Annotated in this window: 39 protein-coding genes; 23 read left to right on the top strand and 16 right to left on the bottom strand. The window is 64.2% G+C overall.

Annotation, left to right across the window (positions count from 1 at the left end; translation table 11 throughout):
- From VG320_RS04675 to VG320_RS04700, 6 genes are all read left to right on the top strand, one after another.
- Positions 1-815: flagellin N-methylase (locus VG320_RS04675; protein ID WP_327198977.1), on the top strand; the 815-nt coding region annotated here is incomplete at its 5' end.
- 189 nt (positions 816-1,004) lie between these two features.
- Positions 1,005-2,093 (top strand): ABC transporter substrate-binding protein, encoded by a 1,089-nt coding sequence (locus VG320_RS04680; RefSeq protein WP_327198978.1) that lies wholly within the window; start codon positions 1,005-1,007, stop codon positions 2,091-2,093.
- 110 nt (positions 2,094-2,203) lie between these two features.
- Positions 2,204-3,499, top strand: coding sequence for an MFS transporter (locus tag VG320_RS04685; protein ID WP_327198979.1), 1,296 nt, complete (start codon positions 2,204-2,206; stop codon positions 3,497-3,499).
- Between the two features lie 30 nt (positions 3,500-3,529).
- Entirely contained in the window at positions 3,530-4,207 is a 678-nt protein-coding gene (locus tag VG320_RS04690; protein WP_327198980.1) for a response regulator transcription factor, read from the top strand.
- Between the two features lie 48 nt (positions 4,208-4,255).
- Positions 4,256-5,632, top strand: coding sequence for a sensor histidine kinase (locus VG320_RS04695; protein ID WP_327198981.1), 1,377 nt, complete (start codon positions 4,256-4,258; stop codon positions 5,630-5,632).
- A gap of 135 nt (positions 5,633-5,767) precedes the next feature.
- Positions 5,768-6,376 (top strand): hypothetical protein, encoded by a 609-nt coding sequence (locus VG320_RS04700; RefSeq protein WP_327198982.1) that lies wholly within the window; start codon positions 5,768-5,770, stop codon positions 6,374-6,376.
- 110 nt (positions 6,377-6,486) lie between these two features.
- On the opposite strand, the gene VG320_RS04705 is transcribed toward VG320_RS04700, so the two are convergent.
- The 4 genes from VG320_RS04705 to VG320_RS04720 form a co-directional block, all read right to left on the bottom strand.
- Positions 6,487-7,224 (bottom strand): response regulator, encoded by a 738-nt coding sequence (locus tag VG320_RS04705; RefSeq protein ID WP_327198983.1) that lies wholly within the window; start codon positions 7,222-7,224, stop codon positions 6,487-6,489.
- 76 nt (positions 7,225-7,300) lie between these two features.
- Entirely contained in the window at positions 7,301-7,429 is a 129-nt protein-coding gene (locus VG320_RS04710; RefSeq protein WP_327198984.1) for a hypothetical protein, read from the bottom strand.
- Positions 7,426-8,655, bottom strand: coding sequence for an MFS transporter (locus tag VG320_RS04715; RefSeq protein ID WP_327198985.1), 1,230 nt, complete (start codon positions 8,653-8,655; stop codon positions 7,426-7,428). The genes VG320_RS04710 and VG320_RS04715 overlap by 4 nt, the downstream gene beginning before the upstream one ends.
- 138 nt (positions 8,656-8,793) lie before the next feature.
- Complete coding sequence (locus VG320_RS04720; RefSeq protein ID WP_327198986.1) at positions 8,794-9,714, bottom strand: LysR substrate-binding domain-containing protein; 921 nt, start codon at positions 9,712-9,714, stop codon at positions 8,794-8,796.
- A 94-nt stretch (positions 9,715-9,808) separates the two neighbouring features.
- Here VG320_RS04720 and VG320_RS04725 point away from each other — a divergent pair, with 94 nt between their 5' ends.
- The 11 genes from VG320_RS04725 to VG320_RS04775 all read left to right on the top strand — a co-directional run bounded on the left by VG320_RS04725 (position 9,809) and on the right by VG320_RS04775 (position 25,056).
- The gene (locus VG320_RS04725) at positions 9,809-10,792 is read left to right on the top strand and encodes an alpha/beta fold hydrolase (protein WP_327198987.1); all 984 of its coding nucleotides are present in this window, start codon (positions 9,809-9,811) and stop codon (positions 10,790-10,792) included.
- Positions 10,793-10,863: 71 nt separating this feature from the next.
- Positions 10,864-11,856, top strand: a complete 993-nt coding sequence (locus tag VG320_RS04730; RefSeq protein WP_327198989.1) for an alpha/beta hydrolase — start codon at positions 10,864-10,866, stop codon at positions 11,854-11,856.
- 207 nt (positions 11,857-12,063) lie between these two features.
- Positions 12,064-12,588 carry a sigma-70 family RNA polymerase sigma factor gene (locus tag VG320_RS04735; RefSeq protein ID WP_327198990.1) on the top strand — a complete coding sequence of 175 codons (525 nt, stop codon included), beginning with the start codon at positions 12,064-12,066 and terminating at the stop codon, positions 12,586-12,588.
- Positions 12,585-13,643: a FecR domain-containing protein gene (locus VG320_RS04740; RefSeq protein ID WP_327198991.1), complete on the top strand. Its 1,059-nt coding sequence runs from the start codon at positions 12,585-12,587 to the stop codon at positions 13,641-13,643. Before VG320_RS04735 ends, VG320_RS04740 begins: the two co-directional genes overlap by 4 nt.
- A gap of 118 nt (positions 13,644-13,761) precedes the next feature.
- Entirely contained in the window at positions 13,762-16,284 is a 2,523-nt protein-coding gene (locus VG320_RS04745) for a TonB-dependent siderophore receptor (protein WP_327198992.1), read from the top strand.
- A gap of 249 nt (positions 16,285-16,533) precedes the next feature.
- Positions 16,534-16,923, top strand: coding sequence for a hypothetical protein (locus VG320_RS04750; protein WP_027818190.1), 390 nt, complete (start codon positions 16,534-16,536; stop codon positions 16,921-16,923).
- Between the two features lie 196 nt (positions 16,924-17,119).
- The gene (locus VG320_RS04755) at positions 17,120-18,085 is read left to right on the top strand and encodes a LysR family transcriptional regulator (protein WP_327198993.1); all 966 of its coding nucleotides are present in this window, start codon (positions 17,120-17,122) and stop codon (positions 18,083-18,085) included.
- A gap of 39 nt (positions 18,086-18,124) precedes the next feature.
- On the top strand, positions 18,125-18,799 hold the full coding sequence (locus tag VG320_RS04760) for a response regulator transcription factor (protein WP_205984503.1): 675 nt from the start codon (positions 18,125-18,127) through the stop codon (positions 18,797-18,799).
- 246 nt (positions 18,800-19,045) lie between these two features.
- On the top strand, positions 19,046-22,339 hold the full coding sequence (locus VG320_RS04765) for an efflux RND transporter permease subunit (RefSeq protein WP_327198994.1): 3,294 nt from the start codon (positions 19,046-19,048) through the stop codon (positions 22,337-22,339).
- On the top strand, positions 22,329-23,543 hold the full coding sequence (locus VG320_RS04770; RefSeq protein ID WP_327198995.1) for an efflux RND transporter periplasmic adaptor subunit: 1,215 nt from the start codon (positions 22,329-22,331) through the stop codon (positions 23,541-23,543). The genes VG320_RS04765 and VG320_RS04770 overlap by 11 nt, the downstream gene beginning before the upstream one ends.
- Before the next feature lie 34 nt (positions 23,544-23,577).
- Positions 23,578-25,056, top strand: coding sequence for an efflux transporter outer membrane subunit (locus VG320_RS04775; RefSeq protein WP_327199012.1), 1,479 nt, complete (start codon positions 23,578-23,580; stop codon positions 25,054-25,056).
- 902 nt (positions 25,057-25,958) lie between these two features.
- Here the strand turns inward: VG320_RS04775 and hutC are convergent.
- The 6 genes from hutC to VG320_RS04805 form a co-directional block, all read right to left on the bottom strand.
- Positions 25,959-26,720 carry a histidine utilization repressor gene (hutC, locus tag VG320_RS04780; protein ID WP_327198996.1) on the bottom strand — a complete coding sequence of 254 codons (762 nt, stop codon included), beginning with the start codon at positions 26,718-26,720 and terminating at the stop codon, positions 25,959-25,961.
- Between the two features lie 38 nt (positions 26,721-26,758).
- Positions 26,759-28,378 (bottom strand): histidine ammonia-lyase, encoded by a 1,620-nt coding sequence (locus VG320_RS04785; RefSeq protein ID WP_327198997.1) that lies wholly within the window; start codon positions 28,376-28,378, stop codon positions 26,759-26,761.
- A 56-nt stretch (positions 28,379-28,434) separates the two neighbouring features.
- Positions 28,435-29,226: an ABC transporter ATP-binding protein gene (locus tag VG320_RS04790; RefSeq protein WP_327198998.1), complete on the bottom strand. Its 792-nt coding sequence runs from the start codon at positions 29,224-29,226 to the stop codon at positions 28,435-28,437.
- Between the two features lie 35 nt (positions 29,227-29,261).
- On the bottom strand, positions 29,262-30,008 hold the full coding sequence (locus tag VG320_RS04795; RefSeq protein ID WP_327198999.1) for an ABC transporter permease subunit: 747 nt from the start codon (positions 30,006-30,008) through the stop codon (positions 29,262-29,264).
- 17 nt (positions 30,009-30,025) lie between these two features.
- Positions 30,026-30,748 (bottom strand): ABC transporter permease subunit, encoded by a 723-nt coding sequence (locus VG320_RS04800; RefSeq protein ID WP_327199000.1) that lies wholly within the window; start codon positions 30,746-30,748, stop codon positions 30,026-30,028.
- Between the two features lie 76 nt (positions 30,749-30,824).
- On the bottom strand, positions 30,825-31,682 hold the full coding sequence (locus tag VG320_RS04805) for a transporter substrate-binding domain-containing protein (RefSeq protein ID WP_327199001.1): 858 nt from the start codon (positions 31,680-31,682) through the stop codon (positions 30,825-30,827).
- A gap of 421 nt (positions 31,683-32,103) precedes the next feature.
- Between VG320_RS04805 and VG320_RS04810 the strand changes: the two genes are divergently transcribed.
- Positions 32,104-33,807, top strand: a complete 1,704-nt coding sequence (locus VG320_RS04810; protein ID WP_327199002.1) for a metallophosphoesterase family protein — start codon at positions 32,104-32,106, stop codon at positions 33,805-33,807.
- Positions 33,808-33,841: 34 nt separating this feature from the next.
- On the opposite strand, the gene VG320_RS04815 is transcribed toward VG320_RS04810, so the two are convergent.
- Positions 33,842-34,801: a sulfonate ABC transporter substrate-binding protein gene (locus VG320_RS04815; RefSeq protein WP_327199003.1), complete on the bottom strand. Its 960-nt coding sequence runs from the start codon at positions 34,799-34,801 to the stop codon at positions 33,842-33,844.
- 286 nt (positions 34,802-35,087) lie between these two features.
- Here VG320_RS04815 and VG320_RS04820 point away from each other — a divergent pair, with 286 nt between their 5' ends.
- Positions 35,088-35,369, top strand: a complete 282-nt coding sequence (locus tag VG320_RS04820; protein WP_327199004.1) for a DUF4148 domain-containing protein — start codon at positions 35,088-35,090, stop codon at positions 35,367-35,369.
- A gap of 198 nt (positions 35,370-35,567) precedes the next feature.
- On the opposite strand, the gene VG320_RS04825 is transcribed toward VG320_RS04820, so the two are convergent.
- From VG320_RS04825 to VG320_RS04845, 5 genes are all read right to left on the bottom strand, one after another.
- The gene (locus VG320_RS04825; RefSeq protein WP_327199005.1) at positions 35,568-36,281 is read right to left on the bottom strand and encodes a response regulator transcription factor; all 714 of its coding nucleotides are present in this window, start codon (positions 36,279-36,281) and stop codon (positions 35,568-35,570) included.
- Positions 36,282-36,332: 51 nt separating this feature from the next.
- Entirely contained in the window at positions 36,333-37,754 is a 1,422-nt protein-coding gene (locus VG320_RS04830; protein ID WP_327199013.1) for a HAMP domain-containing sensor histidine kinase, read from the bottom strand.
- Between the two features lie 50 nt (positions 37,755-37,804).
- Positions 37,805-38,479, bottom strand: a complete 675-nt coding sequence (locus tag VG320_RS04835) for a response regulator transcription factor (protein ID WP_327199014.1) — start codon at positions 38,477-38,479, stop codon at positions 37,805-37,807.
- Between the two features lie 145 nt (positions 38,480-38,624).
- Complete coding sequence (locus tag VG320_RS04840) at positions 38,625-39,314, bottom strand: response regulator transcription factor (RefSeq protein WP_327199006.1); 690 nt, start codon at positions 39,312-39,314, stop codon at positions 38,625-38,627.
- A complete protein-coding gene (locus VG320_RS04845) occupies positions 39,311-40,903 on the bottom strand; it encodes a HAMP domain-containing sensor histidine kinase (protein WP_327199007.1) in 1,593 nt (530 codons plus the stop codon). Before VG320_RS04845 ends, VG320_RS04840 begins: the two co-directional genes overlap by 4 nt.
- 467 nt (positions 40,904-41,370) lie before the next feature.
- On the opposite strand from VG320_RS04845, the gene VG320_RS04850 reads away from it, so the two are divergent.
- From VG320_RS04850 to VG320_RS04865, 4 genes are all read left to right on the top strand, one after another.
- Complete coding sequence (locus VG320_RS04850) at positions 41,371-41,697, top strand: hypothetical protein (RefSeq protein ID WP_327199008.1); 327 nt, start codon at positions 41,371-41,373, stop codon at positions 41,695-41,697.
- A gap of 1,476 nt (positions 41,698-43,173) precedes the next feature.
- Positions 43,174-44,550, top strand: a complete 1,377-nt coding sequence (locus tag VG320_RS04855; protein WP_327199009.1) for a replication initiation protein — start codon at positions 43,174-43,176, stop codon at positions 44,548-44,550.
- Between the two features lie 988 nt (positions 44,551-45,538).
- A complete protein-coding gene (gene parA / locus VG320_RS04860) occupies positions 45,539-46,225 on the top strand; it encodes a ParA family partition ATPase (RefSeq protein WP_327199010.1) in 687 nt (228 codons plus the stop codon).
- Positions 46,215-47,309: a ParB/RepB/Spo0J family partition protein gene (locus tag VG320_RS04865; protein WP_327199011.1), complete on the top strand. Its 1,095-nt coding sequence runs from the start codon at positions 46,215-46,217 to the stop codon at positions 47,307-47,309. The genes parA and VG320_RS04865 overlap by 11 nt, the downstream gene beginning before the upstream one ends.
- The last annotated feature ends 214 nt before the right edge of the window (positions 47,310-47,523 follow it).

The raw sequence follows: 47,523 nt of genomic DNA on the forward strand, positions 1-47,523 counted from the left end.
CGCGCCGTCGCGTGGGCGAGCGGCTCGTCGCGGGCGGTGCGGATCGTGTCGAGCGCGTGCTAGACGCGCAGGATATCGACGCTCAGAACGCACTCGCCAATACGCTTTTCCACGGTGCGGAGCTGCGCGACCAGGGCTGGATTTCGGTGACGCTGCAGGGCTACGACTACCCCTCGGCTGGACGCTGCCCGGCGCTGGCGCTTGACGGCCTGTGCACGCTGCACGACGAGGGCAAACCCGCGCGCTGCACCGCCGTGCCGCTCGATCCGCTCGTGCCGGACCGCTGGCAGACGGTCGCGTTGGGCGCGCGGCGCGAAGGCGTGCGCGCGCTTGGTGCCGACTGCATTCGCGACGGGCTGGAGAAAGACGCCACGCCGCTGATCGATGGCGCACGCATTATCGATACGGCCGCGTTGGAGCGCGATCGCGCCGCGCTGGTGTTCGAGCGCAGGCTTTGGCGCGACGCGGTGGCTGCCGCGCTCGCAGCAGCCCCAGGCGCGCTTGCGGCTCTCAAGCCGGGCGGCCGCCTCACCATCGCGCCCGTGCCCGCGCTGCTGGCCGTGGCGCGGGTTTCGCCTGCCTGCCATGCGGCGGCGATCGACGTGACCCGCCAGCAACGCGCACTAATCGACGCCTATGTGAGCGCCGCGCTCGCCCGCCGCCGCCCCGACGAACGCGCCCTCACCCAGGAGCTGCGCGGCTTCGCACAGGCGCATGCACGCGCCTTCGACGAACTTTCACGCTCGCCCGCGTCAGCGGCACAACACGACCCCGCTTTCGCACGCGAAGTCGAAAACTGGCTCGGCTTGAGCTAGTCGCCCGGCCAAATTCCGGGCGAACGCCCCCGCCGCCCTTCGCGCCAGAAGGGTAAATACCGACAAAATCCCTTCGCGCCAGAAAGCAACCAGAAGGGCAGCCTTTCTTATACTGGCGACCAATCCCAGACTACCGGCCGCCCGCCTCGGGCCGCCGCAGCGCCGTCCATTACAAGGAGACACGCCCCCATGCCTTTTCGCGCCCAGCATCCCGGTCGCGCCCTGCTGCTCTGCCTCGCGCTTGGAGCGGCGGCGGCGGGCATCGGTGCGCCGGTATGGGCGCAGCCGGGGCAGGCCGCACCTGAGGCGGTTCCGCCGATCCGGCTGATGATGGGCGGCATGTCCAAGATCGTCTATCTGCCGGCCGTGCTGGCCGCGCGGCTGGGCTATTTCCGCGATGAAGGGCTCGATGTCCAGGTCGTCTCCGGCCCTGCGGGCATCGACACCTCCACGGAGCTGATCGCGGGCGCCATCGAGGGCGCAGTCGGCTTTTACGATCACACGCTCGATCTGCAAAGCCGTGGCCAGGATGTGCTCTCCGTCGTGGTATTCCAGCGCGCGCTGGGTCTGGCCGAACTGGCTTCGACGCGCGCCGAAGGCGGCCGCGCGCTGGCGCGTTCGGGATCGATGCGCGACGCCAAGGGTCGGCGTCTGGGTGTGACGGGCTTCGGCTCCTCCACCTGGGTGGTCACACGTTATCTGGCAGCAGGCGCGGGCGTCGCGCCCGGCGACTACACGATCGTGCCGCTCGCCACCGACACGCGCTTTATCGAGGCCATCGAACAAGGCAGCATCGACGCGGGCATGGTCGAGGAACCTACCGCCACGCGCCTGCTCTCGAGCGGCGCAGCGCAGATGGTCGCCGACATGCGCAGCGTCGAAGGCTCGCAGCGCTGGCTGGGCGGCCCGTATGCGGGCGCGTGCCTGTACATGCGGCGCGGCTGGGTGGACGCCCATCCGCACGAAACCGCACAACTCGTGCATGCGCTGGTGCGCGCGCTGCGCTACCTCGACACGCATTCCGCCCAGGCCATCGCCGCTACGCTGCCGCCCGAACTCACCGGCGCCGACCGCGCGGGCTATGTGCAGGCGCTCGCCGCGGCGCAGCCGGCGTTCTCGCGCGACGGCCAGATGCCCGAAGGCGCGCCGCAAACCGTGCTGCGCGTGCTGATCGCAGCCGGCTCGGGCGTGGCGGCGCGGCACATCGATCTCGCGAAAACCTATACCAATACCTTCGTCACGGGCGCGCAATCCGATGCGCCCAAGGGCGCGCCGTAGCAGACGCGGCCCGATTCCAGCCGAACCTGAAAACACCGAATGCAGCCACAAGGCGGGCGGTCCAGCGAACCGCTGCGGACCCGCTCGTCTCTCATCAAAGGATGTCCACCATGTCTACTGCCATCAACGCCGCACCGGGCGATTCGAAAGCGCGCACCGTGTTCCGCGCGGTCAGCGGCAACTTCCTCGAAATGTACGACTTCATGGTGTACGGCTATTACGCCGCCGCCATCGGCGCCGCGTACTTTCCGGCCGGCAACGAGTTCGTTTCGCTGATGCTCGCGTTTTCCGTGTTCGGCGCGGGCTTCCTGATGCGCCCGCTCGGCGCGATCGTGCTGGGCGCCTACATGGACCGCCACGGCCGCCGCAAGGGCCTCATCATGTCGCTCACGCTGATGGCGATCGGCACGATGTGCGTGGCCTTCGTGCCTGGCTACGCCACCATCGGCCTGCTGGCTCCGGCGCTCGTGCTGGTCGGCCGTCTGCTGCAGGGTTTCTCGGCAGGGGCGGAACTGGGCGGCGTGTCGGTGTATCTCGCCGAAATCGCCACCAAGGGCAATCGCGGTTTCTTCTGCGCGTGGCAGTCGGCCAGCCAGCAGGTGGCCGTGGTGTTCGCGGCGGCGCTTGGCGTGCTGCTCAACAGCGTGGTGCCCGCGCACGAGATGACGAGCTGGGGCTGGCGCGTGCCGTTCGTGATCGGCTGTCTGATCGTGCCCTTCCTGCTCTACATCCGCCGCACGCTGCGCGAAACCGACGAATTCGAAGCGCGCCGCCATCACCCTAGCCTGCGCGAAATCACCCGCGCGATCGTCGCCAACTACGGCATCGTGCTGGCAGGCATGGGCCTCGTCATCATGACGACGACCTCGTTCTACCTGATCACGGCCTACACCCCCACCTTCGGCAAGGTCGAACTCAAGCTCAGCTCGCTCGACGCGCTGCTGGTGACGGTGTGCGTGGGCGTCTCGAACTTCATCTGGCTGCCGATCGCTGGCGCCGTGTCGGACCGCCTCGGCCGCGCGCCGGTGCTGATCGCCTGCACCGTGCTCACCGTGTTCACGGCTTACCCGGCGATGCAGTGGCTGGTGGGCGCGCCATCGTTCGCCACGCTGCTGGTGGTCGAGCTGTGGCTTTCGACGCTCTATGCGTGGTACAACGGTGCGATGGTCGTCGCGCTGACCGAACTGATGCCGGTGCATGTGCGCACCACGGGCTTCTCCATGGCTTACAGCCTCGCGACGCTGGTGGGCGGTTTCACGCCCGCCATCTCCACCTGGCTGATCCACACGACCGGCGACAAGGCCGCGCCCGGTGCCTGGATGAGCGTCGCCGCCGTATGCGGCATGGTGGCGACCCTGTTCCTGTACCGCTCGAAGGCCACCCGCGAGCAGTACAAGACGGCCTGACCGTTCCCCAGTCAACCCGCTTGAATCCGCATGAGACTGCTGCTCGTCGAAGACAACGAACAACTCGCGCACTGGCTCGTGCGCACGCTGAGCGATGACGGCTTCATGATCGATCACGTCGGCGACGGCGAAGCCGCGGAAGATGCGCTGCGCGCCTCGACCTACGACGTGGTGCTGCTCGACCTCAACCTGCCACGCATGTCCGGCAAGGCGCTGCTGCGCCGCATGCGTGGGCGCGGCGACGCCACGCCCGTGCTGATCCTCACCGCCACGGGCGCGATCGACGAAAAAGTGGTGTGCCTGGGCGCGGGCGCCGACGACTACATCGTCAAGCCCTTCGACGCGCGCGAGCTGGTGGCGCGCGTCAAGGTGCTGGCGCGCCGCCAGGCGCCCTCGCGCTCGAACCGCATCCGCTGCGGCAACCTCCTCTACGACATGGACAGCCGCCGCTTCTACGTCGAAGAGGACGCGCTCACGCTCACGCCGCGCGAACATACCGTGCTGGAAACGCTGATCCTGCGCGCGAAAAAGACCGTATCGAAGGCCACGCTCGCGGAATCCGTGAGCGACGCCGATGCGCCCACCAGCGAGGACGCCATCGAAATCTACGTCTCGCGCCTGCGCAAGAAGCTCGAAAAGAGCACGGCGACCATCATCACGCTGCGCGGCCTCGGCTATCTGCTCGAAGATGCCGAAGCGGACGAATAAGCCCTCCCTGGCCCACTCCACCGGCCACCCACCAGGCGCCGGCCGCCCATGAGGCCCACCAATAGCCTGCGCGTACGCCTGCTGCTGTGGCTCGTGCTGCCGATGACCGTGTTCATCGCAGCGGCCGGGCTGATCACGCGCGGCAACGCGTGGCGCACGGCGAACCTGCTGCAGGACGATGCGCTGCTGTCGGCGGCGCGCGTGATGGCGGGCGACATCGGCTGGGAAGGCAATGCGCTGAGCGCGTCGATTTCGCCGAGCGCGATCGAGATCCTGCGCACGCCGCACCGCGATCAGGTGTTCTTCCGCGTGCAGGAAATCGGCGGCCCCATCATCGCGGGCACCTCGGATTTTCCGCAGCACGTGCCCGCTACCTCGCCGCAGTGGTACGACGCCCAGGTCAACGGCACGCCCATCCGCGCCGTCTCGCTGATCCGGCCGATGTACGACGCTGGCACGACGCGCCGCGTGATCGTCTCGGTCGGTCGCACACTGGACGAGCGCGACGCCATGGCGGGCGCGCTCTGGCGCCCGCAGATGTTCTATTTCGCGGGCATCGTCACGGCGGCGGTGATCCTGGTGTGCGTTGGCCTCACACTCGAACTGCGCCCGATCACGCGGCTGGCGCGCGGGCTGCCGCAGCGCGTGCGCACGTCCTCGCGCATGGCCTCCGTGCGTATCGACGTGGAGCCGCTGCGCACCGAACTACGGCCCATCGTTAGCGCGTTCAACGCCTGCCTCGATCTGATCGAGCGGCAGACGGCCATGCAGCGCCGCTTTATCGCCGATGCCGCGCATCAGTTGCGCACGCCGCTCACGCTGCTCGGCACACAGTTGCAGTACGCGCGCCGCCAGCAGGACCCCGAACGGCTGCACGAAACGCTCACGGCGATGCATCAGAGCAACCGCTCGCTCGTCGGGCTCACCAACCAGTTGCTCACGCTCGCGCAGGCGGAATCGGCGGATTACACGCAGTTCGAAGGGGTGAGCGTGGATATGCGCGCAGTCGCCACCGGCGTGATCGAACAACTCGCGCTGCTCGCGCAGCGCCGCCGCGTGGAACTGGTCGCCACGCTCGCGCCGCGCGCCGAGGTGATCGGCAACGAGCAACTGCTTTCGGTGCTGGTGTTCAATCTCGTCGATAACGCCATCCGCTATTCGCCCGAAGGCGGCACGGTGGCGGTGACGCTCACTGCCGGCGAGCACGCGAGCGTGCTGAGCGTGGCCGACGAAGGCGCGGGTATCGCCGACGCCCTGCGCGACAAGGTGTTCGAACCGTTCTTCCGCGCTTCGACCTTGCCGGGCAGCGGTCTGGGCCTTGCGATCGTGCGTGAGATCGCCCGCGCGCACGGCGCGGAGGTCCGGCTCGAACACGGCGCGCAAGGCCGCGGCACCGTGGCCGTGGTGGAGTTTGCGCAGCGCTGACAACCCGCGTTGCGCGCGTACTGCCGCACTTTCCCGACTGCCTTTCCGCCGCTTACCAACGCCCCCTGGACGCGCGCGATCGACATACGATGGCGCCAGACCAAATCTGTACCGATCAATACTCGGGGGCATTACATGACAATCAGCGTGGCCGCCGGCTCGAACGGCGGCTCCACTTCGTTCTACGCGCTCTGGACGTCGAAGCAGAATCCCGACGATGCGTCAGGCGACACGCTGCAGACGTCCGACGACGGGTCATCGGGACTCGACAGCAACTCCAGCGCCGAACCGCTCGCGCAGGCCGTTGCGGCCGCATTGAACTCGCTCGGCACGGACAGCGATAGCAACAGCGGCGCGGACGACGAATTCAGCGACCTCTCCGACGCCCCCGCCACCGCCGCCGACAAACTCGCCGCGCTCCAGCAGTTCCTGGGCTCGCTGTTCCAGGCGGCGGCGCAACAAGGCGACACGGTGGGCACGGCGGCCCCGGGCGAAATGACGTATAGCGGCGATCTGGCCTCGGCGGTGTCGGGGCTCGCGCAATCGGCTGCAGCATCGAACAATGCGGACAGCGATCTGGCCGCAAGCTACGACAACCTGCTCGAAACGCTAGGGGTGAATTCGGACGATCCGCTGGACGACGCCGCGATGGACCTGCAGCAGTTTCTCTCCACGCTCGCGAGCAATCTGCAGGCGCAGGGCGCCTCGTCCGCGAGCGGGCTGTTCATCGATACTTCGGTTTGATTCTGGCGGGGGCGCAACATGCCCCGGCTTCACGATGTCTCGGTGGTACCTGTCGCGCCGGGCGGTTTCGCCGGCGCGTTTTTTTGCCTCTTCGCGTTGCCCCTTCGCGCTTAGCCCGGAATATCCGTCAACGCTTCCGGCGCCTGCGACGGATCGGGCACGAACACATAGCCCTTGCCGCGCACGGTGTGGATATAACGCGGCGCGGTCGGATCGTCCTCCACCACGCGGCGCAGTCGCCAGATCGGCACATCGAGACTGCGTTCGCGAAATTCGCGCGCGTCGCGATGCACGATGTCGTGGATCAGCGTGCGCGTGAGCACCTTGTAAGGGTGCGTGGCGAAGATCTTGAGCAGCGCGAATTCGCTTTCGCGCAGCGGGATGAGCGTCTGATCGCGCGAAAGCGTGCGCATCGTGAAGTCGAGTTCGAACGGGCCGAACTGATAGCGTGTACGCACTTCGGGCGCGCTCGCCGTCGACGGTCCGCGCCGGCGCAGGATGTTCTGGATGCGCACCAGCAGTTCCTGCGGATCGAAGGGCTTGGGCAGATAGTCGTCCGCACCCAGCGTCAGGCCGCGAATGCGGTCGGTCACGCTGCCGCGCGCGCTCACGAAGATCACGGGAATATCGTCGCCGGACGCGCGTAAGGCGGCAATGGCTTCGAGACCGTCGGTCTGCGGCATCATGATATCCAGCACGACGATCGAGGGCCGTTCGCGTTCGAGGCGGCGCAGCAGATGCTTGCCGTCGTGCAGGACCGCCGTATCGAATTGATGCGAGCGCAGGAAACGGCTCAGCAGATCGCGCACGACGGGATCGTCGTCGACGATAAGGACACAGGGCTTCATGCGCGAATTTTATAGCAGCGTCCGTGCCCGCATGAGGCCTGTTTCCTTACCCTTTCTTTCCTTGCGCGCGCAACTTTCAGCCGCAGAACGTCAGGCCGGACAGCAGCGCCAGCAGCGCGGCGGGCGTGAGCCAGCCCGCGAATGCCACGGCGCTCGACATGATCAGTAATACCGCGATTGTCGCCGCGAGCCACGCGCGTTTCATGCGGGCTGCGGTGCGAGCGCATGGGCGCGCACGACGCGCCGGTCGTCGATCGGCAGATGCAGCAGGGCCGACAGCACGCCGAGCCAGATCGACCCATACCACAGCCATGCATAGGAATGCGTAATATCGAATACCACGCTGCCAAGCCAGACGCCGAAAAAGCTGCCCAGCTGATGCCCGAAGAATACGAAGCCGAACAGCGTGGCGATATACCGCACGCCAAACACCTGCGAGACGATGCCGTTGGTGAGCGGCACGGTGCCAAGCCACGTCAGCCCCATCACGAAGGCAAAGCCATAGAGACTGGCTGGCGTGAGCGGCAGCGCGATGAAAAGCGCCATCGCGGCGGCGCGCGTGAGGTAGATGCCCGAAAGCAGATATTTGCGACGCAGAAAGCCGCCCGCATAGCCGCACAGAAAGGTACCCGCCGTGTTGGCCAGCGCGATGATCGCAAGCGCCGTGCTCGCCTCGCGCGCGCTCATGCCGCGATCGAGCAGATATGCAGGCAGATGCGCGCCGATAAAAGCCAACTGGAAGCCACATGCGAAGAAGCCCAGATTGAGCAGCCAGAAACCGCGATGCGCAAGCGCTTCCCGGATGGCGGCGCGCATCGTGTGGCCTGCATGATGCAGTGCGGCGTTGCCTGCAGGCCGGTCGCGCAGGCAGGCCGCCAGCGGCGCGCTCACGAGCATCACCACCGCCAGCACGCCGATGGCCGACGCCCAGCCAATCGAGCCGATCATCCCTTGCGCGAGCGGCACCATCCAGAACTGCCCCAGCCCGCCGATGGTGCCCGCCACGCCCAGTGCCCAGCCGCGTTTATCGGCGGGAAAGAGCCGTGAGAGCGCGCCATAGACCGCGCCGAACGCCGTGCCCGACAGCGCGATGCCGACCAGCACGCCCACGCCGAAGGTATAGACGCCCACCGACGCCGCGTGTGCCATCACCGCAAGACCCAGCGCATAGAGCAGCGCGCCCGCGAAAATCACCCGCGCCGAGCCGAAGCGGTCCGCGATCATGCCGGTGAGCGGCTGCGCAAAGCCCCATAGGAGGTTCTGCAGCGCGAGCGCGAGGCCAAAGGTCTCGCGCGGCCAGCCCCGGTCCAGCGTCACCGGCAGGAGAAACAGGCCCTGCACATTGCGCACGCCCAGCGCCGCGCCCATCACGACGCCGCCCGCCACGACCAGCAGCCAGCGCTGCCGCCATACGTCTTCCGCTTGCCTCACCGCTGTCTCCTCGACGCTTGTCGCGACACGACTGGTCGCCGTGTACGCAGTAGAGCGCGCGCGAGGTGAACCGCTCAAGTGAGTTTTTGGCGGGCTTCGCATGATGCCGGCGCATGCGAATGCTAATTCAACGCAGCGTCAGGCCGAACGCGCCTCGTCGAGGATCCAGTCCACCACGGCGCTCACGTCGGCGCGCGGCGCGGCATCGGCCTGATGGAGCCAGTAGGCATAGCCGGTCGGCTCCGGTGGCCGCGCTGCGCCCGGCTCGCGGATCGCCACGAGCCGCCCGTCCGCCAGCATCGGCCCGACCAGCGCGAGACGGCCCAGCGCAATGCCGCGCCCCGCGAGCGCGGCCTGAATCACCTGGTCGTAGCGGTTAAAGCGCAGCACGCCGCGTGCGGGTTGCCCTTCGAGGCCGAGCGCACCCAGATGGTCGGGCCAGCGCAGCATCGGGCGGCGCGGGCCGTCGAATTCGAGCAGCACGTGACGCGCGAGCGTAGCCGCGTCGAGCGTCGCCACGCCGAGCGACGGATGCGCGACCGGCAGCACGTATTCCTCGTACAGCCGGTGCGCCGTGGCGAACCCGCCAGCCGAGGCGTTGGCAGGCGCGTAACGCAGGGCGAGATCGATGCCTTCGGCGCGCAGGTCGAGCACCTTGTCGGTAGCAGCCACGCGCAGGTCGATTTCGGGATGTCGATCCTGCAGCGCGCCCAGACGCGGCAGCAGCCAGAGCCCGGCCACGCCCAGGCTTGCCGTGATCGTCACGGGCTGGCGCACGCGCGGCTGCATCAGCGCATCGACGACATCCTGGAGTTGCGCGACCGCGCCTTCGGCGGCGCGGAAGAGGCACTCGCCTTCGGGCGTGAAGGTAATCGAGCGGTAGCCGCGATTGAGCAGCCGCACGCCCAGTTGCGTCTCCAGCGCATTGACCTGACGGCTCACGGCGGACTGTGTGAGGCAAAGATCCTCGGCGGCGAGCGTGATGCTCATGCGCCGCCCCACCGCGACGAAGCCGCGGATGAAATCGAGCGACGGCAGCTTGACGAGCGGAACTGACATGCGCGGTCCTCATGCGAACAATGCACGAAGATTGATTGAGCGCGGCGCGCAGGTCAAGTTCAATGGCAGGTGGCCTCATCTCCCCCGCACTCACATGACCTCATCGCAGACCGTCGCACCGCTATCGCTGCTCGCCGACGACGGCTTCACGCTCGGCGGCTTCGTCTGGCGGCGTCACAACCGCACCGTCGATGGCGCACCGCGCCCGCTCGTGATCGTCAACGCCGCGACTTCCGTGCGCTGCCGCTATTACTTTCGCTTCGCCGGCTGGCTGCATCGGCATGGCTGGGATGTCGTCGTGTACGACTATCGCGGTATCGGCGAATCGCGGCCTGCACGGCTGACCGGATTCGACGCCACCTGGCTCGACTGGGGCGTGCGCGATTTCGAAGCCGTGCTGCGTCATGCGGGCGAGGCGTTTCCCGGTCAGCCGATCGACGTGGTGGCGCATAGCATCGGCGGCTTCGTGACGGGGCTTGCGCCCTCGGGCGCGCGGATTCGCCGGGTGTTCACGGTCAGCGCGCAGTACGCGCACTGGCGCGACTACGCAGCGCGCAGCCGCCTGCCGATGCTGCTCAAATGGCATGTGGTCATGCCCGCGCTTGCGAGCTTGTACGGCTACTTTCCGGCGAAACGGCTGGGCTGGATGGAGGACACGCCGCGCGGCGTCGCGCTGGCGTGGAGCCGCAGCCGCGCGCGCTTCGAGGACACTTACGTGCGCGCGCCCATCGCGCGTGCCGCTGGCGAGCGCGCGGCGCTGGTCGAGCGCTTTGCGGCATTCGCCGCGCCAATCCTCGCCGTGAGCGTCACCGACGATCCCTTCGGCACCGTACCCGCCATCGAACGCCTGCTGAGCTACTTCACGCGCGCGCCGCGCACGCATCTGCGCATCGCGCCCGCGCAGATCGGCGTAAAAGAGATCGGGCATTTCGCGTTTTTCCATAGCCGCTTCGAAAACCACCTCTGGCCGCTCGCGTTGCACTGGCTGCGCACGGGCACGCTTGCGCCGCAAACACCCGGTGCTGTGATCTCCGCGCGCAACCTCCATGTCGATGTACCCGAGCACGCCACACAGTGAAATAGATCGATCGTTCTTTTTGAGAAAAATTCTGCTATCGTGCGTGGGCAGCGACCCTCCGAGGAGCCTTCATGAGCGCATCATTCGCCCACCGTTACGCGTACACCAACGGTATCCGCATGCACTACGTCGAGCACGGCGAAGGTCCGCTCGTGCTGCTCTGCCACGGCTGGCCCGAGTCCTGGTACTCGTGGCGCCACCAGATCGAGGCCATCGCGGCCGCCGGCTACCGCGTGGTGGCGCCCGACCAGCGCGGTTATGGCGACACCGAGGTGCCGCTCGAGACCGCTTCCTACGACATCCTCAATCTCACCGGCGACCTGGTTGGCCTCGTGCATGCGCTCGGCGAAACGCGTGCGATCCTGGCCGGGCACGACTGGGGCTCCATCGTCGCGGCCACGTCGGCGCTGCTGCGCCCCGATATGTTCCGCGCGCTCGCCTTGCTGAGCGTGCCGTATCTGCCGCGCTCGCGCGTGCGCCCGGCTGCGTATTTCCAGACTCACACGCTGGAGAAGCATTTCTATCAGGACTATTTCCAGCCGCCGGGCCGCGTCGAGCGCGAACTTGAGGAAAACATCCGTCAGTCGCTGCTGGGCATTTACTACACGGCGGGTGGCGAGAGCCGGAGGCATCCGGAACATCGGCGCAAAGGTTTTATCGGCTTTGAAAAGAACCTGCGTTTTGTCGATAGCCTCGCGTATCCGGATACGCTGCCGGGCTGGTTGTCCGCGACGGATCTCGACACCTTCGCCGCGCAGTTTGCGAAGAGCGGTTTTCGCGGGCCGATCGACTGGTATCGCAATCTCGACCGCAACTGGGCGCTCACGCCGTTTCTGGACGGCGCGCGCATCCAGCAGCCCACGCTCTTCGTCGCGGGCGAGCAGGACGGCGTTATTCACATGATGGCGAAGGCTTACGAGCAGTTGCAGGATCATGTGCCGCGTCTGACGAAGAAGGTTCTGTTGCCGGAGGCGGGGCACTGGATCCAGCAGGAACGGCCCGAGGAAGTGAATGCGCTGCTGCTGGAATTTTTGCGTGATCCGGCGGTGCGCGAGGGGCGGTGATGTTGGGGTGGGGTGAACGGCACGGGTAGCAAATGAAGGGGACGTTCGCGTCCCTTTTTTCATCGCCGGAGTGGTTGCATGAACGGGGTACACAAACGGGTTGCACAAACCGTAACATCACGATATAAATGCAAATCATTCTTATTTATGCCGCATGTATCAGCCGATCGGTAACGGTCAGCGGCGCGGGGAAAAGGGGTTTGCTCGATGTCCGCCGTCCTGATCGACGCGCAACAGCAGGTGCACGCGCTCTATCGCGACCATCACGGCTGGCTGCATAGCTGGCTGCGCCGCAAGCTGGGCGATGCCTTCGAGGCCGCCGATCTCGCCCACGACACCTTCCTGCGCATCCTCAGCGCGCACGACCGTCTGGGCGCACCCGATCTGCCGGAGCTTCGCGAGCCGCGCGCATATCTCACCACGGTCGCGCGCCGCGTGCTGCTCAACCACTACCGACGCCTATCGCTCGAACAGGCGTTTCTCGCGGCGCTCGCGCAACTGCCGGAACCGCAGGCGCCATCCGCCGAAGAACGCTTCGTGATCCTCGAAACGCTCCATGAAGTCGATGCCATGCTCGACAGTCTCGCGCCGAAGGTGCGCATGGCTTTCCTGCTCGCGCAGCTCGAAGGGCTGACCTATGCAGAGATCGCCGAACGCCTCCAGGTCAGCCTGCGCACCGTTAAACGCTACATGGCCGATGCGTTCGAAGCCTGCCTGATGATCGCGCTGTGAACGCACGCGCCGATCACCCCGCCGACGACGATCACCGTCCGCTGGAGCGCGCCGTGGCGCGCGCGGCGGCCGAATGGCTCGTGCGTCTGGCCGACAACCCCACGCCCGAGGATATCGACGCCTGCATGCGCTGGCGCGCCGCGCATCCGGAACACGCGCGCGCGTGGCGTCGCGCCGAACGGCTCAACGCGAAGTTCGACGTGCTGCCCGCGAAGGTGGGCATGTCCGCGCTCGCGCGCGCCGAGCGCGGCAAATCGCGTGCGGCAATCGATCAGTCACGCCGCCGCGCTGCGCTCAAAACCCTCAGTCTGCTGCTGGTGGCGGGGCCCACGGGCTGGCTCGCGTGGCGCACGACGCCGTGGCGCGTCTGGTGCGCCGACGCGCGCACGGGCACCGGCGAGCGCCGCACGCTGGTGCTCGCCGATGGCACGCGCCTCGACCTGAACACGGCCAGCGCAATCGACGTGGCGTTCGACGCCCGTGAACGACGCGTGCGCCTGGACGCAGGCGAGATCCTCGTGGAAACCGCACCCGATCCGCAAACGCCCGCGCGCCCCTTCATCGTGCAGACCGACGACGGGCGCCTCCGCGCGCTCGGCACGCGCTTTATCGTGCGCGATGTGCATGAGCTGGGCGGCGACAACGGCACGCAGGTGGCCGTATTCCACGGCGCGGTGGAAGTCACGCCCGCCGACGCGCCGCATCTCGCGCGAATTGTTAGCGCGGGCGAGCAGACGCGCTTCACGGCCACCAGCATCGATGCGCTCACAAGCGCCGATCCGCATGGCGCCGACTGGACGCGCGGCGTGCTGTTCGCGCAGCGCGTGCGCCTGGCGGATTTCCTCGACGAATTGAGCCGCTACCGGCCAGGCCTCGTGCGCTGCGATCCGGCGGTCGCAGATCTGCCGATTTCCGGCGCGTTCCAGCTCGCCGATACCGACAACATCCTCGCCGCGCTGCCCGAGACGCTGCCTGTGCGGGTGATCTGGCGTACGCGCTACTGGGTGACCGTGGTGCCGGGTTCTCAGCCTGAGCAAACAAGCGGCACGGCCTGAACTTTCTTCCTCCTTCGGCGCGCTTAAAAAAATTCGCGCGCCCGTGTCCCCTTTCCTGATTTCGCGTGTCAAGCACGTATCAACCGATTCAACACACACCGCCTGATCAGGAGTTTCCATGTCTGCACGCCGGCCCCGCCGCGCCATTCAATCCGTGGCGCGCCCCGCCGCCCGCCAGCGCTTTGCCATGTTCGCTTCACACAGCACAACCCGCAGCGCAACCCGCAGCGCCGCCGTCGCGCTGGCGCTGCGCGCCATTCCGGCCAGCCTCGCTTTGGGTAGCCTTTGCGCCACTCCGGCAGCGTTTGCCGCACAAGCCGCTTCAACCTCCGCCGCCGCCAGCAAGCCGTATAACGTGCCCGCTGGCCCGCTCGGCACCGCGCTCTCCGACTTCGCGGTGCAGGCGGGCGTGACGGTGCAACTCGATGCACGCCTCGTCGATGGACTCGCCAGTCCTGGCCTGCACGGCAGTTACTCGGTGGCCGACGGCTTCGGCAAGCTGCTGGCCGGCACGAAACTGGAAATCGCACAAAGCAGCACTGGCGTGTGGCTCGTGCGCCCGCGCGCAGTTGCAGCCGATACCCCCGCCGCCGATACCACACTGCCCGCCGTGAAGGTCGCTGCGCAAAACGACAGCCCTTACGGCCCGACCGAAGGCGTGGTCGCCAAATGGAGTTCGACGGGAACCAAGACCGGCACGCCCATCGTCGAAGCCCAGCAATCGATCTCCGTGGTCACGCGCGACCAGATGAACGAGCAGAACGCGCAGACGCTCAACGCGGCCGTGCGCTACGAAGCGGGCGTCACGACCGAAACGCGCGGCGGCGTCGCCACGCGTTACGACATGCTCAACATTCGCGGTTTCAGCGCCGACACTTACTGGAACGGCCTCAAGCAGATCCAGAACGGCATGTATTCGGTGCCGCAGGTCGATCCGTATCTGATGGACCGCATCGACGTGCTGCGCGGTCCGGTTTCCGTGCTCTACGGCCAGGCGAGCGCGGGCGGTCTGATCAACCAGGAGAGCAAGCTGCCGACCATGCAGCCGTACCACGAAGTGGGCGTCGAGTTCGGCAACGATCGCCATCAGCAGGCGACCATGGACTTCTCCGGCCCGATCGCCGGTGACCAGCACTACCTCTATCGCTTCACGGCGATCGGCCGCCAGGAAGACGGTCAGGTCGAAAGCACGCGCAACGAGCGCGTGGCCGTGGCGCCCTCGTTCACCTGGCGCCCCGACGACAAGACCACGCTTACGCTCTACGCGCTCTATCAGCGCGATCCGGCCAGCACTTCATATGGCAGCGTGCCCGCTGTCGGCAGCGTGCTGTTCAATCCGCTCGGCACGATTGGCCGCAGCTTCTATGACGGCGAGGCCAGCTTCGAGCGCTTTAGCCGCACCCAGGAAGCAGTGGGTTATCAGTTCGAGCACGCACTGGACAATACGTGGAAGGTGCGTTCGAACGCCCGCTACTATCACATCAGCCAGGACTACGCGAGCGTCTACGGAAGCGGCCTGGAAGACGACTACCGCACGCTCGACCGCAGTTCGATCGTCTCGAACGACGAGACAAATTCGTTTGCCATCGACAATCAGGTGGAAGGCAACTTCTCCACTGGCCCGGTCGATCACACGGTGCTTGCCGGTTTCGATTACCAGCACATGGCGACCAACTATGCGGTGGGCTACGGCAGCGCCCCCTCGATCGACGTGTTCAATCCCGTCTATGGCGCTGCCGTCGAATCGCCCGCACTCACGCGAACCCAGGCGAGCAGCAACCAGTACGGTGTGTACGCACAGGACCAGCTGCGCTACAAAAAGATGCTGGTGACGCTGGGCGTGCGCCAGGACTGGGCCAACACGGTCACCAACGGCATCACCGACAACACGCGCCAGTGGCAGAACGATCACGCCTTTACGTGGCGTGGCGGCATCAGCTATCTGTTCGATAACGGCATCGTGCCGTATTTCAGTTATTCGGAGTCCTTTGTTCCGCAGTCCGGCACCGACATCAACGGCAAGGCCTTCGATCCCGAGCGCGGCCGCCAGTACGAACTGGGCATCAAGTATCAGCCGAAGCATTACAACGCGCTGTTCACCGCGGCGATCTTCGATCTCACGCGCAAGAATCTGCTGACCACGGACGCCAACAATCCGAACTATTATTCCGAGGCGGGCGCAGCGCGCTCGCGCGGCGTGGAACTGGAAGCGAAAGTGAGCCTCACGCGCTCGCTCGATGTTTCCGCCAGCTACACGTACCTCAGTACGATTTACACGAAGGACAACAGCGGCCTGCAGGACAAGCACCTGGCCGCGATTCCGTCGAACCAGGCGTCGCTCTGGGCCTATTACACGATTCATGGCGGCCCGCTCGCGGGACTGTCGTTCGGCGGCGGCGGCCGTTATACGGGCGCGACCTATAGCACCGACAACAGCTTCCAGGTGCGCAGCTTCTTCCTGGTCGATGCGGCATTGCGCTATGACCTGGGTTACGCGATTCCGCGCTTGAAAGGCGCGGAGGTTTATGTCAACGCGCAGAATCTGTTGAACAAAACTTACGTGGCGTCGTGCTATTACGGCAACTACTGTGCGTATGGTTACGGCCGTCAGGTATTTGCAGGCTTGAATTACCGCTGGTAAATGCAATAGTCCATTGCGGATTATTTTCATGTTCACGCGTTATATGACACGGCTGTCATTTAACGCGCGAACAGCCCTGTTTTTACAGCCTCCGCGCCGCACCGCCCCACCTTCTGCACAGGCGTAAATCTCCTCTCCTCTCGCCGTTTTTTAAATTAGTTTTCATGTTGAGTGAGCGGCAACTTAAAACACCGATGCCGGGCCGGAACCGATAATTCCTTCCAGTTTCTGGACTGCGAGGAATGCACCATGCAAAAGCCGATGTCGGTCGAACTCATCAATGAATATGGCGAACACGCGGTCAGCGTGAACATCGACGGCCATGCCGCGCTGCTCGATACGGCCGATGTGGACGGCCTCATCGAAGAGCTGAGCAAACTGCGCGCGCAGATGCGGCCCGCCGTGCCCGAACAGCCTTTGCGCTCGCATCAGTACGTGCTCGAAATCGATCCGTGCTGGTACACCGAACGCAACCCGCTGTTTGATGGCGCGGTGGTGTTTCTGCGCCATACCGGCCTGGGCTGGGCCGGTTTCGCCATTCCCACCGAAAGCATGCAGCGCCTGAAAGACGCACTGAGCGCGCACGAAGCCGCCGCGCAGCGCGAGGCGCGCATTCCCATGCACGCGTTGCCGAATTAGGCATCGCGTGGCGCAGCGGAATAATCTGCCGCGCCAACCGTTCAACTCGTGAATCAGGACCCGCGCGCAGCACGAGCGGGCAAGCGCCGTCATGCGTGATCTTTCACGCGTGCGCTGAACCCGTTCGTCCCTTCCATTCAGGGCATGCTGCGCGCCGCCCTGAGCATTCTCGCCTTTACCGGCACGGACTCGCCACATGAACCAGCTACAAGCCATGCGCGTTTTCACGCGCGTTGTCGATCTGAGCAGCTTCAGCCTCGCGGGCAAACAACTCGGCATGTCCGCGGCAGCGGTCACGCGCAGCGTCGGCATGCTCGAAGCGCATCTGAACATGCGCCTGTTGAATCGCTCCACGCGCAGCCTCTCGCTGACCGAAGCGGGCCGACTCTATCTGGACGGCTGTCGCGCCGTCATCGACAAGCTCGACGAAGTGGAATCGGAACTCGTACGCGCCACGCGCGACCCGAGCGGCGTGCTGCGCATTGCCGCGCCCTCGGTGTTCGCCAGCGGCGCGCTGAGCACGCTGCTGGGCGCGTATCGCGGCGTGAATCCGCGCGTGGATTTCGATGTGACCGCTTACGACAGCCACATCGACATGATCGAAGGCGGTTTCGACGTGTGCTTCGCCACCGACCGCCAGCAGGTCAACGCGTCGCTCGTAAGCCGCAAGCTCACCTCGGTGAAGGAACTGGTCGTCGCCACGCCCGCCTATCTCTCGCGCAAGGGCATGCCGCGCGCGCCCGCCGATCTCGCGCAGCACGATCTGCTCGCGGTCTCGGATGCGCCGCGTAGCTGGGAATTCGCCAATGCCGAAGGCGTGCAGCGCGTGAGCGTCAACGGCCCGCTCACGGCCAGTGGCTACGCCACCGTGCGCGCAGCAGCGCTGGCCGATATGGGTGTGGCGCTATTGCCGCTGCCGCTCGTCGCCGACGATATCGCGCGCGGCGTGCTGTTGCCCGTGCTCAACGCGTATGACGTGAACGGCGGCATGCAGCATGTCTCGATCGTTTACTCGGGCCGCAATTACCTCACGATGAAAGTGCGCAGCTTTATCGACTTCGCAGTCGAACAGTTCCGCTCGCATCCCTCGCAGACGCACCACATTCCCGCAGCGCACGCGATGCCGCATACGTTGCGCGCCGTGGCGCAGTTTGCCGCCTGATTTGCCGCGTGATCATCCAGTCACGACACATCGAAAACCATGCCCAGAATATTGACCATCGAAGACGACGCCGTGACGGAACAGAGCGTCGTCCCCACCCTTGCCTCGACGGGCTTTACCGTCGATGTCGCGCGCTCCGGCCGTGAAGGCATCGCCATGGTGATGGCCGGCGACTACGACGTGGTCGCCCTTGAGCGCCGCCTGCCCGATCTCGACGGCCTCACCATCGTCACCACCATGCGCGGCGTAGGCATCGAAACGCCGGTGATCGTCATGAGTTCCACCACGGGCGTCGAAGAACGCATTCAGGGCCTGCGTGCCGGTTGCGACGATTACCTCACGCGGCCTTTTTCGATCGATGAGATGTCCGCGCGCGTGGAAGCGCTCGTGCGCCGCCGCACGCGTCCGGTCGCGGCTGAAACCGTGTTGCGTGTAGGACCGATCGAACTCGATCTGGTCAAGCGCAAGCTCACCTGCCGCGACAAGCTGCTGCGCCTGCGCCCCACCGAATTGCGCGTGCTCGAATTCATGATGCGCCACGCGGGCCAGGTGCTCACGCGCACGATGATTTTTGAAGGCGTTTGGGGCGGGCGTTTCGATCCCGGCACCAACCTCGTGGATGTGCACGTTGGCAGGCTGCGCAATCGCGTGGATACGCCCGGAGAGCCTTCACTGATTCGCACGATACGCGGCTCGGGTTATCTGCTGGGTTGAACAATTGAATGCAATAGCGAATAAAAGTTTTTATTCGGAATTTCGTTGTCCTTTTTGTTAAAAAAACCAGTCGATAAATAAAACTTCTTTCATCTGTCTGGTTGCTGGACGTTACACCCCGCCCGCCACAATACCGGCGTCGGTTCCTCCGTAGTTTCCCGTACTTTCCTCGCTTTTTTCGCGCTATTTTGGCGCACCAGTACGCGACGGGAACCGGCGCCGATGTTCTGAACGGAGCCCCTTCTGATGCTGAAAATCGTCCGGCTGGCCTTGAACCGACCGTACACGTTCATCGTGCTGGCCCTCTTGATCCTGATCGCTGGCCCGCTCGCTGCGTTACGCACGCCAACCGATATCTTTCCGGATATCCGAATTCCCGTGATCAGCGTGGTGTGGAATTACGCCGGTCTGCAACCCGACGACATGTCGGGCCGTATCGTCACCTATTACGAGCGCACGCTCGGCACGACCGTCAACGATGTGGCCCACATCGAATCGCAGTCGTTCCGCGGCTACGGCATCGTGAAGATCTTCTTCCAGCCGACCGTGGACGTGCGCACGGCCACGGCGCAGGTGACCTCGGTTTCGCAGACCGTGCTCAAGCAGATGCCGCCTGGCACCACACCGCCGCAAATTCTCAACTACAACGCGTCCACGGTGCCAGTGCTGCAGCTTGCGCTCACGAGCGACAAGCTCAACGAGCAGCAACTCGGTGACTACGCAACCAATTTCATCCGGCCGCAATTGCTGTCGGTGCCGGGCGTGGCAATTCCGACGCCTTACGGCGGCAAGACGCGCGAAGTGCAGATCGACCTGAATCCGCAGGCATTGCAGGCGCGCAAGCTGTCCGCGCAGGACGTGGCGAATGCGCTCGCGCAGCAGAACCAGATCATTCCGGCAGGCACGCAGAAGATCGGCGAGTTCGAATACAACGTGCGCCTGAACAACAGCCCGCTCACGATCGACGCGCTCAACAATCTGCCGATCAAGACGGTGGATGGCACCGTGATCTATATGCGCGACGTGGCGCACGTACGCGACGGCTATCCGCCGCAGGGCAATATCGTGCGCGTGGACGGCCACCGCGCGGTGCTGATGTCGATCCTCAAGAACGGCTCGGCGTCCACGCTCGACATTATCGCGGGCGTGAAGGCCAAGCTGCCGCTGATCGAACAGTCGTTGCCGCCCAGCCTCAAGCTCGTGCCGCTGTCCGACCAGTCGGTGTTCGTGAAGGGCGCCGTGAGCGGCGTGGCGCGCGAAGGCATCATCGCGGCGGCGCTCACCTCGGCCATGATCCTGCTGTTCCTGGGTAGCTGGCGTTCCACGCTCATCATTGCGGCGTCGATTCCGCTTGCCGTGCTCGCGGCCATCGCGGGTCTCGCGGCCTGCGGCGAAACGCTCAACGTGATGACGTTAGGGGGGCTCGCGCTAGCGGTGGGTATTCTCGTCGACGATGCCACCGTGACGATCGAAAACATCAACTGGCATCTTGAACAAGGCAAGGACGTAAGAAGCGCGATTCTCGACGGCGCGGCGCAGATCGTCATGCCCGCGCTGGTGTCGCTGCTCTGTATCTGTATCGTGTTCGTGCCGATGCTGCTGCTCGACGGCATTGCGCGCTACCTCTTCGTGCCGATGGCCGAGTCGGTGATCTTCGCGATGATCGCCTCGTTCATTCTCTCGCGCACCTTCGTGCCGATGATGGCGCGCTATCTGCTCAAGCCGCACACTTCGCAAGGTCATGCATCGGGCGAACTTGCCGCGGTCATGGCGCCGCATGGCGCGCACGATCACGTTGCGCCCTCGCGCAATCCGCTGGTGCTTTTCCAGCGCGGTTTCGAGCGTCGTTTCGAGCGCATCCGCGCGGGCTATCGCGGCGTGCTGGGTCTTGCGCTCACGCATCGCAAGGGCTTTATCGTGGGCTTTCTTGCGATCGTGATGCTGTCGTTCGCGCTGGTGCCTTTCCTTGGCCGCAACTTCTTCCCGAATATCGATTCGGGTGAAATCGAAATTCACGTGCGCGCGCCCATTGGCACGCGTGTGGAAGAAACCGCCGATCTCTTCGACCATATCGAAGACACGGTGCGCCATGCGATTCCCGCCGATCAGCTCACGAGCATCATCGACAACATCGGCCTGCCGAACAGCGGTATCAACCTGACGTACAACAATAGCGGCACGATCGGGCCGCAGGACGGCGACATCATGATTTCGCTCGGCGAAAATCATGCGCCTACCGCCGACTACGTCAAACAGTTGCGCACGCAACTTCCTCGTCTGTTCCCCGGCACCACGTTCTCGTTCCTGCCGGCCGACATCGTCAGCCAGATCCTGAACTTCGGTGCGCCCGCGCCGATCGACGTGCAGGTGAGCGGCCCGAACATGGAAGCGAACAAGAAGTACGCCAATGAACTGCTGCGACTGGTCGCGAAAGTGCCGGGCGTGGCCGATCCGCGCATCCAGCAGGCGTCCACCTACCCGCAGTTGACCGTGGCCGTGGACCGTTCGCGTGCCGATGAACTCGGCATTACCGAGCAGGACGTGACGAACTCCGTGGTGGCGAGTCTTTCGGGCACGAGCCAGGTGTCGCCTACTTACTGGCTTAATCCGAAGAACGGCGTGTCGTATCCGATCGTCGCTCAGACGCCGCAATACCGCATGACCACGCTGTCCGATCTGCAGAACCTGCCGGTCACCAGCAAAACGGGCGGCTCGCAGATTCTCGGCGGCATTGCCACGATCACGCGCGGCACCGCCGACGCCGTGGTCTCGCACTACAACATCATGCCGCTGTTCGACATCTACGCGACCACCCAGGGCGCCGATCTGGGCGCCGTGGCCTCGCAGATCCAGCAGGCGATCCATGCGACCGCCAAGGACGTGCCGAAGGGCTCGACCGTGACGATGCGCGGCCAGGTGCAGACCATGAACAGCGCGTTCACGGGCCTGCTGCTCGGTCTCGCGGGTGCGGTGCTGCTGATCTATCTGCTGATTGTCGTGAACTTCCATTCGTGGGCCGACGCGTTCGTGATCGTCTGCGCGCTGCCGGCCGCACTCGCGGGCATCGTCTGGATGCTATTCACCACGCACACGCCGCTGTCCGTGCCAGCGCTCACCGGCGCGATTCTGTGTATGGGCGTGGCGACCGCCAACGCGATTCTGGTGGTGTCGTTCGCCCGTGAACGGCTGGCCGCCACCGGCGACGCGCTGCGCGCCGCAATGGAAGCGGGCTTCACGCGCTTCCGTCCGGTGCTCATGACCGCGCTCGCGATGATCATCGGCATGGCGCCGATGGCGCTTGGCATGGGCGACGGCGGCGAACAGAACGCTCCGCTTGGCCGCGCCGTGATCGGCGGCCTGATCTGCGCGACCTTCGCGACGCTGCTGTTCGTGCCCGTGGTGTTCAGCCTCGTGCACCGCAATGACCGCAATGACGGCGATGGTGACGAAGGCAACGACGACCCGCACGCCACGGAGCCGCGCGCCACCATCCCCACTCTGGAACAAACCGCCCTCGAGGGAGAATCCCATGTCCACTGAAGTCGACATCGCCCCGCCGCAATCGCTGCGCCACCTGAAGTCCGTCGCCGCCGTGGCGTTGATGGTCGCCGCCGGGATCGTCTCCGGCGGGCTGTTCAGCCGCGTGCACGCACATCAGGAACTCACGTCCTGGACCGACGCGCAGGCCGTGCCCACCGTCGCGACCGTGATGCCCCAACCCAGCCCGGCTTCGCAGACGCTCGTGCTGCCGGGTCACCTGGCCGCGTATATCAACGCGCCGATCTACGCCCGCGTGTCCGGCTACCTGCACGCCTGGTACGCGGATATCGGCACACATGTGAAGGCGGGCCAATTGCTCGGCGTGATCGATACGCCGGATCTCGACCAGCAGTTGCAGCAGGCCAACGCCGATCTGCAAAACTCGGTTGCCAATGAAAAACTCGCGGCCACCACGGCCAAACGCTGGACCGAAATGCTCAAGCAGGACTCGGTCTCGCAACAGGATGCCGACGAAAAGACCTCGGACCTGATCGCCAAGCAGGCCACGGTGGAAGCGAATCAGGCGAACGTGCGCCGCCTCGAAGCGCTCGAATCGTTCAAGCGCCTGACCGCGCCGTTCGACGGCGTGGTGACGGCCCGCAAGACCGACGTGGGCGCGCTCATCAACGCGGGCAGCGGCAGCGGCCCCGAGCTCTTCACGGTGTCGGACGCGAGCCAGTTGCGTGTCTACGTGAGCGTGCCGCAGAGCGATGCGGCGTCGATCAAGCCCGGCATGCATGCCACGCTAACGGTGCCGGAGCGCCCCGGCATGACGTTCGATGCGAAGCTCGTCGATACCGATCAGTCGATCTCGGCCGATTCGGGCACGATGCTGGTGCAGCTCGCCGTCGATAACAAACAGGGCACGCTGTTCCCGGGCGAGTACACCGAAGTCCATCTGGCGATTCCGGGCGACGCGCACGCGCTCTTCGTGCCCGCGAGCGCCCTGATCTTCCGCGCGCACGGCATGCAGGTGGCCGTGGCCGGCGCCGACCACAAGGTGCAGTTGCGCGACGTGACGATCGGCACCGATCTTGGCACGCGCGTGCAGATCATCCAGGGTCTGCAGGCCGGCGAGCGTGTGATCGACAATCCGCCCGATTCGCTCGCGAACGGCGACGTGGTGCGTCTCGCCGCCACCGAGGCGACCAACACCGCCAGCGCCACCAGCGCGTCGCACGATGCGGAGCGCGCGCATGGTTAAGCGGTTTTCTCTGCCCTCTCTAGCGCGTAGCCGGTTGCAGTCGCGCTTGCGTTTGATTGCGCTCGCAACGACATCGCTGCTGGGCGCCTGCTCGTTCGCGCCGGTTTATCACGCACCCGCCACGGCCATGCCGACGCACTTCAAGGAGACTGGCGGCTGGCAGATGGCGCAGCCCGCCGACCAGTTGCCGCGCGACGGCTGGTGGAAGGTCTTCAACGATCCGATGCTCGACCAGCTCGAGCCGAAGGTCCAGCAGGCCAACCCCAACATCGCCGCCGCGCTCGCGCGCCACGACGAAGCCGACGCGCTGACCGCGCAGGCGAAATCGGCGCTGATGCCCACCGTCGGCGTGGGCGCGCAGGTGGAGCGCGACCGGCAATCGGCGCTGCGGCCGCTGCGCGGCTCGGGCCAACCGAACGTGTATAACTCGAACACGCTCGATCTGAGCGTCGGTTACGACCTCGATCTGTGGGGCAAGGTACGCAACGAGGTAAAGGCCGGTCAGGCGACGAGCGAAGCCAGCGACGCCGATCTCGCCTCGCTGCAACTGAGCTTGCAGGCGAAGCTCGCGACCACCTGGTTCAACCTGCTCGGGCTCGATCAGCAGTCCAAACTGCTCGACGATACGATCGCCGCTTATCGTCACGCGCTGGAACTGACCGAGAGCCGCCATCGCGGCGGCATTGCGTCCGATCTGGACGTGTCGCGTGCGCAGAACCAGCTCGCCGCCGCCCAGGCAGCTGCCGACGACGTGAGCGGCCGCCGTGCCCTCTACGAGCACGCGATCGCCACGCTGATCGGCGTGCCGGCGTCCGACTTCAACGTCGCGCCCGACACGCTACGCCCGCATCTGCCGAACCTGCCCGCCGGGCTGCCTTCGGCGCTGCTGCAACGGCGTCCTGACATCGCCGCCGCCGAGCGGCGCGTGGCGGCGGCCAATGCGGAAATCGGCGTGGCGAAGGCCGCGTTCTATCCGGATCTGTCGCTGAGTCTCGATGGCGGCTACCAGAGCGACACGTTCAATCCGTGGCTGGCTGCGCCCAACGAGATGTGGTCGATCGGCCCGACGCTGGTCGGCACGATCTTCGACGGCGGACGCCGCGAAGCGCTGGTGCACGGTGCGCGTGCGAAGCTCGCCGAGAACGGCGCCGACTACAAGGCGACCGTGCTCAACGCGTTCCAGCAGGTCGAGGACAACCTGGCACTACTGCATCATCTGGGCGACGAGGCGCAGCGTGAAGACGAGGCGCTCACGGCGGCGCAACGCACGCTGACGCTGTCGATGTCGCGCTACCGTGACGGCGTGGTGAGCTATCTGGATGTGGTGACGGCGCAGACGACGGAGTTGTCCACGCAGATCACTTCGCTCGAACTGGATACGCGGCGTCTGGATGCGACTGTTGGGCTGATTCAGGCGATTGGCGGAGGCTGGAGCACGAAGCAGCTTGATGCGAAGGCTGACGCAAAAACAGATGCGAATGCAGTAAAAGCGGACGCGAAGACGGCGTCTTGATGGAGGAAGGCATAATTTGACGACCCGGTCGCGCAAGCGATCGGGTCGTTTTACATCGGGCGCCGATTACCGTTGTTCCCGTAGGCGAGGGCAATCCCCACTTTTCTCCGGCTACTGCGCAAAAGAACACATTACCGTTCATAGGAGGAGGAAGACGAAATAGCGTTGTATCCCCCTGATTGATTCGGACTGCGACTTTATTAGTAGGCGAGAAAAATTCGGACAAATCTTATACCACGTTCATTCCGCGCGAAGTTCACTGAGAGGCTAGCGGCACACTTTCGCCGTGCGTCACCGGTTGCAGTGTCGATCCGGTTGTTTCATTGATTCGCTGGAGGTATTGAAATGTACGGAAAGCAGCAACGTGACATAAGGAGAATGGCATGAGACGCGCCATTCTTAAACTTGGAGACAAATCCACAAACGGTGCCATCGTTACCGAGGGTGTCGAAAATTGCACACACCACGGAACACCGATGACATTCATTGAGTTATTGGCCAGCGTTTCGGAGTGCGCAGCGCCCATGTCCCCAGAACGACCTGGGAGATAAAGTGAGGCGCATCGCATCCGGATTCTTTTTCCTTCTTTGTGGAATCTTCACGACATGGGCATCGTGCTGGATAGGCAGCCGTATGACCTTCGGATTGCGCATAGGCGAGCGCTTCGCTTCCAGAACCGGTTGCTACGAGATCGACCGCTGCGCTGTGCCGTGGTGGGCTATCGCAGGCTGGCTTGCCTATTTTGTCGGTCCATCGATTGCATTCGCCATTGCTGGATGGTACGCCAGTCGACCTGGGAAGCCACCGATTAAAGTGGCTATTTTGCTGTTAGCGCTAATGGCCGCTACGTTTGCATTATTTCTGTTGTCATACGCCATCGAGCCGTAGCGACCTTCTCAAGATCAGACCTTCCCCGCCAGATGAAACCGCGACGCCGCGTGCCACAACTGCACCGACGTCGCCACCACTTCGCCCACCCACGTACGGCGCTCGACCATCAAACACGGCTCGCCGATTTCGATATCCAGGTGATGACGCACATAAGCATCGGGCTTGCGCGCGTAGATGCGAAACTCCGCGCGCTGGATCGGCGCGAGTCGCACCATGTAGTGATTGGGCGTCTCAACCGTGAAATCCTGCTGTAAGTAAAGCGGAAACAGCGCAGGATTCACATAGCGGTCTTCGTATTGAATCGCCTCGCCTTCTTCGCAATGCACGATGCGCGAGTGGAACACCGGGCCATGCGCTACACCTAGCGATGCGAGCGCCGCCGCATCGTCGCTCGTTTGCAGCGCGAGCACGCGCGCCGTATGCCGATGGCCGCGCGCCGCGATTTCATCGGCGATATTGCGGATCTCCAGCACCGTCGATTCATAGTCGCGCGGCGCGACGAAGGTGCCCGACCCCTGCACGCGCGTGAGCACGCCCTCGTTCGTGAGTTCGCGCAGCGCGCGCGACACCGTCATGCGCGCGACGCCAAACTCTTTCACCAGCACGGTCTCGGATGGAATCGAATCGCCCGGCTTCCATGTGCCGTTTTCGACGCGCGCCAGCACGTAGCGTTTGATCTGCTCGTAAGGCGGCGCCGTGCGGCGCGGCTGGGCACCTTTGTCCAGCACTTGCCGCGTGTCGTCGGTTGCGAGCGTAAAAGCGTCGAAGTTCATCGTCGTGGCGGCTCCTTCTTCGAAGAGATCGACGCGGGTCAGCGGCCGATTGCGTCGGCCAGCGCGTCGTTCGCCGAAGTCGCCGCGCCTGGCGCGACCTCGCGCAACGCGGGCTGCGGCGCGCAAGCCACACGATCTGCGGGCGAGTGTGCAGCCTCCTCGCCGGGCAGCGGCGGCGGGCCGCCATCGGCGATCATGCGAAACGCCACCGACATATCGCCCGCCAGCGGCCGGTCGTCGCGATAGGTCGGCAGGACCGTGCGGATGCGGCCATAGAGCGCTTCCGTGTAGGGCGCGCGCGCGGCATCGACGGGTTGCAGGTCGTACGCCTGGGCGGCGGCCAGCAATTCGATGCCCAGGATGCGGCTGCTGTTCTCGATCACGGCCAGCGCCTTGAGCGCGGCGGGCGTGGCGTGGCACAGGTGATCTTCCTGCAGGCCCGAGGTCACGCCGCCGTCGAGGCTCGCAGGCGCGGCGTCACGGCGGTTCTGCGCAACCAGCGAGGCCGCCGTGTACTGCGCGATCATGAAACCCGAGCGCGTGCCGCTCGCATGCGCGAGGAAGGCGGGCAGGCCGCTCACCAGCGGGTTGACGAGGCGGTCGAGGCGGCGCTCGGCCATCGCCGCCACCTGGGCGACGGCGGCAGCAAGGCTGTCCATCGCAAGCGCGATGGACGCGCCCACCGCGTGCGCCTGCGAGAACACCTGCGGCGCGTCGGGCGTGCCGTCGACGATGGGGTTATCGGTCACCGAAGCGAGTTCGCGGTTCACGACTTCGGCGGTGGCCGCGAGTACGTCGCGCGCCGCGCCATGTACGTGCGGGATCGTGCGCATGCTCAGCGGGTCCTGCGTGCGGCGGCCCAGCGCGGCGGCAAGCAAACCGCTTTCGGCAAGGGCCGCGCGCATGCGTGCGCCAACTTGCGCCAGGCCCGGCGAAACGCGGTACGCCAGCGACTGTGCGTCGAACGCTGCCATCTGCCCGCCGAGGTTTTCGAAGCTCATCGCCGCCACGGCGTCGGCCCAGTCGAGCAGACGCTGCGCGCGCTCCAGCGCCAGCGCCGCCAGTCCAGTCACGCAGGGCGTGCCGTTCACGAGGCTCAAGCCTTCCTTGGCCTGCAGCGCAAGCGGTTTCAGGCCCAGGCGTTCGAGCGCTTCTGCGCCGCTCAGGCGTTCGCCATGCCAGCGCACATGCCCTGCGCCCACGCAAACAAGCGCGATATGCGCCATATGGCTCAGATATCCCACCGAGCCGAACGCGGGCACTTCGGGCAGGCAATCGGCTGCGAGCAGCGCTTCCAGTTGTTCGACCAGCTCCACGCGCACGCCCGAATGACCGTGCGCGTAGTTGTTGATCGCCGCGGCCATGATGGCGCGCGTTTCCTGCGCGCCCAGCGGCGTGCCCACGCCCACAGCGTGGCTCATGAGGATGTTGTGCGAGAGGTCGTGTTGTTCGGCGGGCGAGACCACCACGTCGCACAGCGCGCCCACGCCGGTGTTCACCCCATAGGCGCGAATGCCGCGCACGACGATCTGATCGACCAGTTCGCGCGCGGCGCGAATGCGTGCGCGGGCTTCATCGGCGAGTTGCAGAGGCTCGCCCGAGGCGACGGCGGCGATATCGCGCCATGCGAGCGGGCGTTCGGAACGGATGACGACCATGGTATGGATACCTGATTATTTTACGAAAGGGCCAGGTTGGCCCGTTATCGATAAGCTCAGTGTGCGTTGCGATCCTGGTGGCTCGACACGAACTGGCGGAAGCGCTCCGACTTCAATTCGCCGAACACTTCCTGCGGCGTGCCGTCCGCATCGACGAGTCCTTGATGCAGGAACATCACGCGATTGGACACATGTTTCGCAAAGCCCATTTCATGCGTGACCACCAGCATCGTGCGGCCCTCTTCCGCTAGCGCACGCATCACGCGCAGCACTTCGCCCACGAGTTCAGGATCGAGTGCGGAAGTCGGTTCGTCGAACAGCATGACTTTCGGGTGCATCGCCAGTGCGCGGGCAATCGCCACGCGCTGCTGCTGGCCGCCCGAGAGATGCGCGGGGTAGTGGCCGCGCTTGTCGGCCAGGCCCACTTTGGCGAGCAGCGCTTCGCCCTCCTCGATCGCTTCGGCGCGGCTGCGTTTGAGCACGCGCATCGGCCCTTCGATGAGGTTTTCCATCACGGTCATGTGCGACCAGAGATTGAAGTTCTGAAACACCATGCCGAGTTGCGAGCGCACCCGGTCCACCTGGCGGCGGTCTTCGGGTTGCAGTTTGCCGTCGCGGCGGCGTTTCATTTTCAGCGCTTCGCCTTCGAGCGCGACGCTGCCGTCGTCCGGCATTTCCAGCAGGTTCAGGCAGCGCAGGAACGTGCTCTTGCCCGAGCCGCTCGCGCCGAGGATCGAAATAACGTCGCCCTTGTGAGCGTCGAGCGAAATGCCCTTCAGGACGTGATGCTCGCCGAAGGACTTATGAATATTCTTGACGGACAGGGCGACCGGTGCGGCTGCGTTCATGAGTGACTCCGTAAATAGACGATCGGTACAGCCGGTCAGGAGGCGGCGCGAGGGGTTTCGAGCGACGTCAGTTTGCGCGCGGGTGCGCTGGGCGCGGCGCCCAGATGGCGCGACAGACGCTTTTCCAGCAGCCCGATCAATCGAACGATGAAGAAGTTGAGCGCGAGATAGATCAGCGCGGCGCAGGCAAAGACTTCAGTAGTGCGATAGGTTTGCTGAATGATCTGCTGGGCCACGCCCGTGACTTCCCAGACCGTCACGAGGCTCGCGAGCGCGGTGGACTTCACGAGCAGCACCGCTTCGGTCGAATAGGCGGGCAGGCACTGACGCAGCGCAATCGGGCCGATCACGCGGCGCAGCAGCGCAAAGCCCGAAAGGCCGATCGAATAGCCCGCCTCGATCTGGCCCACCGGCACGGCCATCAGGCCGCCGCGAATGATTTCAGCCGTGTAGCCTGCCGTGCACAGCGCCAGCGACAGCACCGCGCACACATAAGGTTCGCGCAGCACGGGCCACAGAAAGCTTTCACGAATCACGCCGAACTGGCCGAGGCCGTAATAAACCAGAAACATCTGGATCAACAGCGGCGAACCGCGAAACACCAGGATATAGGCGCGCGCAAAACGGTTGGGCAGCCAGCGCGGCGAGACGCGCATGGCCACGATCACGAGCGAGAGCAGCCCACCCAGCACGAGCGAGGCGAAGAACAGTCCAAGCGTGACCGGCACCGCTGCGATCAACTGGCGCAGCGTGTCGAGCAGAAAGTCGATATCGATATGCATGTCGGGCTCCGCCGCTGTCAGTTACGCGCGAAATTACGCTTGAAGGAACGGCCCACATACGCTTCCGCGCGGCCGAAGATGCGGTTCGACACGCCCGTCATCGCCAGATACAGCGCGCCGCCCGCGACGAAGAACAGGAAGTACTGATGCGTGGAACCGGCTGCGACCTGGCTTGCGCGCAAAAGCTCAGCGAGACCCGTCACGGAAATCAGTGCGGAGTCCTTGAGACTGAGCTGCCACACGTTGCCGATGCCAGGCAGCGCAAAGCGGAATACCTGCGGAATCAGAATGCGGCGCGCCATCGTGAGCGTGGGCATGCCGATCGCACGCGCCGCTTCCAGTTCTCCGCGTGAGACCGCCAGCACCGCGGCGCGATAGACCTCGGCCTGATAGGCACCGGAGATCATGCCGACCGCAACCGCGCCGATCGCAAACGGCGGCACGCCGACAAAGCCGTCCGCGCCGAACCACTGGCCGATGCTGGTCACGAGCGCCGAGCCGCCGAAGTAGAACAGATAGATGACGAGCAACTCGGGCACGCCGCGAAACACGGTGGTGTAGCAGTCGCCGAGCACGCGCAGCACGCGAAAGCGCGAGAGCTTGGCCGCCGCGACAAGGCCGCCGAACACGGCGCCCAGGGCGAGCGCCGCGATGGTGAGCACGACGGTCATGAGTGCGCCGAGCAGCAGCACGCCGCCCCAGCCCTCGGCGCCGAAGCCGAGCATTTCGATCACTGACATGATGACTACCTCAAGCAAACAGGCGAATTAAGGCGTGATTGCATGGGGGGCCGCGTGGGCCTCCCATGCGCGGCCATCAAGGCGTGACGTCGGTCTTGAACCACTTGAGCGCGAGTTTCTTGACCGTGCCGTCGGCCTGCGCTGCGGCGATCGCGGTGTCGAATTTCGCCTTGAGGTCGGTGTCCTGCTTGCGGAAGGCGAGGCCTTCACCCGGGCCCCAGACGGGACCGGCGATCTGCGGGCCGGCCATGACGATGCTGCTCGAATCCGGCTTGCCGGCGTTGGCGGCGTAGTAGGTGACGTCGTCGAACGAGGCGTCGATGCGGCCATTGGCCAGATCGAGATCGCGCTCGGGCGAGGTCTTGTAGACGCGGATCGAGGCGACGTCCTTGAAGTTATCGTTCACGAAGCGCGTATAGATCGTGCCCGACTGCAGGCCGATGGTCTTGCCCTTGAGCGCCTTGCGCAGGCCGTCGATGGCGGGCAGGTTGCTGCGCGCGTCGTTATCGAGTTTCACCTGGCTGCCAGGCGCGGTCTTCGGCAGGATTTTGGTATCGGCCACGGCGAACGTGGCGGGCGTGGCCGCGTAGGGTTTCGAGAAGGCGAGAATCTTCTCGCGGTCGGGCGTGATCGAGATCGCATCCATCAGGACGTCGAATTTACCGGCCTGCAGACCCGGAATCATGCCGTCCCAGTCCTGCGTGACCAGGTTGCACTGGAGTTGCGCGCGGGCGCAGAGATTGGCGACGAGCTCCGGCTCGAAACCGCCGAGCTTGCCGCCCGGCAAGGTGAGGTTCCACGGCGCGTAGCTGCCGTCGAGCGCAATCGTCACCGTCTTCCATTCCTTCGCGCTGGCGTTGCCGCCCGCCAGCAGCGCCGCGCCGAAGGCGGCTCCGATCAGGGCCTTGACCAGTCTGGTGCACTTCACCTGCATGTCGCCACTCCTTGTAGTCGAGCTAACCGTGATGGGGCGGGCGCTGCCCGTCCGTGTTGTCTAGACAAGATTGCGGGAACAAAATGCAGGACGCAAGCGCTTTTCAATAAAAACGGGGCGATCCAGGGAATGCCCTGGGAATCCTGTGCAAATGAGCGGGAAAGGTGTATTCCGTGGACGAATGGGGAGTCATTTCCAGCGATTGACTGCATCTGCGCGCTATCAGGAAGGCAGGAATCCTCGCGAGTTAACTAGACGACTTGTCGCGGATCGTGTGCGAGTGACGCAGTTGCGGCGGCGCGATGTCATCGCGAGGTCATGCAGGAAAGCCATCGTTTGCCCGACACTCACCCTGCAATGCTTGCAATGCGGCACGCATCGATACGAGCGATTGCGTTGCCCAGTCACGAGGCGATTCGACATGACGAAGAAGAATATTCCCGAGGCACCGTTCACCGACTCCGCCAGCGGCGTTTCCCGCCGTGGCTTTCTGAAGCTCGCCGGCGCGTCCGGCTTTGCAAGCGCGGCAGGCGCGGCGGCGGCCCTGAGCGGCGTCGCGAAAGCCGATACGGCCACGCCCGACGGCACGCCCGAGCAGATCCACCTCACCTGGGGCGCGGACCCGACCAGCGAAGTGGTGGTTTCGTGGGCCTCGCTCGCCGCCGCCACGCATCCGCGTGTGACCTACAGTGCGGAGCGGGGGCACCGCGAACGCGTCGATGCGATCCAGCGCACCTATACGGATGGCCTCACCGGCGTGGTCGTGTTCACCTATCACGCGCGCCTCACCGGTCTGCACGCGGACACCGCCTATCGCTACGAAGTCACCGCAGACAACGACAGCCACGCGGGCAACCCGTTCAGCGCGACTTTCACGACCGCGCCACGCGAACACAAGCCGTTTCGCTTCACGAGCTACGGCGACCTCGCCACGCCCAACACGGGCTGGGTGCTGTCGTCGCCGCAAAGCCGCTTTGCCGTGGAAGCGGTCGAGCGCTTCCAGCCGCTCTTTCACCTGCTCAACGGCGACCTCTGCTACGCGAACCTGAACCCCGCGCATCAGACCGAGGTATGGCGCGACTTCGCCAACAACAGCCAGACCTCGGCGTCGAATCGTCCGTGGATGCCATGCCCCGGCAACCACGAGATCGAGTTCTATAACGGCGCCCAGGGGCTCAATTCGTATCTCACGCGCTATACGCTGCCCGACAACGGCACGCCCTTCGCGGGCCGCTGGTACAGCTTCCGCGTGAGCAACGTGCTGTTCGTCTCGCTCGACGCCGACGATGTGGTGTATCAGGACGCCGCCGCCTTCGTCGCGGGCCCCGCGCCGCTCGTGCCCGTGGCGAGTACGGGCAATGCGCCGCTCGCCGCCGGCACCTCGTTCTACGTGCGCGGATACAGCAACGGCGAGCAGACGCGCTGGCTCGACAGGACGCTGCATCACGCGTCGCAGAACGACGATATCGACTGGATCGTCGTGCAGATGCATCAGGACGCGCTCAGTTCGTCCAAGACGGGCAATGGCTCGGACAAGGGCATCCGCGAGGCGTGGCTGCCGCTGTTCGACCGTTATGGCGTGGATCTGGTGGTGTGCGGCCACGATCACGATTACGAGCGCAGCTACCCGGTGCGCGGCTGCAATCATCACGCGGGCGTGGACGCGAAAACAGGCGAGCCGGTCGATACGCTGCAGCCGAAGCCCGTGCCGCACGCGCAGGCGGGCGCCAACACCTTCGACACGAGCCACGGCACCGTCCACCTGATTCTGGGCGGCGGAGGCACCAGCGCGCCGCTCGACGTCTATGGCGTGGATACCGGCAACGGCAATCCGCAGGCGCAGATCTTCACGAAACCCAACCGGCCGGTGCCGAATACCGCTGCGAATGCGACGCCGGGGTCGTATGTGCGGCCAGGCGCCGATGCGCTGGAGGACGCGATCTGGTCCGCTCAGCGCGATACGGGTACCGGTTATGGGATCGCCGTGTTCGACGTGGACCCGGGCGCGCACGGCGGCAAGACCACCATCACGATGAACTACTATCACGCGCCGGGCGCCGACCAGACACCCACGCCCAACTACGAGCTGTTCGAGACGGTGACGCTGACGAAGTCGCGCGGCTGACGTTCATCCGCTCAGGTCGCAGTAAAGGCGGCGCTCAGGCAAGACCGGGCGCCGCCGCTTCCAGCACGTCCACGCGCTTGGGCACGAGACCCAGCTCGAGGAAGGTATCGGCGATCTTCTGCTGTTCGCCGAGGATCGGCCGGGTGACCGTCACGGTGCCGAACTCGTTGCGATCGACCGCCTGTTGCACGATTGGCGCGGGCAGGCCCCAGAGCTTCGCGAGTTCGGCGGCATAGTCCGCGCGATGCGTCTTGCCCCATGCATCGGTTTTCGCGATTTCGTCGACGACGATGCCCAGCACGTCCGGATTCTGGCGCGCATAGTTCTGCGACGAGAAATAAAACCCGCGGTTGCCGTCCACGCCGCTCGCGTCCGCGAGCACGCGCGCGCCCAGGGTCGCCTGCGCCGCCGCAAAGAACGGGTCCCAGATCACCCACGCATCGATCGAGCCATTTTCGAAGGCCGCGCGCGCGTCGGCCGGGGCCAGGAAAACCGGATGGATGTCGCCGTAGTCGAGGCCATGCTTGCGCAACAGTTGCACGAGGAAGAAGTGCACGTTGCTGCCCTTATTGAAGGCGACGCGTTTGCCCTTGAGATCCGCCACGTCGCGCAAGGCAGAATTGCGCGGCACGATCACGGCTTCCGATCGCGGGCGCGGCTGCGTCGCCGCCACATAGGCAAGCGGCGCGCCGGCGGCCTGCGCGAAGATGGGCGGTGCATCGCCCACATCGCCGAAATCGATCGAGCCAACATTGAGTGCTTCAAGTTGCACCGGGCCCGCGTTGAACTCGGTCCAGGTGACGCTCACGCCCAGCGGCGCCAGGCGCTTTTCAAGCGATCCACGGCCCTTCAGGAGGCTCAGCGCGCCCTTCTGGTTGCCGATGCGCAGCACGCGCGGCGCGGGGGCCGCCAGCACGCCGGATGGGTGCAGGACGGGGAGCGCGGCAGCGGCAGCGCCCAGTGAGAGTTTGAGAAAGTCGCGGCGTGTGCTCATGGGATCGGCTCTTTAATCGGTATCGGTTCGACCGATTCTAAGGAGCGCGCCGTTAAAGCCTAACCATGCAGTTTTCCGATTCAAATCAGCGTGAGGACTAAGCGCGGCGGCCCGGCACAAGGCCGCTTCCTCAACGATTCCTCGCGTTTGTCTAAACATTTCTTCATGGTCCTGCATCGGGTTCGATAGGCTGACCTAACTATTCTCTCCATACCGCGATGCGCTCTGTCGCATTCGCCAACTGGCCAACGCGGCCAACGATTAAGTTCTCTGGAGGATAGTTCCCATGAAGTCGCTCATGCTCGTCGCTGCTTTCGCAGGTGCCATTGTCACCACGTCCGCTTTCGCCCAGACCGCCAGCACGGCGCCGGCGCAGAACAACCTGCCCGCCACCACGACCCAGGTCGCCATGAACAACACGGCTACGTCGTTCGACAACGGCAACTGGGTAGCGCCTTATGGTCAACCGGTGCATCAAAAGACGCGCGCCGAGGTCTATCACGAACTCGTGCAGGCCGAGCAGGATGGCCAGCTCGCATATCTGAATTCCACGCTGTACGCGCATTAAGCCCTTGTTTTGCAGGCCCGTTGTGCCGCTCGCGCGGCGCACACTGCACGATGACGGTCCATGCGAAAGCGGCACGCGCAATGCGTGCCGCTTTATTTTTTGCGCGACAGGTACACGAACCATTGCACGCACGTGACCTGAAATCCCATAGGCGGTTACCTTTGGTTCAGGTGTTGCCCAGTGGGACGTTTGCGGTCGTCACGCGTGCTTCGGCAGCGTGAGTTGGTAGCCGTAGCGGCTGATGGTTTCGATGCGCATTTCGATAGCCTCGCGTTCGAGCTTGCGTCGCAGGCGCGAGACCACGAGATTGACCGTCGAAGGATCGATATCGTCTTTTTCGGGCCACGCGTAGCGGATCATCTGATCGCGCGGCACGGGCATGTTCGGTTGGCGCAGCAGGCATTCGACCAGCAGATATTCGCGGCGCGTGAGTTCCGCGCGGCGCGCACCTTCGACAATCTCGCGCGTGCTGGCGTCGAGCAGCGGCGCCGGCGCATCGCCTTGCGTACCGGGCACCGCGAGCGCTGTCAGCGTGACAGGCGCCGGGCCGGTGCGCAGCAGCGCGAGCATGCGTTCGTGCATTTCGATGAACGAAAACGGATGGCGAAAGCACGCGTCGGCGCCTGCGCGCAGCAGTTGCGAGCGCGCCTGGGCGCTTGCCTCGATGCCGAGCACCGCGATGATGGTCGCGCCGTTCGTCGCCTGGGCGAAGCGGGGCAGCAGCGCGAGCAGTTCGGGCAGCATGGCGCCGTCGAGCGCCACGGCAATCACCGCATCGAACGATTCTTCGCCCGCGATATAGAGGCCGTCGCGCAGTTCTTCCGCGCGTTGCAGGCTGTGAGCGCTTTCCTGCAGGGCCTTTTGCAGCCAGGCGCCTTCGGCGTGGCAGGGCGAGATGAGGAGAATGCGCATGGGATCGGTGTTCTTGTGTGGCGTCTTGCCCGCTATGAATGACTTGTGTGTTCAGGTGAGCGCGCGCGGCCAGCATTGCACGCTCATACGCACGCCAGGGCCGGCGTTGGCCGCATCTGCGGTGGCGAGATCGGGCGCATCGTCGATCTGCAACGTGAAGTCATGGACGCGCATCACCGCTGCAACCACGCTCAGTCCCAGGCCGGAGCCAGCGATATGGCGCACGGCGTCGCCGCGATAGAAACGCTGGAGCACGGCGGCGCGTTCCGCCGGTGCGATGCCCAGGCCGTTGTCGGCGACCGCGAGCAAAGGCCCGAGCGGCGTCGCGCTCAAGCTCACGCTGACGATGCCGCCATGCGGCGCAAACTTGATCGCGTTGTCGATGAGGTTGCTGAAGGCTTCGAAGAGCAGTGCGCGGTCGCCGTGAATCTCGCTCACGGCTTCGGTCGCGACACGCCAGTCGATCTCGCGGCTTTCCGCGAGCGGTTCGTAAAGCTCGGCGAGTTCATCGACCAGTTCACGCAGATCGACCGTCGCGAAACCGCCGCGCCGATGCAGCGTGCCAATCTCGGAGATGCGCAGCATCGCGCGAAAACGTTCGAGCAACTGGCCGGTTTCGGTGCGCGCGCGCTCCATCATGTCCGCGCCTTCGGCGTCGGCGCGCAGACTTTCGCGCTCGGCGATGCGGGCGAGCAGCGTGTGCAGATGCACGAGCGGCGTGCGCAGGTCATGCGCGATGCCGTCGCACGCGCCCTTGACTTCGCCCATCAGGCGCTCGACTTCGTCGAGCATGTGATTCACCAGATGCGCGAGCATGTCGAGTTCGTCGTCGCCGCCCACCGGCAGGCGCTGGTCCAGATCGCCGCGCGCGATGCATTGGGTCACGCGGCGGAATTCGCGCACGCGGCGGATCTGCCGCAAACCGAGCGCAAGACCGCCACCGGCTGCCGCGAGCAATGCGAGCACCGCGCCGACCACCAGCGTGCGCACCATGAATTCGCGGATCTGCAGCACATTGGTCATATCGCGCGCAACCACCAGGTGCATGCCGTTGGGCCGCACTTCGCCCATCGCGCGCACGATCGGCGACTGCACGCGGTCGCGCAGCGTGAGCGTGTGTTTCAGCGTGCAGCCCACGCGGTCGTAGGTGATGTTCGACGGCGCTTCGAGCAGGTCGCCCGCCACGTAACGGCCATCGGCGGTAAACACGCCGTAGTAGTTGACGTGCATGCGTTCGTGCTCGAGACGCTGGTAGATCGCATCGGGTAGTTGCGCATCGGGAATCGAATCGAAGTAGATGAGCTGCCAGCCCATGATCGTGTCGGTGTCGCGCTCGATCGAACGGGTGGCGCTCCAGGCGATGAAGCCCACCAGCAGCGTGAGGACCACGCCGAACAGCGCCGTATAGGCGCACAGCCAGCGAAACGTGGTGGTGTGCCAGCGGCGGCGCGGCAGCGCGGGCGCGCTGGCCACGCTGGGCGATGGCGGCGCGGAAGGGGAAAGCGGACGGCTCGACACGCGGTTTATCCGAGAATGTAGCCGGAGCCGCGCACCGTCTGAATGAGCGGCGTCACGCCCGGCGGATCGATCTTCTTGCGCAGGCGGCCCATATGCACGTCGATCAGGTTGGTGCCCGGATCGAAGTGATAGCCCCACACGGCTTCGAACAGCATGGTGCGCGTGATGGTCTTGCCCGCGTGGCGCATCATGAATTCGAGCACGCGGTATTCGGTGGGCAGCAGCGCCACTTCCTCGCCGTCGCGGCGCACTTTGCGCGAAATCAGGTCGAGTTCGAGCGGCCCTACGCGCAGCGCCGTTTCGCGCGCCACCGTGGCGGCCTGGCGGCGGCGCAGCAGCACTTCGAGGCGTGCGGTCAGTTCTTCGGGATCGAAGGGCTTGGTGAGGTAGTCGTCGCCGCCCGCGCGCAGGCCGCGCACGCGCTCATCGACGTCGCCCAGGGCGCTCAGCATCAGCACCGGCGTCTGGATGCCGACCGTGCGCATGGCAGTGAGGATCGACAGGCCGTCGACACCGGGCAGCATGCGGTCGAGCGTGATGGCGTCGTACTCGTCGCTCATCGCGCGCGCCATGCCGTCGCGGCCGTTGTCGACCCAGTCGACCACGAAACCGCGCTGCGTTAGTTCATTGACAATTTCATTGGCTGTGACGGCATCGTCTTCCACCGTCAATACGCGCACCTGACTCATTTCCTCGCACTCCGCCGCGCGTCACCAGCACGGCCTCTATCGAAGAGCAAGTTTACCGTCGTAAGGCCGCTGTGCCGCTTCGGCTGTCATGAAATTAAATTTAGGTTTACAAACGCCCCGAACACTTGCAAAGGGCTTACGCCTGCGCGCCAGGCGGGTCCGCACGCAGATCGAGCTGATAACCATAGCGGTTGATCGTCTCGATCTGGGTGCGCGCGCCATGCGTGATGAACTTGCGGCGCAGGCGCGAGACCACGAGGTTCACGCTCGACGGTTCGACATCGCCTTTCTCCGGCCACGCATAGCGGATCAACTGCTCGCGCGCGACGGGCGCGTTGGCGTGACGCAGCAGGCATTCCACCAGCAGGTATTCGCGCGTGGTCAGCGAGATGCGCCGGTCCGCTTCGACGAGGTCGCGCGTGAGCGGGTCGAGCCGCGCCAGCGCGGGCTCCGTCTGGGTGAGCGTGGTTCGGCGCAGCGCGAGCATGCGCTCCTGGATTTCCAGCACCGACCACGGCTGCACGAAGCAGGCGTCGGCGCCCGCTCGCAGCAGGCGCGCGCAGTCGGCGGGCGTGGCGCGCGTGAGCGCGATCACCACGGCGGGGGCGTCGGGCAGGCGTGTGAAGGAGGCGAGCGCATCGGCCAGGCCGTCGTGCGCGTGTGCGCCGCTTGCGCACAGGATCACCGTGTCGAACGGCTCATGCGAGGCGAGATAGACCGCGTAGTAGAGGTTGTCGGCAACCTCGACGCTGTTGAGGCTCTCGCTCAGCGCCTTGTATAGATAGCTCCGCTCCGCGTCGGAGGAGGAGCACAGCAGAACTCTCATTGATAGCGCGTGGTAGGCCGGGCGTGTGAAGGCCAGCAGTCGATGGTGACGGTGGTGCCCGTCGTGATTGTTGTGTCGGCGGATGTTTCGATACCGGTCGCGGGATCGGCGTCGCCGATCGCGAGGCGAAAGTCGTGCAGACGCAGCACCGCCGCGACGATGCCAAGCCCGAGTCCCGTGCCCGGCACATGCCGCGCCGCATCGCTGCGGTAGTAGCGGCCCAGCACGGCATTGCGCTCGGCGGGCGCGATGCCAGGGCCGTTGTCCATGACGCTGAACTGCGCGCCCGCTGGCGTCGCGCGCAGCGCCACCCGCACCATGCCGCCAGGCGGCGCGAACTTGATGGCGTTGTCGAGCAGATTGCTGAAGGCTTCGAAAAGCAGCGCGCGGTCGGCGTGGATCGGGGTGCATCCGCTTGTATCGGCGGCGGGGTGGTCGATCCGTAGCTCGATCGCCTTGTCCTCCGCGAGCGGCGCGTAGAGTTCGCAAAGCTCGCTCACGACCTCGGGCAACGCGACCTGCGCAAACGCGCTGCGCCGCTTGATCGCGCCGATCTCCGAAATGCGCAGCAGCGCTGCGAAGCGTTCGAGGACCGTGTCGGCCTCGTCGCGTGCGCTTTCGATCATGCCCGCCACGGCGGGTTCGCCGCGGCGCTGCAGGGTATCGGCGGCGTGCGAGAGGCGCAGGCGCAGCCGCGTAAGCGGCGTGCGCAGATCATGCGCGATACCGTCGCAGGCGCTCTTGACTTCGCCGATCAGGCGTTCGACTTCATCGAGCATCCGATTCACGAGATCGGCCAGCATGTCGAGTTCGTCGCGCCCCACCACGGGCAGCCGTTCGCCGAGTTCGCCGTCGGCGATGCGCGCGGTCGCGCGGCGAATCTGCGCGACGCGGCGGATCTGCCGCATGCTCAACAGCAGCCCGGCACACAGACTGCCGCACAGGCACAGCAGACCGCCGCCGAACAGCGCCTTGAGGAGTTCGCCGTGAACATGACGCACATCCGAGAGCGTGCGCGCCACGACTAGGCGTGAGCCGTCGGCGCGAATTTCGCCCATCGCGCGCAGCGCCGTCTGGGGAGCAGGCACGCCGATGGTGTCGAGCAGCAGCGTTTGACCGCTTGCGCGCTCGTGCGAGCGGCCCCAGGGGTCGAGTGCGAGGCGCGCGGGCAAGGCGTGGATGTCACCGGCCAGCCAGCGGCCGTCGGCGCTAAACAGGCCGTAGAAGTTCTGCTGGCGGTTTTCGCGGTGCAGGCGCGCGGCGATGGCGGCGCCGAGCGTCGCATCGTCGCGTGAATCGAAATAGCGCAGTTGCCAGCGCAGGCCGCTGTCGGTCTCGCGCAGCATCGCGTGGGTCACCGAGTATTCGATAAAGCCGAGCAGCACCATAAAGGACACCGAGAACACCGCCGCGTAGGCCGCGAACCAGCGAAAAGTGGTGGTCTTCCAGCGCTCGTGGCCAAGCCCGGCCGCTGTTGGGCGGCCCGGGTCGGCGTCGCGCGATGCGGGTGACGCGGGGGGCTCGGCCGCCTCTGCGGCCTCGGGCACGAAGGCCCCGAGGCGCCCTGCGACCCAACCGGGCAGATTCATGGCGTGCCTCGCGCCGGATGCTCGCGCAGTTGCGTCGTGATTTCGCTGACTGACATGGCTACCTCGGTGACCTTCCTCGATGACTTCGCTCGCTGGGCGCATGAGCGCCATGATTGCGCGCGTGCCCGGCCATGATAGGGCGGGGCACCTGCCCAAACGGCATCACGGCGATGAAGAGGGGGTCATGTTCTTACCGTCCGATGACGCGAACCTGACAGTTTGTCAATCCGGGTTGACGCGGGGCGGGGGAGGCGATGGCCAGGGTAGGCGCAGTCTGGTGCAGACCAATGCAGGTGGGTGCGCTCGCATCGACCGGGGCTTCGATGACCGTTCTTTCATGCTGGTGAGCGTTTCGCGCATCGGCTGGCTGCTTATTCTCGATCTCCGTCGGCGATTACGCCGGCCTTTCGTCCACGGACTGATCGGGCATCGATCCGATACCGGTCCAGAACAAATCGGAGATCACCATGAAGCATTGGCTCAGGTTCGCATTGATTCCTCTTCTTGGCGCCGCGTGCGTCAGCGCGTTTGCCGCGCCTCATCTGTCGCAGCGCGCGTGTCATCGTTATCCGTTCGTGAAACCCGCCCATGAGGTAACGCATGGCGAGCTGATGCAGGAACTCAAGGATCTCTCGCTGGTGGGCTACGAGGAGCACGCGGTGGACAACGACTATCCATCCGACCTGGAAGCCGCCCAGCAGCGTCTGGATGCGCTCTATCAGCACGATTGCCTTGCACATCAGGCGTCGGCCACGGCGCAGCCCGGTGTGCAGGCGCAGGCTCAGGCGAACTGAAGCGCCGATCTAACGCCCGGCAAGGTCACCGTGTCAGCTTGTTGCGGTGCACCTTCGTGGGCGTGACCTGACGCGGTCCCATTTCCGGTGACCTTTCGTGGGTAACACGTTATGGGAACAGGTGACCTATCCTGGGTTTACCCCGATACCCAGCGCAAGGCTTCTGCAGGAGGTCCAAAAGCGTTTTCCAGACGCATTTTCGGTTACCCCGCGCCAGGTGTCTGAAGTTTCCCAAGCGCTTTGCAGGCGGGGCGGTCACCCCATAAACAGCTACCTGTGTCACGCAGTTTTCTCCCATATCCTGTCACCCATACGCGGACTATCTAATTAAATCAGATAGTTAGCACGCTATTCCAATGTAGTTTCTTAGAAAATTTCGCAAAGGTCGCCTCGAATGGGAGCTCTCCAGACAGGTGATTGGGTTTAGGTCACCAGAAATGGGATTCGGGCATGTTGGTGACCACTTACATCTGCAAAGGGTCCCGGTTTTGGGAGCGGTCTTTCTCAGAGGACGCGTAGTTTGAGTGTTTACCAAATACGCTTTAGAACCTTTAGTAAACCTTTAGGCGGCTGGAAGCCTTATCTGGCAAGGGTTTGCGGCCGATTTGGTGGCGTGTTATGGGGCCTGAGGTACCGGGTATGGGAGCACGGGGTTGTGGATATGGGATTTCGGTATCCGGGGATGGGGATTCAGGACTGTGGATATGGGAGAAAGGTCGCTCGGTATGGGAAAAATTGCCGAAAAGGCTTGAGGTTCCCGATTATGGGAATTGCTTTGGGTACCCAGTTTTGGGACATTGCAGGGCAATTGGAGACCGTTGCAAGGCGATTTTGTCGGACTGAGGTCTCCATTTATGGGGAATTTCATAGGTAACCTGTTGTGGTGGCTGCGCAGGACACCTCTGGAGGTAACCAGGAAGTCTGGCCGAGGCGACTTCGAGCGAAGGCTTGCCGCGCCGAGATCGTCGATTGGCTGGGTAGCCGCTTATGGGAGGTCTCCAAGGTAGCGGTTTATGGTGCATTGTTAGGGCTCGCCGTAAAAAATCCCCTGGAATCAAGGCGTTTGAAGGTTCCCGGTTATGGGATAGGGTAAAGGTCACGACTCATGGGAGGATTTCTGGATCTGAGCCCGCTGTGTTCTCGGCGCGTGTCTATCGGCAATAAATCCCATAACTGGCTACCTGTGGGTAACTTTGAAGGAGAGTGAGTACTTACTTTTACGGCATCAGGTGCCCGGATATGGGACATTTCTGGTGGCCAGGATTGCCAAAGGTCACGCGTTATGGGTTGCCGCACAAGACGGTGCGCGTAGGCTCAAGCGCCCTGCTTCCGTTGTGTGCGCGGCTGAGTCGCCGTCGCGTGTCAAATTTTTCCAGTTAGTGTCGTGCCTGCGCAATGACATACCGGCGTGCTTGAGTCACCTGGTCGGTTGGTATACAGTTACCAACCGACCAGGTTCCCTTTTACGTGGGTCATATGGCAAGAAAAAAGGCCGACGCCGGCGACGCCGACAAACAAGGCGCACTCGTATTTCAGCAAGGCCAGCCCCCCGATCTGTTCCGCAAGGCGGTTCCCGCGATTCACATCGCGCCGAAATCCGGATCGATCAGCCTTCAGCAGCGCAAGATGTTCAGTTCGCTGATCAAGAACGCAATCCGCCAGGATTCCCTCGAGCAAGGTCGCTCGTCGTTCGAGATCACGATCTCCGCCCTCTCGCAGGACGTCGATCTGAACAGCAACAACACTGAGTACGTCAAGGAAACGATCAACTCGCTCATTAGCACGGTCGTCAACTGGGACTACCTCACGCAGGATAAACGCAGCATCTGGAAGGCTTCGGGTCTGCTTGCGGGCGCCGAACTCGAGCGCTCCGTGCTGCGCTACACGTTCTCCGAACAGATTCGCGGCGAACTGCTGAATCCGGAAATCTACGCGATGATCGACATGCGGATCACGCGTCAATTCCGCAAGGCGCACTCGCTCGCGCTCTGGGAAAACGTCGTGCGTTACGAAGCGGTGGGCGTGACGGCGCGCTTTCCGCTGGCGACGCTGCGCGATCTGATTCTGGGTCAGGACACCTCGGCGCAGTCGTACAAGCTGTACAAGCAGTTCAAGAGCCGCGTGCTGGTGCCGTGCATCAAGGAAGTCAACGAGATCTCGGATCACAATTTCGAGCTGATCGAGCACAAGGTCGGACGCTCGGTGGTGGCCCTGCAGTTTCGCGTGACGCGCAAACCGGAGACGGACCCGTCGCAGGAACTGCGTGCCAACGAGACGCTGCTGATCGGCGAGATGGCGAAGTTCAGCATTCCTGTGTCGGAAGCGCGACGTCTGCTCAAGCAATACGGCGACGAGAAAATCCGCACGGCGGTGGCCTACACGGCCGCTCGCGTCGCGCAGAAGAATGCCGCACCGCTCGCGAATGTGGCCGCGTATTTCCGCAAGGCGCTCATGCAGGGCTATCAACTGCCCGGCGCCAACGCCGCAGCCAGTGCGAACGCCGACGCGGGCAAGGCGCGCGAAAGCCAGGACCAGGTGCAGGACCGCTACATCGCGGCCAAGATCACCGAGGCGCGTTCGTACTTTAACGAACTCGAGTACGACGACCAGACCGCCCTCATCAAGCGTTACAACGAGACGGTCGGGATGGACAAGCTCAAGGTGTCGACTTCGAAGGTGCCGAGCAAGATGGCTTCGACGAACTTCTTCCGTTGGGTCGTGCTGGACACCTGGGGTCAGCCGACGGCCGCCGATCTGCTCGAATTCCTGCTGAGCGGTCAGCAGGCTCCGGCCGCGGATGCAAACGGGGTAGTGGGGGATGTCGAACTGGCGTTCAAGTCCCGCGAGGAATAAGGCGCGGGCTACGCCTCTGGCGAAATTTGCCGATTATAAAAACATAGGTAAATTTCGCTTTCTCTAATTTCTGCATGTTTCGGGATGATGGCGGACTGGTGAGGTTTGGCCGTCTTCCCGATGTCGATTTCCTGGCTCGATCGCGTTTGAGCCACGGTTCTGAATTTCTCGCATCCTCTATTGATGGTAGCTGTAGTCTCCACGTGGAGATTCGTTGGTTGGGCGCTTACGCTGAGTCAATGCTTTGCCACAGAGCATCAAGCAGTTCGAGGGTGCGGTATTGACTGGTGAAGCATACGCATCGAGTTGAGCGGGTCTTTTCGTCGTCTCGCTTCCTTGCCTGCGCTCTCCACGTGGAGAGCGATGTTTCGTAGCACTCGATCCCGGTTGGCTTTTTATGTGGCTACGCAATGGCGATATCTTCACTCTCCACGTGGAGTGTGACTGATTCACATTTTTCATCGAGTTATCTCCAGTTTGTCTACTGCGCAATCTCGCTAGAGAGCGGTCTAATTCGAACCCGTTTCATCGCTGCGAATGCCCGGGGCCATCAAACGCTCTCCACGTGGAGAGCGTCACAGTTGAATGTGAGTTACCGGTACTCATCAATCCGTGGCTCCCGCACGACCTCCTACGCTTGACGTGATTTTGCCCTTTAGGGCTGGCCGGAAACGCGAGCACTTTCATCGTCACAAAGAAAAACAAAACGCAGCTTTAACCGACGGGTGAGCATCAACTCTCCACGTGAAGAGTTGGATAGCGCCACGCATCTTTCGCGCAAACCCAAACAGTCACGCCATGCATCGCATTCGATCCGGCGAGCCCTCATCCAAATGGCCAACTGGTGGTCAAGCAGCAACGATTTCAGCGTTAAAGCTAGAATTTACTTTAACTTGTCGCTAGACTCCCAATTGACTCATTGGAGTGTCTCCACGTGGAGAGTGCACGTGAAGAGACCTCCACCGTTGAACATTGCATGGAGAACTGAATGGGACTGGTCATCGCTGTAGCGAACCAAAAGGGCGGGGTAGGTAAGACGACCACCAGCATGAATCTGGCTGGTGCGTTTCAGTCCGAGGGTTACAAAGTCTATGTGGCTGATGCCGACGGCCAGCAATCGTGCATGAGTTGGTGTGCAGCGGCTGGGCCGGAAACACCGCTCCCCTTCCGTGTCGGCAGCATCAACAAGCTCGAAAAAATGATCGGCCCTGAAATCGCCGCCTTGGCGAACGACTACGACGTCGTGATCGTCGATTGTCCGCCGAACATTAACGACCTGACGACCGCTCGTGTTCTTGCTGTTGCCGATGCAACCGTCATTCCAACCGATGCCTCTCCCATTGATATCTGGAGTAGCGAAGGGATGATGGAACTGGTCGAACGGACGCGTGTCGCGAATCCTGCCGGAAAATTCGCAATTTTGCTGAATAAGTCTAATTCGAAAACGCTCTTGCACACGCAGATGAGCGCGATCCTCGCGGAAAGCAACGTCCGCGTGCTCTCGTCGACGGTCAAGCAGCGCGAGCTTTACCGTCAGGCGGCGGCCCTCGGCCGGACCGTCTTTGACGTTAAGGGTGTGCGCGGCGTGAAGGTGGCCAAGGACGAAATCTCCGCGGTTTATAACGAAATCATCGCGCTCGTCCAGGAAGAGGAGGAGGTCGTCGATGGCAACTAAGCTGAATTTCACCAGCAAAGTTCGCGCGGGCATGGCGGTCGAGCGTGCATCGGCAGAGGAGCGTCTGGCCGACGGCGATGTAGTCGGTATCGCACAGCGCGACGCAGCGGTCGTGACGCTCGCCGAGGTTGCGACTGTTGCGATGCCGATGGCGACGCCTGTTGCTGCTCCTGCTGCAATTACACCTGCAGCAACGGCATCGGTCGTATCGACCACGTCCGAACTCCCGGCCAACGCAACGACGCACACCGTTGCGCGAATCGCGGTCGAGGATGTCGTCTCGAATCCGTATAACCCACGCGCGTTCTACAGCGCGGAAACGATCGACGAACTCGCCGACAGCTTCGACAAGCAAGGTCAGATCACGCCGATTCTCGTGACCCGGCTCGCGGAGTTTCCCGGCAAATATGTGATCGTCGATGGCGAGCGTCGTATTCGTGCGGCACGCTCGCGCGGCGACAAGCATATCGACGCCGACGTCCGCGATGGTCTCGACAATCAGAACCTCTACCTGCGCGCGTACCACGCGAACAAGGAACGCGAAGAGCAGACCGTTTTCGATGACGCGCTCGCGTGGAAGAAGCTTCTCGACGACGGCGTGTATGTCGATCAGGTTGAGTTGGGCGTGGCCGTCAGCGAAGACCCGAAGCACATCAGCAAGGTGATTTCGCTGACATCGCTGCCGCCGTACCTTCTGCAGCGCATGGCGCAGAACCGCAAGGACGTTGGCCTCGGTCATGCCTATAACATCAAGCTGATTTTCGATCGCGCCGGTGCGACCGTCGCCGAGCATTGGCTCGAACAGGTGATCGAAGGGAAGGCGAGTGTGCGCAAGCTCGAAGCCGCCGCATCGGCAGAGGCAGGCGCCCGCCGGATCGGCCCGCGCCGCACGCACTATCAGTCGCGTGTCCAGTTCAATCGTCCGGATGGTGTCGCGCTGGGTGAGCTGAAGCTGTTCGGCGATGGGCGCGCCGAGTTGAATCTCAAAGGCATCGCAGCAGCGGATCAGCAGCGTCTGGCTGAGCGAATGAAAGCCGTGATCGACGAGTGGGCGGCGGAGATGGAAACGACAGCAACGAGCTAAGGCGCTGCGATTTTTTGAAGGCGAAAAGGGCAGGGCTTTCAGGAGCGCCTGCCCTTACTTTTTGATCGCTTAGAGCCAAAATCTACGCGGAGTAGGGGGCTAGGGTCGAAACCGTGAAACATAGATCGGGCAGAGAAGCCATCGAGAAAGGCTATATTAATCAACGGCTTGAAGACTCTAACCTAGAATGTTTCACGCACAGATTCGATTGACG

The organism is Paraburkholderia sp. (assembly GCF_035948235.1).
Taxonomy (GTDB): Bacteria; Pseudomonadota; Gammaproteobacteria; order Burkholderiales; family Burkholderiaceae; genus Paraburkholderia.

Coding starts and splice junctions, on each gene's coding strand:
- VG320_RS04840 (WP_327199006.1), bottom strand. CDS start 39,314: ATGAGAGTTCTGCTGTGCTCCTCCTCCGACGCGGAGCGGAGCTATCTA.
- VG320_RS04730 (WP_327198989.1), top strand. CDS start 10,864: ATGAGCGCATCATTCGCCCACCGTTACGCGTACACCAACGGTATCCGC.
- VG320_RS04725 (WP_327198987.1), top strand. CDS start 9,809: ATGACCTCATCGCAGACCGTCGCACCGCTATCGCTGCTCGCCGACGAC.
- VG320_RS04695 (WP_327198981.1), top strand. CDS start 4,256: ATGAGGCCCACCAATAGCCTGCGCGTACGCCTGCTGCTGTGGCTCGTG.
- VG320_RS04790 (WP_327198998.1), bottom strand. CDS start 29,226: ATGAACGCAGCCGCACCGGTCGCCCTGTCCGTCAAGAATATTCATAAG.
- VG320_RS04765 (WP_327198994.1), top strand. CDS start 19,046: ATGCTGAAAATCGTCCGGCTGGCCTTGAACCGACCGTACACGTTCATC.
- VG320_RS04750 (WP_027818190.1), top strand. CDS start 16,534: ATGCAAAAGCCGATGTCGGTCGAACTCATCAATGAATATGGCGAACAC.
- VG320_RS04820 (WP_327199004.1), top strand. CDS start 35,088: ATGAAGTCGCTCATGCTCGTCGCTGCTTTCGCAGGTGCCATTGTCACC.
- VG320_RS04720 (WP_327198986.1), bottom strand. CDS start 9,714: ATGTCAGTTCCGCTCGTCAAGCTGCCGTCGCTCGATTTCATCCGCGGC.
- VG320_RS04865 (WP_327199011.1), top strand. CDS start 46,215: ATGGCAACTAAGCTGAATTTCACCAGCAAAGTTCGCGCGGGCATGGCG.
- VG320_RS04755 (WP_327198993.1), top strand. CDS start 17,120: ATGAACCAGCTACAAGCCATGCGCGTTTTCACGCGCGTTGTCGATCTG.
- VG320_RS04735 (WP_327198990.1), top strand. CDS start 12,064: ATGTCCGCCGTCCTGATCGACGCGCAACAGCAGGTGCACGCGCTCTAT.
- VG320_RS04690 (WP_327198980.1), top strand. CDS start 3,530: ATGAGACTGCTGCTCGTCGAAGACAACGAACAACTCGCGCACTGGCTC.
- VG320_RS04810 (WP_327199002.1), top strand. CDS start 32,104: ATGACGAAGAAGAATATTCCCGAGGCACCGTTCACCGACTCCGCCAGC.
- VG320_RS04680 (WP_327198978.1), top strand. CDS start 1,005: ATGCCTTTTCGCGCCCAGCATCCCGGTCGCGCCCTGCTGCTCTGCCTC.
- VG320_RS04825 (WP_327199005.1), bottom strand. CDS start 36,281: ATGCGCATTCTCCTCATCTCGCCCTGCCACGCCGAAGGCGCCTGGCTG.
- VG320_RS04770 (WP_327198995.1), top strand. CDS start 22,329: ATGTCCACTGAAGTCGACATCGCCCCGCCGCAATCGCTGCGCCACCTG.
- VG320_RS04855 (WP_327199009.1), top strand. CDS start 43,174: ATGGCAAGAAAAAAGGCCGACGCCGGCGACGCCGACAAACAAGGCGCA.
- VG320_RS04705 (WP_327198983.1), bottom strand. CDS start 7,224: ATGAAGCCCTGTGTCCTTATCGTCGACGACGATCCCGTCGTGCGCGAT.
- VG320_RS04850 (WP_327199008.1), top strand. CDS start 41,371: ATGAAGCATTGGCTCAGGTTCGCATTGATTCCTCTTCTTGGCGCCGCG.
- VG320_RS04795 (WP_327198999.1), bottom strand. CDS start 30,008: ATGCATATCGATATCGACTTTCTGCTCGACACGCTGCGCCAGTTGATC.
- VG320_RS04805 (WP_327199001.1), bottom strand. CDS start 31,682: ATGCAGGTGAAGTGCACCAGACTGGTCAAGGCCCTGATCGGAGCCGCC.
- VG320_RS04800 (WP_327199000.1), bottom strand. CDS start 30,748: ATGTCAGTGATCGAAATGCTCGGCTTCGGCGCCGAGGGCTGGGGCGGC.
- VG320_RS04760 (WP_205984503.1), top strand. CDS start 18,125: ATGCCCAGAATATTGACCATCGAAGACGACGCCGTGACGGAACAGAGC.
- VG320_RS04710 (WP_327198984.1), bottom strand. CDS start 7,429: ATGAAACGCGCGTGGCTCGCGGCGACAATCGCGGTATTACTGATCATG.
- VG320_RS04685 (WP_327198979.1), top strand. CDS start 2,204: ATGTCTACTGCCATCAACGCCGCACCGGGCGATTCGAAAGCGCGCACC.
- hutC (WP_327198996.1), bottom strand. CDS start 26,720: ATGAACTTCGACGCTTTTACGCTCGCAACCGACGACACGCGGCAAGTG.
- VG320_RS04745 (WP_327198992.1), top strand. CDS start 13,762: ATGTCTGCACGCCGGCCCCGCCGCGCCATTCAATCCGTGGCGCGCCCC.
- VG320_RS04700 (WP_327198982.1), top strand. CDS start 5,768: ATGACAATCAGCGTGGCCGCCGGCTCGAACGGCGGCTCCACTTCGTTC.
- VG320_RS04815 (WP_327199003.1), bottom strand. CDS start 34,801: ATGAGCACACGCCGCGACTTTCTCAAACTCTCACTGGGCGCTGCCGCT.
- parA (WP_327199010.1), top strand. CDS start 45,539: ATGGGACTGGTCATCGCTGTAGCGAACCAAAAGGGCGGGGTAGGTAAG.
- VG320_RS04845 (WP_327199007.1), bottom strand. CDS start 40,903: ATGAATCTGCCCGGTTGGGTCGCAGGGCGCCTCGGGGCCTTCGTGCCC.
- VG320_RS04785 (WP_327198997.1), bottom strand. CDS start 28,378: ATGGTCGTCATCCGTTCCGAACGCCCGCTCGCATGGCGCGATATCGCC.